This is a genomic window from Candidatus Binatota bacterium (assembly GCA_012960245.1).
GTDB lineage: Bacteria > Desulfobacterota > Binatia > UBA1149 > UBA1149 > UBA1149.
Genome location: DUBO01000049.1, coordinates 1 through 57,671, shown reverse-complemented (window position 1 = coordinate 57,671; position 57,671 = coordinate 1). Strand labels below are relative to the sequence as shown.

General features: G+C 64.0%; 43 protein-coding genes (1 of these 43 running past the window's edge). 26 read left to right on the top strand and 17 right to left on the bottom strand.

Annotated features, from left to right (window positions below; genetic code table 11):
- Positions 1-1,284, top strand: partial view of a hypothetical protein gene (locus EYQ35_08670; protein ID HIF64209.1) — the 3' portion only. Its footprint begins 336 nt before the window's first position; the window shows 1,284 of its 1,620 coding nt (coding positions 337-1,620); the start codon falls outside the window, past its left edge; the stop codon is at positions 1,282-1,284.
- A gap of 14 nt (positions 1,285-1,298) precedes the next feature.
- On the opposite strand, the gene EYQ35_08665 is transcribed toward EYQ35_08670, so the two are convergent.
- Both EYQ35_08665 and EYQ35_08660 read right to left on the bottom strand, forming a co-directional pair.
- Positions 1,299-3,380 carry a hypothetical protein gene (locus tag EYQ35_08665; protein ID HIF64208.1) on the bottom strand — a complete coding sequence of 694 codons (2,082 nt, stop codon included), beginning with the start codon at positions 3,378-3,380 and terminating at the stop codon, positions 1,299-1,301.
- A 207-nt stretch (positions 3,381-3,587) separates the two neighbouring features.
- Complete coding sequence (locus EYQ35_08660; GenBank protein HIF64207.1) at positions 3,588-4,265, bottom strand: hypothetical protein; 678 nt, start codon at positions 4,263-4,265, stop codon at positions 3,588-3,590.
- A gap of 356 nt (positions 4,266-4,621) precedes the next feature.
- On the opposite strand from EYQ35_08660, the gene EYQ35_08655 reads away from it, so the two are divergent.
- The 10 genes from EYQ35_08655 (at position 4,622) to EYQ35_08610 (ending at position 17,562) form a co-directional block, all read left to right on the top strand.
- The gene (locus tag EYQ35_08655; protein HIF64206.1) at positions 4,622-5,620 is read left to right on the top strand and encodes a glycosyltransferase family 2 protein; all 999 of its coding nucleotides are present in this window, start codon (positions 4,622-4,624) and stop codon (positions 5,618-5,620) included.
- Positions 5,617-7,842 (top strand): glycosyltransferase, encoded by a 2,226-nt coding sequence (locus EYQ35_08650; GenBank protein HIF64205.1) that lies wholly within the window; start codon positions 5,617-5,619, stop codon positions 7,840-7,842. The genes EYQ35_08655 and EYQ35_08650 overlap by 4 nt, the downstream gene beginning before the upstream one ends.
- The gene (locus EYQ35_08645; GenBank protein HIF64204.1) at positions 7,839-8,936 is read left to right on the top strand and encodes a glycosyltransferase family 1 protein; all 1,098 of its coding nucleotides are present in this window, start codon (positions 7,839-7,841) and stop codon (positions 8,934-8,936) included. Before EYQ35_08650 ends, EYQ35_08645 begins: the two co-directional genes overlap by 4 nt.
- Entirely contained in the window at positions 8,864-9,832 is a 969-nt protein-coding gene (locus EYQ35_08640; protein HIF64203.1) for a glycosyltransferase family 2 protein, read from the top strand. Before EYQ35_08645 ends, EYQ35_08640 begins: the two co-directional genes overlap by 73 nt.
- A gap of 119 nt (positions 9,833-9,951) precedes the next feature.
- Complete coding sequence (locus tag EYQ35_08635; GenBank protein HIF64202.1) at positions 9,952-10,710, top strand: polyprenol monophosphomannose synthase; 759 nt, start codon at positions 9,952-9,954, stop codon at positions 10,708-10,710.
- A gap of 16 nt (positions 10,711-10,726) precedes the next feature.
- On the top strand, positions 10,727-11,881 hold the full coding sequence (locus EYQ35_08630; protein HIF64201.1) for a glycosyltransferase family 1 protein: 1,155 nt from the start codon (positions 10,727-10,729) through the stop codon (positions 11,879-11,881).
- 19 nt (positions 11,882-11,900) lie between these two features.
- Entirely contained in the window at positions 11,901-14,336 is a 2,436-nt protein-coding gene (locus tag EYQ35_08625; protein ID HIF64200.1) for a hypothetical protein, read from the top strand.
- Positions 14,337-14,380: 44 nt separating this feature from the next.
- Positions 14,381-15,175, top strand: coding sequence for a class I SAM-dependent methyltransferase (locus tag EYQ35_08620; protein ID HIF64199.1), 795 nt, complete (start codon positions 14,381-14,383; stop codon positions 15,173-15,175).
- A 30-nt stretch (positions 15,176-15,205) separates the two neighbouring features.
- On the top strand, positions 15,206-16,657 hold the full coding sequence (locus EYQ35_08615; protein ID HIF64198.1) for a hypothetical protein: 1,452 nt from the start codon (positions 15,206-15,208) through the stop codon (positions 16,655-16,657).
- Positions 16,639-17,562: a class I SAM-dependent methyltransferase gene (locus tag EYQ35_08610; protein ID HIF64197.1), complete on the top strand. Its 924-nt coding sequence runs from the start codon at positions 16,639-16,641 to the stop codon at positions 17,560-17,562. The genes EYQ35_08615 and EYQ35_08610 overlap by 19 nt, the downstream gene beginning before the upstream one ends.
- Before the next feature lie 18 nt (positions 17,563-17,580).
- Here EYQ35_08610 and EYQ35_08605 read toward each other — a convergent pair whose 3' ends face one another.
- Positions 17,581-19,284 (bottom strand): hypothetical protein, encoded by a 1,704-nt coding sequence (locus EYQ35_08605; GenBank protein ID HIF64196.1) that lies wholly within the window; start codon positions 19,282-19,284, stop codon positions 17,581-17,583.
- Positions 19,285-19,326: 42 nt separating this feature from the next.
- Here EYQ35_08605 and EYQ35_08600 point away from each other — a divergent pair, with 42 nt between their 5' ends.
- Positions 19,327-20,448, top strand: a complete 1,122-nt coding sequence (locus EYQ35_08600; GenBank protein ID HIF64195.1) for an acyltransferase — start codon at positions 19,327-19,329, stop codon at positions 20,446-20,448.
- A gap of 21 nt (positions 20,449-20,469) precedes the next feature.
- On the opposite strand, the gene EYQ35_08595 is transcribed toward EYQ35_08600, so the two are convergent.
- Complete coding sequence (locus EYQ35_08595) at positions 20,470-23,526, bottom strand: hypothetical protein (GenBank protein HIF64194.1); 3,057 nt, start codon at positions 23,524-23,526, stop codon at positions 20,470-20,472.
- A gap of 32 nt (positions 23,527-23,558) precedes the next feature.
- A complete protein-coding gene (locus tag EYQ35_08590) occupies positions 23,559-25,349 on the bottom strand; it encodes a hypothetical protein (GenBank protein ID HIF64193.1) in 1,791 nt (596 codons plus the stop codon).
- Positions 25,350-25,848: 499 nt separating this feature from the next.
- Between EYQ35_08590 and EYQ35_08585 the strand changes: the two genes are divergently transcribed.
- The 3 genes from EYQ35_08585 to EYQ35_08575 all read left to right on the top strand — a co-directional run bounded on the left by EYQ35_08585 (position 25,849) and on the right by EYQ35_08575 (position 29,339).
- Entirely contained in the window at positions 25,849-26,607 is a 759-nt protein-coding gene (locus tag EYQ35_08585) for an FkbM family methyltransferase (protein HIF64192.1), read from the top strand.
- A 437-nt stretch (positions 26,608-27,044) separates the two neighbouring features.
- Entirely contained in the window at positions 27,045-28,325 is a 1,281-nt protein-coding gene (locus tag EYQ35_08580; protein HIF64191.1) for an amino acid permease, read from the top strand.
- 183 nt (positions 28,326-28,508) lie between these two features.
- Entirely contained in the window at positions 28,509-29,339 is an 831-nt protein-coding gene (locus EYQ35_08575) for a hypothetical protein (GenBank protein HIF64190.1), read from the top strand.
- A gap of 216 nt (positions 29,340-29,555) precedes the next feature.
- Here EYQ35_08575 and EYQ35_08570 read toward each other — a convergent pair whose 3' ends face one another.
- Positions 29,556-29,825 carry a hypothetical protein gene (locus tag EYQ35_08570; GenBank protein HIF64189.1) on the bottom strand — a complete coding sequence of 90 codons (270 nt, stop codon included), beginning with the start codon at positions 29,823-29,825 and terminating at the stop codon, positions 29,556-29,558.
- Between EYQ35_08570 and EYQ35_08565 the strand changes: the two genes are divergently transcribed.
- Together EYQ35_08565 and EYQ35_08560 are read left to right on the top strand one after the other, a co-directional pair.
- Positions 29,815-30,717: an FkbM family methyltransferase gene (locus EYQ35_08565; GenBank protein ID HIF64188.1), complete on the top strand. Its 903-nt coding sequence runs from the start codon at positions 29,815-29,817 to the stop codon at positions 30,715-30,717. The genes EYQ35_08570 and EYQ35_08565 overlap by 11 nt on opposite strands.
- A 161-nt stretch (positions 30,718-30,878) precedes the next feature.
- Positions 30,879-32,165: an FkbM family methyltransferase gene (locus tag EYQ35_08560; protein HIF64187.1), complete on the top strand. Its 1,287-nt coding sequence runs from the start codon at positions 30,879-30,881 to the stop codon at positions 32,163-32,165.
- Between the two features lie 104 nt (positions 32,166-32,269).
- On the opposite strand, the gene EYQ35_08555 is transcribed toward EYQ35_08560, so the two are convergent.
- Complete coding sequence (locus EYQ35_08555) at positions 32,270-33,325, bottom strand: acyltransferase (GenBank protein HIF64186.1); 1,056 nt, start codon at positions 33,323-33,325, stop codon at positions 32,270-32,272.
- Positions 33,326-33,393: 68 nt separating this feature from the next.
- On the opposite strand from EYQ35_08555, the gene EYQ35_08550 reads away from it, so the two are divergent.
- Positions 33,394-34,293 (top strand): SDR family oxidoreductase, encoded by a 900-nt coding sequence (locus tag EYQ35_08550; protein ID HIF64185.1) that lies wholly within the window; start codon positions 33,394-33,396, stop codon positions 34,291-34,293.
- A 27-nt stretch (positions 34,294-34,320) separates the two neighbouring features.
- Here EYQ35_08550 and EYQ35_08545 read toward each other — a convergent pair whose 3' ends face one another.
- Both EYQ35_08545 and EYQ35_08540 read right to left on the bottom strand, forming a co-directional pair.
- Entirely contained in the window at positions 34,321-36,192 is a 1,872-nt protein-coding gene (locus EYQ35_08545) for a hypothetical protein (GenBank protein HIF64184.1), read from the bottom strand.
- 142 nt (positions 36,193-36,334) lie between these two features.
- Positions 36,335-38,176 (bottom strand): DUF229 domain-containing protein, encoded by a 1,842-nt coding sequence (locus EYQ35_08540; protein HIF64183.1) that lies wholly within the window; start codon positions 38,174-38,176, stop codon positions 36,335-36,337.
- Between the two features lie 110 nt (positions 38,177-38,286).
- Between EYQ35_08540 and EYQ35_08535 the strand changes: the two genes are divergently transcribed.
- Positions 38,287-39,549, top strand: a complete 1,263-nt coding sequence (locus EYQ35_08535; GenBank protein HIF64182.1) for a DUF2088 domain-containing protein — start codon at positions 38,287-38,289, stop codon at positions 39,547-39,549.
- Entirely contained in the window at positions 39,546-41,135 is a 1,590-nt protein-coding gene (locus EYQ35_08530) for an FAD-binding oxidoreductase (protein ID HIF64181.1), read from the top strand. Before EYQ35_08535 ends, EYQ35_08530 begins: the two co-directional genes overlap by 4 nt.
- Here the strand turns inward: EYQ35_08530 and EYQ35_08525 are convergent.
- Positions 41,124-43,397: a hypothetical protein gene (locus EYQ35_08525; GenBank protein ID HIF64180.1), complete on the bottom strand. Its 2,274-nt coding sequence runs from the start codon at positions 43,395-43,397 to the stop codon at positions 41,124-41,126. The two genes, EYQ35_08530 and EYQ35_08525, sit on opposite strands and share 12 nt — an antisense overlap.
- Before the next feature lie 13 nt (positions 43,398-43,410).
- Positions 43,411-44,580, bottom strand: a complete 1,170-nt coding sequence (locus EYQ35_08520; GenBank protein ID HIF64179.1) for an acyltransferase — start codon at positions 44,578-44,580, stop codon at positions 43,411-43,413.
- A gap of 246 nt (positions 44,581-44,826) precedes the next feature.
- Between EYQ35_08520 and EYQ35_08515 the strand changes: the two genes are divergently transcribed.
- Entirely contained in the window at positions 44,827-45,333 is a 507-nt protein-coding gene (locus tag EYQ35_08515; protein ID HIF64178.1) for a hypothetical protein, read from the top strand.
- 7 nt (positions 45,334-45,340) lie between these two features.
- Here the strand turns inward: EYQ35_08515 and EYQ35_08510 are convergent, their stop codons facing one another.
- Positions 45,341-47,227: an ABC transporter ATP-binding protein gene (locus tag EYQ35_08510; protein ID HIF64177.1), complete on the bottom strand. Its 1,887-nt coding sequence runs from the start codon at positions 47,225-47,227 to the stop codon at positions 45,341-45,343.
- A complete protein-coding gene (locus EYQ35_08505; protein HIF64176.1) occupies positions 47,228-49,033 on the bottom strand; it encodes an ABC transporter ATP-binding protein in 1,806 nt (601 codons plus the stop codon).
- A gap of 46 nt (positions 49,034-49,079) precedes the next feature.
- Between EYQ35_08505 and EYQ35_08500 the strand changes: the two genes are divergently transcribed.
- A complete protein-coding gene (locus EYQ35_08500; GenBank protein ID HIF64175.1) occupies positions 49,080-50,111 on the top strand; it encodes a hypothetical protein in 1,032 nt (343 codons plus the stop codon).
- A gap of 102 nt (positions 50,112-50,213) precedes the next feature.
- Complete coding sequence (locus EYQ35_08495; protein ID HIF64174.1) at positions 50,214-51,137, top strand: class I fructose-bisphosphate aldolase; 924 nt, start codon at positions 50,214-50,216, stop codon at positions 51,135-51,137.
- 26 nt (positions 51,138-51,163) lie between these two features.
- On the opposite strand, the gene EYQ35_08490 is transcribed toward EYQ35_08495, so the two are convergent.
- The 4 genes from EYQ35_08490 to EYQ35_08475 all read right to left on the bottom strand — a co-directional run bounded on the left by EYQ35_08490 (position 51,164) and on the right by EYQ35_08475 (position 55,570).
- Positions 51,164-52,552 carry a citrate synthase gene (locus tag EYQ35_08490; protein ID HIF64173.1) on the bottom strand — a complete coding sequence of 463 codons (1,389 nt, stop codon included), beginning with the start codon at positions 52,550-52,552 and terminating at the stop codon, positions 51,164-51,166.
- A gap of 106 nt (positions 52,553-52,658) precedes the next feature.
- On the bottom strand, positions 52,659-53,384 hold the full coding sequence (locus tag EYQ35_08485; GenBank protein HIF64172.1) for a TetR/AcrR family transcriptional regulator: 726 nt from the start codon (positions 53,382-53,384) through the stop codon (positions 52,659-52,661).
- 144 nt (positions 53,385-53,528) lie between these two features.
- Positions 53,529-54,665 carry a hypothetical protein gene (locus EYQ35_08480; protein HIF64171.1) on the bottom strand — a complete coding sequence of 379 codons (1,137 nt, stop codon included), beginning with the start codon at positions 54,663-54,665 and terminating at the stop codon, positions 53,529-53,531.
- Positions 54,662-55,570, bottom strand: a complete 909-nt coding sequence (locus EYQ35_08475) for an alpha/beta hydrolase (GenBank protein HIF64170.1) — start codon at positions 55,568-55,570, stop codon at positions 54,662-54,664. Before EYQ35_08475 ends, EYQ35_08480 begins: the two co-directional genes overlap by 4 nt.
- A gap of 131 nt (positions 55,571-55,701) precedes the next feature.
- On the opposite strand from EYQ35_08475, the gene EYQ35_08470 reads away from it, so the two are divergent.
- The 3 genes from EYQ35_08470 to EYQ35_08460 all read left to right on the top strand — a co-directional run.
- Positions 55,702-56,709 carry a class 1 fructose-bisphosphatase gene (locus EYQ35_08470; protein ID HIF64169.1) on the top strand — a complete coding sequence of 336 codons (1,008 nt, stop codon included), beginning with the start codon at positions 55,702-55,704 and terminating at the stop codon, positions 56,707-56,709.
- Between the two features lie 14 nt (positions 56,710-56,723).
- A complete protein-coding gene (locus tag EYQ35_08465; GenBank protein ID HIF64168.1) occupies positions 56,724-57,197 on the top strand; it encodes a DUF1285 domain-containing protein in 474 nt (157 codons plus the stop codon).
- A gap of 2 nt (positions 57,198-57,199) precedes the next feature.
- On the top strand, positions 57,200-57,671 hold a 472-nt coding region (locus EYQ35_08460), incomplete at its 3' end, for a tRNA (cytidine(34)-2'-O)-methyltransferase (GenBank protein HIF64167.1).

Below are 57,671 nucleotides of genomic sequence, written 5' to 3'. Positions count from 1 at the left end.
TGCCGGAGGCTGGGGGCCAACAGCCTGCTGGCCTTCCTGTGTTGCGTGGCCTGCCTGGCCCACCCGCTGTGGGTGGAGTCGGTGGCTTACGTTTCGGGTGCCCGCGACCTGTTGGCCACGCTTTTTACGCTGTTGGCCCTGCTGGCCTGGAGCTCGGCTGACCCAGGGCAGGACAAGCCAGGGCAGGCCGCAGGAGCCGGCGGGTTGAGGGCGGGCGCGCTCGCCTTGCTGGCGGCACTGGCGGCTACCGCTTCAAAAGAAACCGGCCTACTGGTCGCGCCGCTGCTGTTGTTGATGTGGGCATCAGGCCTGGGCCCGTTGCGTCGAGGCGCCCTGGCCTGGATCGTGATGGTGGCTGTCGCGTCGGTGACCCTGGTGGTGGCTTATGGAGGCGTGGGCGTGTTGCCCGCCACCGCCGGCGTATTGTTGCCGGCGTCGTCCTATTCGTTTTGTGTAGGCGGTACCCTGGCGCTGCACTACGCGGCCGGGCTACTGGTTCCCCTTGATCTGTCCGTCGACTACCCGGCGCTGTGGCAACCCTGCGTCGGGATGGGTGCGGCTGCCTGGTTGCGCGCAGGCCTCGGACTGGTTCTGCTCGCGGCGTTGGCCGTCTCCGTGGTCCTGGCCTGGCGTAGCAGAAAGGGCGACATCGAGCGCAGGCAGGCGGCCTTCGTTGTAAGCTGGATCGCGGCTGCAGGCGTGGCGCTTGTTTTCGTTGCCGGCGTCAACGAGCCGGGCGCCGACCGCCACTCGCTGCTGTTGTTGCCGCCGCTTGCCCTGGGCATGGGCCTGTTGTTGCAACAGTTGGTGCAACAACCGTTGCGACAGTTGCCGCAACGGGGGACGCGGCAACGGGCGTGGCTGCCGGCGGGCCGTATTGCGGCCCTGCTGCTGCTCTGCTGCGTCTTTCTACTGGCGGGAGTCACTTTACGCAGGCAGCAGGATTGGCGCAGCCAGGCGGCCTTGTGGCGCTCTACTGTGGCTGTTCAGCCCAACTCACCCAGGGCGCATTATAACCTTGCCGTAGTGGCGGCTGACCGTGGCCGTCGAGGCCTGGCTCAACTGAGACTTGAGCGTCTACTCAAGCGCTGGCCCGACTACCAGCCGGCCCTGCTTGCCCGCGCGAGGCTGGCCTGTGCCGGGGGAGCGCTGCACCGCGCGGGGCATTTCCTTGAGAGGGCCGCGGGCAAGGCCGCCGGCAACACCGCTGCCGACAGGGCCGCGACCGATCGCGCGGTGCTCGCCGTTGTTAAGGACTGTCCTGGCCTGGCCTGGCCGCAGTGATTGTCGCCGCCTCTTCAGTCGGCGCCGGGGCGGTCAGCGGCCGGCGGTCGTGGTTTGAAATAGACCGGCTCCAGGCGCAGTAACGAGACAGTCGTCGGATACACGTGAAAGTGTTGGGGCGGAGCAGACTCGCTGGCCTGGGGCAGAAGCAGCTCAAAGGTGAAGTCAGCCACGTGCTCCTGTCGCGTAAAAAGGATGTGACGGTCCTGGGCGCGCTTGGCCGGCAGTGCCAGGTACACCGGCCCGCGTTTTTCGAGCAGTCGCGTCAGGCCAGCCACCTGGTTGGCTCCCCTGCGGTTGTGGGCTTGCACGGGCACAACCTCGCGCTGCCAGGTTAGCCAGAGCGGGGCAGACATCCCGAGGTAGTTGAGCCGGGAGTCGACCAGCAGCGTGGCGTCATCGGGAAGCAGAGCCGCGAAGTCGCGCAGTTGCGTCCAGGTACCGGACCAGGGCTGCCGACCCCACATGGGCTGGGCGGGCAGCAGCAGTCCGACGGCAAGCGCGACACCGGCAGCCACGCCGGCCAGTCTGCCGCGTGCTGTCGTGCTTTCGGTCACCATGCGCGACACGGCCAGCGTGGCCAGCACCACCAGCATGGGCGCCAGCACCGGAACCATGCGCCTGGAGGCCCAGGGCATGATGGTGCTCACGTGCGGGTCGTAGAACAGCAGCAGGGCCGTAAGGCCGCCGAAGACCAGGAAGAAGCCGTTGCCCGTGTGGCGCATCCGCTCTCGCCACGCCAGTCGCAAGCCCAGCGGAGCCAGCAACAGCAGCGGCCATCCCAGCCAATCAACCGTCCAACCGGGCATGTGTTCGAAGGCATCGGCCCTGCCCGCCCAGGCAAAGCCGGCGAGTAGCGCCGCCAACGTGCCGGTAGCGCAGAACCTGGCCAGGCCCAGGCGCCTGGCCCCGACCACGCACAGCGCGCACAGCGCCAGGCTGACCAGCCCGGCGGCCACCGGTTGCTTCAGCGCAGCAAAGACCACGCCTACCTTCATCCAGGTGAACGCCAGGTCTAGGGGGCCGGTCCAGGCAGCGGGCAGCAGCAGCAGCTCGGTTGCCAACAGGGCGAAGGCCGCACCCAGGCCGACCGCAAAACGAGGAGCCAGGGGCCGGCAACCCAGTCCGTGGCGGCGCAACAGGCCCCGGGCCAGCAGCGACACCAGCACGAACAGTGCAAACTCAACGCGGGCCACCGCCGCCATGCCGAGCATCACCCCCGCCAGGCCGGCGTCGCTGCTGCTGCCTTCTTCTTCCCAGCCGTCGAGCAGGGCGATTCCTGCCCAGGTAAAGAAACAGGCCAGCGGCGCCGGCAGGGCCACGTGCCCGGCGTAGTACCAGCTGGCCGAGCAGGCCAGGCCGAGCACGCCGAGCGTGGCCGCCACGGCGGGTACCCGTCGGCGCAGGAAGATCCACAGTGCCCAGGCGGCGAGCGAAAGCATGAGCCCGGAGAAAGCGCCGGAGCGCGCGGGGCCGGCCACCTCGCTGGAAATTGCAGCCCATAGCATTGGTAGGGGGTGATGGGCGGGGCGCGCCACGCTGTCGTTGTGACTCATGTGAATCATGGAGTGAGGCAAGCGCGAGAAGGGCGGTTTCCATGCGGCTCCCGGCCATACAGAGCCGAAGACCCTGCGCCGGGTAAACGTGTTGAGCCCAGTGGCCACGGGGTCGTCTTTCTCCAGCGTGCCTGAAAGGGCCAGGTGGTTGCCCGCTGCCATGTAAACGCTCGAATCCCAGGAGGCCAGCTGTGTCTGCCAGGCGGGCCAGTAGAGGCAGAGTACAAGCAGGGCTACCAGCGGACCCGCACTGGCTCTAGTTCTGCCGTCAGCGGGGTCGCGTTGGCGCAGCCCCCTGGACATGTAGCCAACGAGGCAGGTGCCGGCGTTGACCAGCAGCAGGGTGGGCAGTGAGTAAGACCCCGCGGCAACGAGCAGCAGCCCCACGGCGCTGGTCCACGCCACGCTCAGCGCCATGCGGCCGAATGCAGGGGGCAGGGCGGTACCGCGCGTTGAACGCAGGGCCTGGCCCGGTCCGTACAGCAGCAGGTACAGCGACACCGGTGCCAGCAATAGTCTGAACAGATCCGAGGGGTTCACGCGCTTGCCGGGACACTGCGGCCCGTGTCCCGCCGAAATGCTGCCCTCCGTGGTCGGTGAACGCAATAGGTGGCCAACCCTGCTGGCGACAACTGACCTCGGGGAGCCCCATGCCGCGAGCACAAAAAAAGGCGGCACCCCCCGAGAGGGATGCCGCCGGTAGACTTTGCAGTCTTGTTGGTCAGGCCAGCGAGATCGCCGGGATTATCAGCTGCCGGTTCCGCCGCCGCCCAATACAGCAAACTGGTTGCCGTCAGGGTCAGACACCACGATGGTCTGCGGTGCGAGGCTCGAGCATACACCCAAGGGGGGCAGGCCCAGGCCGGCGAGCAGGGTGTTCGTGTCGCCCTTGAACTTCAGCTTGCCTTTGCCGCAACCCTTTATGCAAGGGAATACGCTCTGCACGGGGAAGTCGAAGATGGTGATCGCGACTCCGGCCGTTATGTCGTTAACCGTAGGACGGGTAACAGACTGCAGGCTCCAGCCAGTGGCTGCAGCGCCATCGATCGGCGTAACCTCGTCGATGTCCACGATATCCTTACACTTGACCGATTGGGTCAGGTTGTAGCACTCTGCCTCTACTCCATCACTGCAAGGTATTTCGGTCTTACCCTTGTTGGAATAGCTGCACGCGCCCTTGGGGCCGAACGAGTAGGCTGAGTAAAAGAAAGGCGGGGTGCAACCAGGCGTACCACCAGTGCTCGTGGTGGTGTTGGTGCCCGGGTAGGTAACGCTACCTACGCAGGACGCAACCGCACGAACCATGGACGCTTTGATGCCCTTGGCCTTCGCCGGGCTGTCAAACAGGCAATCTTCCGCGTTGGAAACACCTGCAGTAAATGCGACCAGAGCAACGGCCGCCAGGAACATAGAAAATTTCTTCATTGCTTTTTTTCCTCCTATGGAAACGATCCGCCTGCCTAAGACTGCAAAGTCGCGGAGCAAAAGCAGCTCCGACCAATCACCCGGGGGTGGCGGTCACTCGACTAGATTTCCCTGCAGCGGTCGTAAGGTTCCAGTTGCGTCGTTTATAGTAACTTGGCAGGCCGGTTGTCAAGGCCAAAAGCCGGTTCATTCGATTATCGCGCTGTTTTTTACCCGGTTGGGGGGGTAACGGGCGATTTCTGTGCCCGCTCAGCAGCTAAATACGCGCCTGCGCGCTCAGCTGTACCGTGGTAGAATCGCGTTGCGGCCCGGATATATCGCCCCCTCGATCGGGGGGCCCACCCAACGGAATTCCAGTGAAACTGGTCATACAGATACCCTGCTACAACGAGGAGCAATGGCTCCCAGCCACCGTGGCCGAGCTGCCGCGCGTGTTGCGCGGCGTAGACGAGGTGGAGTTTCTCGTTGTAGACGACGGCAGCACCGATCGCACGGCCGAGGTGGCCGCCGAGCTGGGTGTTGAGCACGTGGTCAGGGTGCCGGTAAACCAGGGCCTGGCGCGGGCTTTTTCGACCGGGCTCGACAAAGCGCTGCGGCTGGGCGCCGATATAATCGTTAACACCGACGCCGACAACCAGTACGACGCCGCCTGCATACAGCAGCTGGTCGATCCTATTCTCAGGGGCGAGGCCGACATGGTGGTGGGCGACCGCGCGCCCTCGACCCTGGCCCATTTCTCGCCGATCAAGAAGCTGTTGCAGGCGATCGGGTCGGCAATAGTACGCGGCGTGTCGGGCACCAACGTACCCGACGTGACCAGCGGTTTTCGCGCGTTTTCGCGCGAAGCGGCGCTGCGCATGAACGTGGTTTCGGACTTCACCTATACCCTGGAGACCATAATACAGGCGGGCAAAAAGCAGCTATCGGTTGCCCACGTGGCCGTGGGGGTCAACCCCGACCTGCGACCTTCACGGCTCTTTACGCGCACTTTTACCTACCTGACCAAGAGCCTGTCGACCATCGTGCGCATCTACGCATTGTACGAACCGCTGAGGTTTTTTTCGGCCATAGGACTGGCCCTGCTCCTTGCGGGTTCGGCCCTGGGCGCACGCTTTCTCTACTACTACCTCACCACGGGTGGCGAGGGACACATTCAATCGCTGATACTGGTAGCGGTCCTGTTGCTCGCTGGTTTCCAGACCGTGCTCATAGGCATGGTGGCCGACCTGATAGGTTCGAGTCGTCGATTGCTAGAAGACACCCTGCTCAGGGTGCGCCGGCTCGAGCTCGGCGAGGCGGAGAATGGCCAACGAGAGAATGGCCAACGCGGGAAAGAGCAGCGGGCGGGTAGATGAGGGCTTGCCTCTTTGGCACCTACAATCGCCGCCACAGCGCCAATCGCATTTACGCGAGGGCCATAGCAGCTGCCGGCTATGAGCTGGTCGAAATCCACGAGCCAGTGTGGGAGCACACCCGTGATAAGGGCGCAGCGTACTTCGGGCCGCTTGGCCTGCTCAGGGGCCTGGTAGGGTGGCTCTCGGCCGCCGTTAAGCTGACCCGTCGTTGGTGGACAAGCGGCGGCACGCCGGTGGCCGTAGTGGGGTTCAACGGCCAGCTCGACGTATTGCTGCTGCGCCTGGTGAGCCTGCGTCAAGGCCCGAGGGTGATTTTTGCGCCGCTGGTCTCGCTCACTGAGACCCTCGTTGACGACCGTGGTGTCTACTCAAGGGGCGGCATGGCGGCGCGCGCGCTGCGGTTGCTCGACAGGCTCAGCTGCCGGGCGGCCGACGTGGTGGTCGTCGACACCCAGGCCCACCGGCGCTATTTTGTCGACGTGCTGGGTGTGGCCGAAGAACGCGTAGTGGTCTGCTACCTTGGTGCCGACGCTGCGGTGTTCGGCGATGACGCCGATTCCATTGTCACTGAGCGGCCTGACGAAGCTGAGCAGCCCAACGAAGCCGAGCAGCCCGACGAAGCCGGGCGCTTGCGGGTGCTGTGGTTCGGTCAGTACCTGCCGCTGCACGGCACCGACGTGATCGCCGCTGCCGTAGAGCAGCTGGCCGACCGCGACGACCTGTCCTTCGTGTTCGTGGGAACGGGCGAAGCACGGGCGGAGTTTGAGCAGCGAGTCAGGCTGAGCGGCGCGGTCGCCGAGTTCGAGGACTGGGTAGACTACGAACAACTGCCCGCGCTCATAGAGAAGGCCGACATCGTGCTGGGCGTGTTCGGCGACTCGGTGAAATCGCGCATGGTTATACCCAACAAGGTCTACCAGGGGGCGGCCGTGGGCCGTGCCGTGATAACGGCCGACTGTGAAGCCGTGCGCGAGGTGTTTACCGACGGTCGCGACCTGGTTCTGTGCGAAGCCGAGGCCGGCGCGCTGGCCGCGGCGATAAGCTCGCTGGCGTCAACCGCGGGTCACCGTCGCAGCCTGGGCGAGGCGGCTGCCGAACTGATAGCGGGGCGCTTCGGCGACCAGGAACTCGGCCGCTGCTGGGCCGGGCCACTTTCGGGCGAAGCAACAACAGCTGAACAGACAGCCGTCGAAGGAACCGCCGTCGGAGAGCCCGCCGTCATCGAGAGCACTGCGGACGACGAAGCACTGGTGGGCGTGGTCATACTCAATTTCAACAGCGCGCGGGCCACCCTGCGCTGCCTGCTGGCCGTGACCGGCAGCGATTACGGAAACCTGCGGGTCATGGTGGTCGACAATGCTTCTCAAGCCGCCGATCGACGCGAGCTTGAGGCCGGCATGGCGGGGCGCTTTGAGGCCCGGTTGTTACTCAACGACGAGAACCTCGGCTACGCCGGTGGAAACAACGCCGCGCTCAAGACGCTGTTCGGCGACGGTTGCCAGTACGTGCTCGTGCTCAACGGGGACACGCTGCCCACGCCCACGGCCATAAGTTCGCTGGTGGCCTGCGCCCGGCGCAATCCCCACTGCGGGCCGGTGGGCCCGAGGATAGCGCGCGATTGGCCGGGCGCCCATAGTGCGTCGATAGGCGAGCGTTACTGGGCCACCGTGGCCTGGTTGCCACGCAGCCTGCTCAGGCCGCGACGACCGAGACAGACCAGCTATGAGGTAGGCGGTGTACTGGGTTGTGCCATGCTCATCAGCCGCGATTTATACAACCGCGTGGGCGGCTTCGAGGAGGCTTACTTCGCGTACTACGAAGAAGTGGACTACTGCCTGCGTGCCCGGCGGGTAGGAATGCCACCGAGGGTGGAGCCCGGGGCCGAGATTGCGCACACCGGCTGGCGCGGCTTTGGCGGCGGCATGACGGGACTGGCGGCCTACCTCAAGGCTCGCAACCTGTGGCAGCTGGGCTCGCGCCGGCTGGACCTGCTCGAGAAGCTAGTGTTCGTGCCCGGCTACTTTGCCATGCTGGGCCTGAGCATGCTGGGCTACCTGTTCAGGGGCAGGATAAGCGTGCTGGTGGCCATGGGCAGGGGCGCCGCCGCAGGAATGGGCGGGGAAACCGGCCGCCCGCCTGATTTTGTGTTCGAGGCCGCGGGGGTTCCCGACGCGGACAGGCCTGCTGGCGGCGGCGGGGAGCAGCAGGAGCCGTTGCTGTGAATGTAGCCCTGTCAGCTGTGGCCGGCACCCTGGGCGGCCCGGCCACTTACGCGGTCGAGCTGGCCGGCGCCCTGGCAAAAGAGTTTCCCGCCGACGAGTACACGGTTTTTACTGACCACCCGGACGCCTTCGGCGGCCGTGTTGAGACCGTCAGGGTGCGCCTGCGCAGTGCCTGGGAGCAGCCGCTGTGGGATCACCTGTGGATGCGCCGCGCCCTGCTCGGGCACCCCGCCGAGCTTTTTCACGGTACCAAGGGCGTGTTGCCGGGCCTGCTGGGGCGCCCGGGCGTGGTGACGGTGCACGACGTAGCCCACCTGGTCTATCCCGAGAGCTTCGCCCTGGCCCAGCGCCTGCACCTGGCCCTGGAGACCCCGCGCAGCATAAGCCTCGCCAAGGCGGTGCTCACCGATTCACAGAGTACGGCCCATGATCTTGCCAGCCACTACCCGGCCGTGAGCGACAAGGTGGAGGTGGTGCCGCTGGGTGTACCTGCGGCCGGAGTGCGACCGGGCGACGACGAGATCGAGGCCTGGCGACGCGAGCAGGGCATAGGACCCCGGGTCATCGGCTACCTGGGCACGGTGCAACCGCGCAAGAATCTCGACCTGCTGGTCGATGCTTTCAGCAGCCTGTCGGCTGGCAGTGACTGGCAGTTGCTGGTCGCCGGACGCTTGCGGCCGGGCTACCGGCCGGCGTTTCTTGACCGCAACCTGCCCGGGGTTCGCTACCTCGGGCCCCTGGACGACGAAGAGATTCCGCTGTTTCTCGGCAGCCTGCGCTGCATGGTTTCGCCATCTTCGTACGAGGGTTTCGGGCTCACCTTTCTCGAGGCCATGGCCGCCGGCTGCCCGGTGGTCGGCTTTGCCAACAGCTCCATACCCGAGGTGGTGGGAAACGCGGGCCTGCTGGTCGAAAACGAAGACTCGGCGTCGCTGGCCGCGGCCATCGGCCGCCTGCTGGAGGACGATGAGCTGGCCGAACAGCTGGCGAAGGCCGGCCTTGAGCGCGCCGCGAATTTTACCTGGTCCAACACCGCCCGTCTCACCCGCGCAGTCTACGCCCGGGCGCTGGCCGCTGGCCGGGGGCAGCAGTGAAAGTCACCGCGGTAGTGCTCGACTGGAACGGACACCAGGACACGCTGGCCTGCCTGCGCAGCCTGCGTGAAGTGAGCGGCCTGGACATCGTAGTGGTCGACAACGGCTCAAGGCCGCGGCTGGCGGAGGCCTGTGGCGACGAACTCGTCGGTGTGACCCTGCTGGAGAACGATCAGAACCTGGGTTACGCGGGTGGCAACAACGTTGGACTGAAGCGCGCGCTGGCCGACGGGGCCGAGGCCGTGTGGGTGCTCAACAACGATACCGTGGTCGATCCCGAAGCGCTGGATCTCCTGCTGGCCTGCCTTGAGCGTCACCCGCGGGCCGCGGCCGTGGCGCCGGCCGTGCTTTCAGCCGACGATCCGAGCCGCCTGTGGGTGGCCTGGGGCGAGGTCAACTGGTTGCAGAGCCTTGTGCGCCTGGTGGGGCAGGGACGCGAGTATGGCCCGCGCTGGCAGGGCGAGCGCGAGGTGCCGTGGCTGCCCGGTTGCTCGGTGCTGTTCAGGCGCGCGGCCTTGGAGGCGGTGGGCCTGTTCGACGAAAACTATTTTGCCTACCACGAAGACGTCGACTGGGCGGCGAGGGCGCGAGAGCTGGGCTGGAGCATGCACTACAGCGGGCTGGCCACGGTCGTTCACCGGGGCAGCGCGAGCAGTGGCGGCTACTCGGGCTTCAAGCGTTACCTGAGCGCTCGCAACAGCGTTCTCTATGCGCGGCGTCACGGCAGTTTTCAGCAGCGGGTGCTGCTCGCGGCCGCCATAGTACTCACGCTGCCTTTTCAATACCTGCGCCGCCTGGCCACGGGCGAGCAGGGCGGGGTGTTGCTCAAACTACGCGGCTGGCTGGACGGCCTCGCTGGCCGCCCCATCCCCTTCGAGCAGCTCCACCTCCGCTAACCAGACCGGGTCTCATCAGCGGAAAAGGTACCCGGTCTCATATAAAAAACCCTGCGGGTATGTTCTGCATGCGCTAGGCTGTATGGGATAGTCAGATTCTGCGCCCGGGCGCTAGCGACATGAAAAAGATAGTCTGCATACCGACTTACAACGAGGCACCCAACGCCGCCAAGATCATTTCGGCGGTTCTCGTGGTCGACCCCGAAAACGAGGTTTTGATCATCGATGACAACTCGCCCGACGGCACCGGTGAGCTTGTTGATCGCATCGTGGCCGAGAACCCGAGGGTTCACGTGCTGCACCGTCCCGGCAAGCAGGGTATAGGCCCGGCCTACAAGGAAGGCTTCGCCCGCGCGCTGGACCTTGGCGCCGACCTCATCGTGCAGATGGACGCCGATTTTTCGCACCCGGTCGACGCCCTGGAAAAGTTCTACAAGCATATCGAGAACTACGACGTTGTGCTGGGCTCGCGCTACATCGACGGCATCACCGTGGTCAACTGGCCCATGGGGCGGCTCATGCTGAGCTACTTCGGCAACGTGTACGCACAGAAAGTACTGGGCGGCCTGCCGGTTATGGATGCTACCGGCGGATTCAAGTGCTGGCGCCGCGAGGTGCTCGAGGCTATCGACCTGCCGGGCGTGCGCTCTAACGGCTACGGTTTCCAGATCGAGATGAACTACCGAGCCTGGCGACTGGGTTACCGCCTGCACGAAACGCCCATCATCTTTGCCGACCGCAGGGAAGGCACGTCCAAGATGAACAAGAAGATCGCGATCGAGGCGCTGGTGGTGGTCTGGTGGCTCAAGCTGGCCGACTTGATGGGCCGACTCGAGAAACCCAAGCTCGTCCGGGTCGACGGCCCGGGCTCATCCTGAACGAGGCCGCGGCGACGTGCCCCGCCGCCTGCTGATACTCAACGAACGCGATCCGCGCAATCCCCTTTCGGGAGGCTGCGAGGTCTACCTGTTCGAAATCTTTTCGCGCCTGGCGGCCAAGGGGCATCACGTCACCTTGCTCGCCGCCACCTTTCCCGGCTGCTCGCGCGAAGAAACAATAGACGGCGTGCACGTACGCCGGCTTACCAACCGCTACGCTTTCTATTTCAAGGGGCCGTTGGAGGCTCGCCGGTTGGCGCGCGCGGGCAGCGTTGACGTGGTCATCGATGCGCTGTCGAAGCTGCCGTTTCTCAGCCCCTGGCTGGTGCCGGCCCCCTGCCTGGCGCTGGTCATGCACCTGTTCGGTAGGACCGCTTTTGCCCAGGCTCCGTTTCCCGTGGCGCTGGTCACCTGGCTTTCGGAAAAACTCATACCGGCCTGCTACCGCAGCACGCCCATGGCTTCTATCTCACCGAGCACAAGGGATGACCTCGTTGACCGCGGGCTGCCCTACGAGATGGTGGCCATAGTCCCTTGCGGCATAGACCACGGACTGTACAAGCCGGTTGCCGGCAGCAGCTCGGTGTCGCCGCTCATCGGTTGGCTCGGCCGTGTAGAGAAGTACAAGCGGCTGGACAACATGCTCGAGGCCATGGTCGGCCTGCGCAAGCAGATCCCCGACGCGCGGCTGGTGGTCATCGGCGACGGTGGCGCCCTCCAGGAATCCCGGCAACTGGCTACCCGCCTGGGCCTCGACGACTGCGTTGAGTTTGTCGGCTTCGTGTCGGCCGAGCGCAAGGTCGAGTTACTTGGCCAGGCCCACGTGCTCGTGAACTCCTCGGAGAAAGAAGGCTGGGGCCTGACCGTGATAGAGGGCAATGCCTGTGGCACGCCCACGGTCGCCAGCAACGTGCCCGGTCTGCGCGACTCGGTGGTCGATGGCGAAACCGGCCTGCTCTACGAATACGCCGACGTGGCGGCCATGGAGTCGGCCCTGCTCAAGGTGCTGACCGACGCCCAGCTTCGCCAGCGGCTCGGGACCGCGGCCTTGGAATGGGCCGCCCGCTTTACCTGGGACGCGGCGGCCTGCGACGTTGAAACGTTGGTGGAGCGATCGCTGCACGGTGGCGGGGCCCCGGCCTCCCTGGAGTTGCAGTCTCCGACGTTCTGAGCTTTTGCGGTAAGGGACAGTGGTGCGCGAGATTGATACAGAACAGCGCGGCAGCGGGCTCGCCTCGGTACTGAAGGCCGGGCTCGTATTCGCGGGCGCGCTGGCCTGGCTGCTGACGCTGCGCGACTTCGGCTTCCAACTGGAAGACGAGGGCCTGCTGCTCATGCAGATCGATCGTTACGCTGCGGGGGATCTCCCCTACAGCGATTTCCAGACCGGCTACACACCGGGCTTTTACGGCTTGTGGGCATGGCTGACGGCCTGCCTGGGCAACTCCACCGTGGCTGTACGCAGCTGCCTCGCGGTGGTCAACGCCGCCAGTGTCACTGCACTTTACCTGCTCGCGCGGCGTGTGGCCGGTGGATGGATTGCCCTGCTGCCGGCCTTGTTGTGGCTACTGTGGATACCGATTTATCCCGGCGAGTTCGCGTCCTTTAACGTTCCTTACCCGGCGTGGTTGTCTACCCTCGCCTGGCTGTTGATGGCGCTGGCACTGGCGCGCCCCGCTGGCCCGGGTTCGGCTGCGAGGTCGGCGTCGTTGATATGGCCAATGCTCGCCGGCGTGGCGGCCGCGGCCTGCTTTGCCGTCAAGCCCAACTCGGGGGCGCTGGCCGTGGCGGGGCTCTCGTGGTCGCTGGCGCTCAGCTGTTCTCGACCACGCGCGCTCGACACCTTGATGGCGGTTGCCGCTTCGGCGCTGGGCCTGGCCGTGGTCGCCTCGGCGCTGTCGCTTTCGTGGAACGGCGTGGAGCTGCTCGTGCACGGCCTGCCCTGCACGCTGGTGGCACTGCTCTGCGCGCGCTCGACTCGAGGCAACAACGATCCGCGCGCGGACAGGGCGGCCCGTGCCCTTCCCGTGGCGGCGCTGGCCTTCGCGCTGCCCACGCTGGGGTGGGTGCTGCCGCTCGTGGGTCGCATAGGTCTTGACGGGCTGCTGCGCGAGGTGTTTTTTCTCGGTTCCGACTTGGGCGAGGTCTGGTACTTCGGGCACACCTTGCCCAGCGGCAGGACGCTGGCCATCATGCTTGCGCTCGCGGGCCTGGCCGCGCTGGGTCGGCAGGCGCGCGCGCGGCGACTGCCGGCAGCTGTTCTGTCGGCCCCGGGTCTCCTCGCTGCTGCGGCTGCCGCGGCCGGCGGCTTGGCAAGCGCGATCGCGTGGTTGTTGTCAGCCAACAGCGGCGTGCTCATGCCCGAGTCGCTGTTGGCTTCGCTGGTGTTCGAGCTGCGGGAGGCCGCGCCCTGGTGCTCGTGGATGGTCGCGATGGCCGGTGTCGTTTACGTGTGGCGATGTCGCGGGCCGGCCCAGGCGAGCACGCTCGCGATCACGCTGCCCCTGGCGCTGGCGATGTACGTGCAGTTTTTTCCGCGTGCTGACTTCATGCACTGGATAAACGCTGCGCCGTTGCTGATGGTGGTCGCCACGGCGCTGCTCGCGCGTGTTGTTGACGACTGGAAGTCTGTTCCGTGGCCAACTCCATCGGCAGGACGTACGGCGGTTGCCGCAACAGCTGCGATAGTGGTGACAGCGGTGCTGCTGCTGGGTGCAAGTTCATGGATGGAGGTAGCCCCCGCGCGTCGCGCGCCGGTGGTCGATACGCCAACGGTTACGGCCTGGGTTGAAGAAGGCGCCGACGACGACCTTGAGGCGCTGGCCGAGACCGCCGCTTACCTGGCAGCCAACAACCAGTCCGGAAAACCCGTGCTGGCCTTTCCGGCCCTGGGCGCTGCCCTCTACGCCGCCGGCATCAAGAGCGCCAGCTCGCACGACTACTGGTACCCGGGTGGCAGCAGTCGCGAGGATGAGCAGCGAGTGGTCGCCCGTCTCAAAGAAAACCCCCCGCGCCTGCTGGTTACGCTCAACGACGGTTGGCGATTTTTTCACGGAGCGGCGGCTCACTACCAACTGCTGAGCAATTTTGCCAGGAGCCAATACAAACTGGTGGCCAGGTACGGCCGCTTCGACGTGCTGGCCTTGGAACAGGGGCGGGATTCGACGAGCGAAGCCGCCCTGCCTCTGCGCGACGTAGCCCGCCCGCCCCGCGGGCAGATGCAGGACTGCGTGGAGCCGCGCCTCGCCTTTCGCAGGCAGGCGGCGGTACGATGGATGCATGGCGTCTCACCCAAAGAGGCCTCTACCGCAGAGATACCCTCCGATGAGCGCGACGCGGTGCTGTTGCTGCGCGCGCTCAGGGACGGGGGCTCGATGAAAGCCGCGGCCTGGCTGGTTTCGGGCTATAATGACTCACGGCCGAGGGTCCGCAACGAGGCACTGGGGGCCATGCAGCAGGTACTGCGTCGCCACCGTGGGAGCCTGGACCGTTGGGCCGGTGACTTTCGCGCGGAGCATCTCGTGCCCTGGACGACGACGTTGGCGCGAGAGGCGACGAGACTGCAGGCGGACGAGGAATCCGTAGTGGCCGAGTTTGCCGCGAGTGTGCTCGCCACGTTGGAGTGATTGATAGGCTACTCGAATCCACGATTAAAGAGGAGAACGCAGCAATGTCTTCAGATAAGTTTACCGGCGAGAGGCCAGGTTGGGGAAAAGACTTCGACTACGACGAGGCCCGCCACCTGGCGGCCTATCGCCACGCGGCCGTGCTGGCCGAGGGCAAGCGCGTGCTGGATACCGGTTGCGGCGAGGGCTTCGGTACCCGTACCCTGGTCGACACCGCTGCTTCTGTGGTCGGCCTTGACTATTCCGAGCAGGCCATCGAGCAGTGCCGCCGCGCCTGGGGGCGTCCCGGCCTCGAGTTTCACCGTGTGGACTTGACCGAGCCCGGCAGCTTTACCGACACATTTGATCTCGTGATCAATTTCCAGGTGGTGGAGCACATAGAAGATCCCCGGCCGTTTATTGAAGGCCTGCGAGCCAGGATCGCACCGGGTGGCTGCCTGTTGCTGACCACTCCCAACCGTCTCACGACTTTCTCCGAAAACCCCTACCACGTGCGCGAGTACACCGCCGACGAACTCACCGAGTTGCTGTCGGGCGTGTTCTCCAGCGTCGAGATGTCGGGCACCTTCGGCAACCAGAAGGTCACCGATTTTGATGCGGGCCGTGAAAAGGCGGTCAAGCGCATCATGGCACTCGACCCGCTGGGACTGCGCAAGCTGCTGCCGTCGTCGCTGATCAACTTTGCCTTCGCCAGGCTGTCGGTGCTCGTCCGGCGACAGGCCCGCGGCAATATCGACGGCGGCGCTGGTGGTGGAGATGGCATAACGATAGACGATTTTTCGATAGGCAGCCATGACATGGACAAGGCACTCGATCTCGTTGCCCTCTGCCGTCCCTGAGGCAGGCAGAGCGGGCGGTGAGGGACCAGCTTGCAACGAAGTGAACAGGTAACACGCGGCGCGTGGATGGGCCTGTTGGTGCAGGCGGCGGACAAGATCCTGCCGGTTGTCATCGTCCTTTACCTGGCCCGCGCCATCGACCCCGAGTCTTTCGGCGTCTACAGCTTTCTCGTTGCTTATCTAGCCCTGTTCCAGGTCGCGGTTGAGTACAGTCTCGACGCGGTGCTGGTCAGGGTCTTGAGCCAGCAGTCCGAGCCATCGCCCGCTACCTTGCACGCGGGGCTGGGGCTGAAGTTGTTAATGTCGTTGGCGGCGGCCGCTGTCGCGACCTTGTGCGTGGGCCCCTTGTCGGGTGGGCGCGTGCCGCTGGATCTTGCCGCCTGCGCTTCGCTGGGCCTGCTCACGGGGTTGGGTGGCGCCTACCGTTCCTGGTTTCGCTCCAATCTCGAGATACCGCCGGTGCTGGCCCTGGCCTCTGCGCGGGCCTTGTTGCTGGCGGTGGGCGTGGTGGTGGTCGTGCAGGCCGGCGCGGGCCTTCGTTCTGTTTTCCTCGTCATGGCAGCGGCCAATCTCGTGGTGTTTGCCGGCGTGGCGCTGGCCGTGTCACGCGAGCTCAAGCCACGTTTTGTTTTCGACCGTGGGCAGTGGGGCCTTCTGCTTCGCGGTGCGGTACCACTGTTTTTTAATGGCTTTGCCATCATGCTCGGTCTCAAGGCGGGACAGGTTTTGCTGCTGTCGATGCGCGGGCCGGTGGAAACCGGAATGCTGGGCGCGGCGTCACGCGTGGCCGAGGCCTTCAGCCTGTTGCCCGAGGCCCTGATGATCACCGTGTATCCGCTGATGGCCTCGCTTCATATAAAGAGCGACGGTGGGGCAGGGCAGCCAGCGGACACGCGGCTGGAAGAGACTGTGGAAAAATCCACGCGCTACCTGCTGCTGGCCATCGCCGTGCCGGTGGCCGTGTGCATGGTGGCCGGTGATCTTATCATGGGCCTGTTGTTCGGCGCGGGTTATGCCGAGGCCGGCCCGGCGCTGTCGTTGCTGGCGGTGATGGCCCTGCTCAGCGCCACGGGTACCGTGGTTACCTACCTGCTTGTGTCGGTGCACGCCGAGAAAACGCTATATCGCAACACGATGGTCTTCGCGTTGCTCAACGTCGTGCTGTCGTACTTTTTCATCACGCGGGCCGGATACATGGGTGCCGCCGTTGCAATGATAGTCAGCAGCGCCATGTCGCAGGTCAGTCTTGCGCTGCTGCCCCCCACGCGCGCTTATACCCGCCTGTGCCTCGCGGCGGCCTTGCGGCCTACGCTGGCGGTGGCCTGCGGTGTCGCGGCCGGCCTGCTGGCGGGATACGGCAGCCTGGCGGCGGTGGCATGGTCGGTCGTGGCGTGCCTGCTGGCGCTGCTTGTCCTCAGGGTGTTGACGGCTGAGGATATCGCCTTCATACGTAGCAGCCTGCGTTGGGGCCAGAAATCGTGACCGAATTTTCGACCAGCTCTTCGTCTGATTACGGGGCCGTCTGCAAACTCTGCGGCTGCCAGGACACCGTGCTTTACCACGAGCAGGGCTATCGACGCCTACTTTCCTGCCGGGGCTGTGGCTTGTTGTTTGCCCATCCGCTGCCCGACGAAAGAGAGAAAGAAGAGACCGAGCGACAGGCTTACGTGGGCGAAGTACTGCCCGAGGCGGCCGAGTTCTTTGAGAGCTGCAACGCTGATTTTGTTGAAGATGAAATCGTGCGCGGGTTTCGCCGCGTGCTCCGTCTGCTGGAGCAGGGGCGCGGTCAGGGTCGACTGCTCGACGTTGGGGCGGGAACTGGCCTGTTCATGCACCTGGCACGGCAAAAGGGCTGGCAGATCAAGGGGCTCGATCTTTGCGAACTCAGCCGCGAGAAGGCGCTCGCCGAATTCGGCGTGGAGGTAGACGTGGGTGACTTTTGCAGTGCGCCCTACCAGCCTGGGAGTTTCGACTGCATGACCATGCTCGATGTCCTCGAGCACTCGCTGGACCCGGGGGCGTTTCTCGCCCGCGCGCTGGAGTTGCTCAAGCCCGGCGGGCTGCTTTACGTGGCCGTGCCCAACCAGCGTTCGCTGTTGGCCACCCTGGTTGATCGCTGGATATGGCTGGGCTTACCCGCGAGGCGCTGGTTTCTCGAGCGGCTGTACGTGTCGCCACATATTTTTTATTTCCACCCGCGCTTGCTCAAGCGTGCCCTCGAGGACGCCGGCTTCGAGGTAGTCAGCGTGCGCGGCGGCAACGTGTACCTGGGTCGCTACCGCCTGCCATGGTGGATGCGCGTGCCGCTGGAGGTGATACTCAACCTTGGCACCCTGGTCGGTCGCAGCGCGCGCATACAGGTGCTGGCCAGGCGGCCGGTGGACTGACGCCGGGTTTCGCTCAGCTCAGCGCTCGCGCTCAAGCAGCAGCACTTCTCCGGCAGAAGGCGGCAGCCAGCGCTGCCACTGGCGTCGGTCAGCTACCCGGTAGCCTTCGAGCGCCGTGAAGCTCACCACCCAGCGGTCGTCTTCTACCCACCACCAGCTTTTCTTTTCCGGCGACCTGCCCGGGGTGGCCTCTTCTATTGTGGGCCAGCTGCGCTCGAGTGGAGCCAGCCGCCAGCCGTTGTACTCAACGCCGCCGTCTATTTCGGTCGCTGCTACGCCCCGGGTCTCCAGCTCCCCGAGGAGCTGATGGCGCGCGCGGTTCCACTGCATGTAGTCGTGGCTGCCGGCCACCGAGTAGAAGGTCATCGCGGCCAGTAGCGCGAGCGACAGGCCGGTGGCCGGCGTCCGCCTTTGGCTGTCGTTGTCGGCCATTGCGAGCAGCGCCAGCACGAAAGGCAGGGCGGGCAGAAGGTAGCGGTCAAAGTAGAAGTCGGCCTGCAGCAGGCTGCCGCCCAGCAGCAAGGCGGCCGCCAGTGACAGGAGGCAGCGGGCTGGAGTATCAAGCGCTTCACGCAGGCTTAAACGGGTGGGCAGCAGGCGGACGAACAGCAGCGTCGCCAGCAGCACCGACGCGGCGCTGATCGCGGTCCTGGCGGCAGTACTGCCATCAAAAGGCGAAGCCATGCCGAGGAACAGCGTGTCCCTGAGGGTAAGCGCACCCGTGCCGCCGGCGTGAAGCAGGTTGGGCAGCGCAAATCCCGCGCCGGTCCTGGACGCGAACAGGCAGGCGGCCACTGTCAGCAGCAAGCCGGCAGGCAGGCCTATGCGCAGCAGTCGGTCTCGGCTCAAGCTGTTCCGGATCACCATCGGCGCAGCCAGCAGGCCGAGCGTGAGCCAGGCCCGCAGCGCGACGTCGGCAACCCGCAGCGGTGAGGCCGAGGCTATGTCGCTGAGTCTTATCGCAGCGCCGGCTGGTGCGCCTTGCCAGTTGAGCAGCCAGGCGTAGTAGGCCACGACGCTTGCCAGCGGCAGCAGCAGGCAGCGCGCGGCAGCGGCCACGCGCGTCAGGCGACCCGGAGGAAAGCGCCAGGCGGTGGCCGTGGCAGCTACCGCAAGCAGCAGCACGTTCTGTCGCATGAGTACGGCCACGACCATGACGGCCGCAGCGGCGAGCAGGGAGCCGGGTTTGTCGTCCTGCAGCCCGCGCAGGTAAAGCAGCGCTGCCCAGAGGCACAGCGCCAGGCAGGGGATTTCGGTCATGAAGGTGAAAGACAGTCCGAAGTACAACGGCGAGAAGGCCAGCGTGGCGGTGGCCAGCAGGGCCGAGTTGCGCGCAGCGGGGGCGCGCGAGCCTGATCTGCTCGAAGAAGAGCAGCGCGCCAGCAGCAGGTGGAACGCCAGCAGTCCCGAAGCGGCGAACAGCAGGGTACCGAGGCGCAACAGTTCAAAAGAGAAACCGCCCGCGAGGCACACGAGCGCACCCCAGGCGGCGTGTGCGAGCAGGCTGGGGGCGGCCCAGGGCAGCAGGTCGAGTCGGCCGTTCTCACAGAGGCTTTTTGCCGCCCAGGCGTAGGCCCAGTCGTCGCCCAGGGCGAAATCGCCGGCTGGGCCCACCAGCACCACGGCCGCGAGCCAGGCGAGTGTCAGCAACAACGGCGCGGTCCGGGGAAGGCTCGGGGTATTGGTTTCTACTTGCACGGCTTCAGTGTGATACGGCTGCAGCGCCTACCTTGCTATACTATACGTGTCCTTGCGCTTGGGTTCATGCTGTGGCTGTTGCGGCTGCTGGATCGACCGGGTGCGAAAGGGGCTATTGACGTGGAAGACGAACTGACAACTGGCCGCGCAGTGGCGGATCGGACGAACTTGCGGACGCCCGAAATCGACTGGCTCAAGGGCCTGGCCATACTCGGTGTCATACTCATTCACGCGGCACCGCTCAGGGGCACCGTCGTGCACGAGTACCTGGTCAACAGGGCGGTGCCGGTCTTCCTGGTGCTGTTCGGCATGAACGCGGCCACCTGGTGGCGGCACCGTAGCGGCGAGCCCTTCGTGGCCAATCTGCGCCAGTGGTACGTTTCGCGCTTCCACCGACTGGCCCTGCCCTGGTGGTCGGCGTTGGCCCTGTGGTGGCTGTTCTCTTTTGCATACGCGACATCGACTACCCCGCCTCCGGCGCCGCGTTTCCTGGTCGTGACTTTTCTGGGCTACGCGCCCTGGGTGGGGACCTCGTGGTTCGTCACGCTGGTCATCCAATTCATCGTTGTGTTCCCACTGCTGTACTGGCTGCTCCTGCGCCTGGGGCCTGTCGTCGGGGCTGCGTTGGCCGGCCTGGTAACCGTGGCCAGCCACCTGCTGGTGCTGCACGTACTGGGCTTCATGCAGGCCTTGCTGCTGCACTCTGCCCCCGAGGGTGGCTTTTACTACATGCACATATTCGGTCTGCAGCACTTGTGGCCGGTGGCCTGCGGGGTGTACCTGGCTTCTGCCAATTGGCAGGACGGGCCACGCTGGCCTGGCGCCGCCGCGGCGGTGTGGCTGGTCGGGGTACTGCTTCACTCCACCATGGCCGACTCGAAGTTAACGGCCGCGGCGCTGATGCACCTGCTGGACGTGCCGCTGACCGTGCTGCTGCTACGCGGGATGGCGATCTTCAAGCGAATGGCCCGCGGGGGCAACCTGTTGGCTTGGTGCGGTGAGCACAGCTGGGGGATTTATCTCGGGCAGATGGTCGTGCACACTTCGTTGTTGGCGGTGGGCTGGTGGGGGCCGCTCGAGGAAGTCGTCTTGCGGCGCTGGGCCTACGCGGCCGCGCTCACGGTTGGAGCGGTGGGCCTGGTAGTCATGGGTAACGCCTTGCGGCAGCTACGGACAGTCCGTGACTGACCTTCCACTTGGGCCGGGAGATCAGTCCAGGCGCCGTCGCAGCATGGCCAGGGCCCGCCCCGCCATTTCGCTCACGTCGGTGTCCGAGTCCAGTTGGGCAAGCGCCAGGTGATCTGCGTGGCCGGCGTTTCCGGTTCGCCCCAGCGCCCAGGCGGCGGCCAGTCGAATGGCGGGATCTGCGTGACTCGACATCGGCACCAGTTCGGCTGCTGAGCGGGGTCCACCGTAAACCGAGGCAAGCCAGATTGAGCTCTCCAGCCTCGGCCCCTCGCCGCGATGTATCATGTCGGCGAGCAATTGGTCGGCTTCGAGAGTTTCTTTCAGCAGGTCTTCGGCCACGCGCATGACCATCCTGTCGTCGAAGATCATCAGGTTATAAGCGGTGTTCAGGAGGTCGGACTTATTTGCGCAGCCGTAGCGCGCCATCGTGCGCAGCGCGAGCATGCGCAGGGTGAGGTTGCCGTCGCGGGAGATCGCCGCGAGCGATGGCCTGCAAACGATCTTCCGGCCTGGCGACGAGTGCTCCAGTGCCTCTGCTCCCAGCGTGATCGCGTAGTAGAGCAGCGGGCGTTTAGTTTCGGGGCGGTTCAACCACTGCAAGGAGCGAGCGAGTTGATGCGTGCTGAGATCCTGCAGCTCGCTGTCGTTTTCGGTTTGCAGGCGGCCGAACCAGAAGGACTCGTTGACGTGGCGCGCAGCCATGGCGGACAGTACTCTTTGCGCCGGCAGCGCGATGGCTGCGTCTGCTGAGTCCACGAGGCTCAGCAGATCCGGCGCAGAGTCGGCGGCCACGCCTCCCCCTATCCTGCGCAGCGCCAGGATGTTCTCCCGGGGCGACAACAACCCCCCGGCCACTGCGGCTACAAGATTACGCGCGACCGTTTTGTCGCGGGCGTACCTGTAGGCCCACACCACCTGGTTTCTCACGGCCCGGTCGGGGTCACCGAGCAGCTTGCTCAGCGGCGGGTAGTCGCTGCCCAGGTGAAAACCCTCAAGCTGTTTCACCGCCTCCAGTCGCACCGCGGCGTCGGGGTCGGTCAGGCGGCCCTTGAGTTCCTGGTCGAGTTGGTCGGGCAGGGCGGCTTCTATGCTGCTGCGCGGCAGGTCGGGGCCATCTCCCGCCGGCCCCAGGGTCTTGTGGGTAAGCACAACGTAGCGGCCGAAGCGGGCGTAAGGACGGTAGTTGCTTTCGATGTAGTGCTGCAATTGGAAGTAGTAGAGGGCCGCCTCCGAGAAGAACAATGGGTGCCAGTGGTAGACGACGACGAATCTCGGTGGCGCCGCGTCGAGGTCGGAGATGACCTCGGCCTCTACCTCGCGGCCGGGCCAGCCGGGAAAGAAATAGCCGTGGCGGGTTGTATTCGGGCGACCGGCCAGGAACGAGACCACGTCGAGTGACGGAAAGGTAAAGATACGTTCGTCTTCGGTGGTGTTGTTCCTGACGAACTTTACCAGGGCCGACAGGTCGCCGTAGGTGGCGGCTGCGCCCACGTTGTTCCATATGGGCGCGCGCTCTGAAACCAGCCGCACGGCTTGCGGTCGCGAGGGCAGGCCGCCGTCCAGGTCAACGATAGCGCCCAGCGAGTGGCCGGCCCTTATAGCCCCGATCGCGAACAGCGGCGCAAAAATCAGCGTGGTTATGGTCGCCGCGGGCAGCCGGCTGCCGCGGCCTTGCTCCCAGCGCCTGGCCAGGCCCTCCAGCAGCACCACCCCGAGCAGCAGCGACACCGGGGCCGAAGTAACCCAGTGCATGAAGTCGGTCCTCGGGTAGATCTGCATGTAGAGAAAGACGGCGCCGGTGACAAGCACGGTGGCGTTGAGCGAGGGCGCCCGACAGTCGTCGTCGGTGCCTATGCTGCGGGCCCACACCCACAAGCCCAGCCAGTGGGCCAGGATGACGGCTACAAAGGCCGACGGCTCCACTACCGACATGACCGCGTTGTAGAAACCCTCGGGCATTGGTCGGCCGGCCAGCAACAGGCCACCGGCAACACTTGCCAGCGCGGCGGCCAGCAGCAGGAACATGTCGGTAGGCATGACCCGGCGTGCAACCCGGCGTGGCAACGCGCGCGCGAGTATCACCAGGCCCAGGCCTGCCAGGGCACCCAGCAGTACCGGGGGGTGCGAGATGAAGTAGAACTTTTCGAAGTCAGCCCCGAAGAACAAGGCCCGTTCGAGAAAACGCTGCGGGCCCAGCATGCGGTAGTAGTAAATCATCCACGGTGCGTTGACGGCCAGGAAAGACAGCGCGAGGGTGGCAGCGCACATCACCAGCGACGGTATTTTTCCCTCGGGCACGGGCACCACTGCGGCCCTCCACGCTACCAGCAGTGAGGCCACGGCAGCCGGTGCGAGTAGTATCCAGAACTCGCGCAACCCGGCCCTGCCGCCGAACACCACCGCCAGCCCCAGCAGTATGGCCAGCCACCAGCCCCACCACAGCAGGCGGTTGAGCCTGACCTTCCATCCAACGGCATCGGGTGCGCCCTGCATGGGCAGTACGGCCAGCGTCACCAGCGACGCGGCCGCCAGTTGAAACAGACCCACGTTGGGCTTGAAGGCAAAGTTGATACCCGCCAGCACGCCCGCCAGCAGCAGCCAGCGCAGGCCCTTGCCCTCGCCGAACTTGAGCAGGGCGAGCATACCCCCCAGCCACAGCGGCACGTTGTACCACACCGGGTAGGGGATGTTGGAGGAGGCAAACTGGCCCGGGTGGATGGGTACGGAGGCGAGGTAGAGCAGGGGCGCGGCCAGCGACAGCCAGCGTCGACGGGTGAGCTGCCAGCCCAGCAGGTAAAGCAGCGCCATGGTGACGGCCAGCGTGGTGGCCAACACCCAGCGCCCGGCCAGCAGGGAGTGTCCCGAGGCTTTCATGATGGCGCCGTGCAGCAGATAAACGCCGGGCGTGTAGCCTATGTGGAAATCCTGGTAGAGACGGTCGCCGGCGGCAAAGCGCGACATCTGCGATACCAACGCGCCCTCGTCGGCAAAGTTGATGCCGTAGTCTACGAAGGATCCGAAGTACAGGAGGCCGAGCGCGAAGCTCAGTATGGCCATGCGGTATGGACGGCTGGTCATGGTCGTTTTGATTCTACCCTATTGGCTCTCGGCTACTGCATATATCCGAGGGCGCGGAGCTTTTCGTGGGTTATCGGGTCTATGCTCGTGGGGGCGGTCTTCGTTTCGTGCTCTTCGTTACGTTTTCGGTAGCCGTTGACCGCTTCGTGGTAAGCCGCCACGAGATCGGCTTGCGATGCGGCTATATCGCGAAGCTCGCCGGGGTCCGCCCTGCGGTCAAAGAGCTGCCTCGCACCGGTGGCCGCCGACTCTATGTAGGTGTAGCGTTTGTCCCTGAGGGCCAGGCCGTCGTAATTGCAGTTCATAAATTCCAGAGCTGCGATACCGCTCTCTCCGGGGGCTAGCCCTTTGCAGGAGTTCATATTTTTGCTCAGTTCGCTGAAGACCGGGTTGGCTGAGGCACTTGTTTCGACCAGCGGATTTTCTATCAAAGGCGTGAGATCGCGGGCCGGCGCGTTATAGAACGGTGGTGGTATGCCGGCCAGCGCGGCTACGGTCGGCCCCGCGTCGGCCAGGCCCACCGGCACCGACACGCGCAGGCCGGCCGGCACGCGTCCGGGCAGCCTGAAGATCAGTGGTACCTGCAGGGCCTGGGTGTACAGGGTCTCACCGTGGCCCATATAGCCGTGCTCGCTGAACTCGTCGCCGTGGTCCGATGTTATGACCAGCAGGGTGGAGTCGGCCAAGCCCAGCTCGGCCAGCTTAGCCAGGAAGTCGCCAAGCTGGCGGTCCACGGTCCAGGTCTCGGCGTCGTAAAGAGCTTCGATTCTTGTCAAGTCACTGGGAGCCAGAGCGATCTTTCCTGCGTTGTACGCAAGTTCGACCAGTGGATGGTAGGCCTGCTCGAACCTACCTTCATAGCTTGGCGACAGGCGGAGCAATAACAGCTGGGTTCGTTCGTCGCGGGCGGGAGCGTAGGGCGCGTGCACTTCGTAGGTGTGCACGAACATAAAGAAGGGCCCGGGCGGACGTTGCTTCAGCCAGTTGGCTGCTTTACCGAAGGTGACCGATCCTGCCCCGGGGAAGAGGTCGTTTTCGGTGACCTCCGGGCCATTGTCATAGCTGTCGAAGCCAACGTCAAAACCATAGGCGCTGCTCACGAACGCATTTTCGGTGAACGCTACTGTGCGGTAGCCCTGTTCCGCGAAAGCCCGAGCCAGGGTGGAGGTGTTTTGCGGTATGCGGGCGTCCTCGCCGGGCAGCAAGCCGTGCTGACTTGGAGTCAGGCCGGTAAACAGGCTCGCGTGGGCGGCGAGCGTATTGGGAAATGGTGACCAGACCTGCTCGAACAGCGCTCCCTCATGGGCCAGGCGGTCGAGGTTGGGAGTCAGGTTGCGGCGGTTGCCGTATACCCCGAGCCGGTCGGCCCTGAGCGTGTCGAGCGAGACCAGTATGACGTTGGTCGCCGGGGTGGTCGTATCGAACAGGGAGTCGGTCGCTGCGGAGCATGTCGCCAGCGGTTGGCCCCACAGCGCCTGCGAAACGGCGTCGCCGCTCAAGCGCAGGCTGAGCGTTTCAGGGGCGGGGCTGGGCAGCGTGAACTCCAGTTCGCGCCAACCCCAGGTTGTCCCGGTCTCCAGCTGGGCGAGCAGGATCTCTTTGTCATCCGGGTACAGACCGAATACGCTATAGATTGCCGTTGCCGTTTTGCCCTGGTTAGCCAAGGGGACACGAAGTCGGCAGCCGGCCTCAACGTCGATAGCGAGCACGGCGAGTTCTTTTTCATCCAGCACGGGCCTCGACTCACGACCGGAGAGTTCGTTGCCGATAGCCGTGCCGACCCGGTAAGTGCGCAGGCTGTCCGGGGAACCACAGGCTGACATAGTAAGGCTCGCTACCAGTAGCAGTGGCACGGTACAAAAGGGTGAAGCCGGGGTTTTGCCGTTTTTTGTAGCGTCGCGTCTTACAGAGCCCAAGAGTTATTTTTCCTCCTAACTGATGCCCAATGCCTTGAGCCAATTTTCCGAAGCCAGGACGGCGATGGAAATATTTTCCTTCGAGTTTCGCCAAGCACGCTCGGCGAGAATAGTATGACGCAAGCTACTATCTAACGCTATTGACTTGGAGTTCTTACGGTTCGGGCGCTGAAGTAAGCGAGCCGCCTGGCGAGGTCCACACCAGGGGCGCTCGAAGAATTGCTCGTCGACGAGGCGCACCAGCTCCTGGTTCGCCGAATCTTGATCCAAAAGACGATAGCTAGCTTAACATCCTGTCGGAAACCCGGTGCAACCTATTGGGCGTATTGGCGGGCTATTGATTACATTCCCCTGACCTGTATTGTACGGGCTGGGTGTCTGAGGCTTGAGGAGGAAATTGACAGCTATGCGCTACGACCAACACGCGGTTCGATTCGGGGAATCGGCGATGGCTAGATGGGTAACGGTTTCACTACTACTCGTGTTTTTTGCCGCTGCCGCGGCTTGCAACAGGGATATCCCCGTCGACGATACTATCTTGGAACAGGAATCTCTGTATTCCCAAAATAACGAAGAGGTTATTGTACGACATTTCTTCCAAGACGCTGCTGACGGTTTTTTCGTCGACATCGGCTCCTACCAATGGAAGGCCGCGAGCACCACTTACTACTTGGAAGAACATCTTGGCTGGTCGGGAATCGCTGTGGATGCACAGGAGCAGTACAGAGCGGGCTATGAAAAGAACCGCCCCAATACCAAGTTTTTCAGCTTCTTCGTGTCAGACCAGTCCAACCTGAAACAGCCTTTCTTTCTTGCGGGGCCGGTCTCTTCCCATTCTAAAGAACACGTGAAGTTGTTCCCACGATTCGCGGAGGCAATTGATGAACTGACTGAGATCGAGGTTGAGACGATAACACTGGATGACCTGCTGGCGGGCAACAATGTATCCGAGATAGATTTTCTCTCTGTTGACGTTGAGGGCGTGGAGAGAAAGGTTCTCGACGGATTCAGCATCGGCAAGTACAAGCCTGGGCTTGTATGTGTTTCTGCCGGGATTGATGTCAGGGAAGAGGTACTGGGTTACTTCGAAATCAATGATTACGAAGTAATTAACCAGTACGAGGCCTACGATCCTGTTAACCTGTTTTTCCGGCCAGCCCGCTGAATGCGTCCGCTGGAACGGGCACGGCTGATCATACCCTGGCATGGAACATTAAGAGGTGGATCCCATGTGGGGCAGCCGAGGCATCCCACGAGGCTCTGTTCCCCGCGAGGGTGATCACTATAGCCTTCGTCCTGACCGGCGCGTTTTGAACGGCTGTGCCCGATGTCAAGCCTTGCCGCGCTCGTCACCTGTAGCCTGAGTGTTGAAGCAGTATTAGTTCTCGGGAGCACGCGACCTGATCATTTTTGACCGCACTGTGCCGCCGGGTATCCGTTGGTGCTGGCGACCTGCATAGACAGGGGCGGCGTATTGTCTGCCACTCCCTTAATAATTTACACTTGGCGACCGGCGAAGTGCTACACTGTGGGTGCCGGTGTGGGTTCTGGTTGATCTGGCCCGCTTGCCGGCTTTCTTGGAACCCTTTCAGCCGAACAGAGATGTCTCATTCCCCAGTTAAAAGACTTGGCATGACCAGTGCCGCGGCCGTGGTCATGGGCAACATGATAGGGGCCGGCGTGTTCACTACTTCGGGTTTCGCGTTGGCCGATCTCGGTGATCCCAACATCGTGCTGGTGGCCTGGGTAGTGGGCGGAGTGCTGGCCATGTTCGGCGCGCTTTCCTACGGTGCGCTCGTGCGCCGCATGCCCGAGTCGGGTGGCGAGTATCTCTTTCTATCGAGAGCCGTGCACCCCGCCGCGGGTTTCATGGCCGGCTGGGTGTCCCTGCTCGCCGGTTTTACCGCCCCCATTGCAGCAGCGGCGCTGGGCCTGCAGGCCTACGTGGCCTACTCCTTCGGTGTCACCGTGCGCCCCGAATGGATAGGCACCATCGCCATACTGGCAGCGGGCCTGATGCACGGCTTACGCGTGCGAGATGGAGTCCTGCTGCAGAACATCGCGGTTGGTCTGAAGATGATAGTGATCGGCGGCTTCCTGGTATACGGAGCGTTCGCGCTTCCCGATCTACCGCCAGCGCTGGCGCCGGTTCCCGCCTTTGAGCTTGGAGCTTTCGCTGTTACCCTTGTGTGGATATCTTTCGCGTACTCGGGATGGAACGCAGCAGTTTACATTGCCGAGGAAGTATCAGACCCGGAGAAGACGATTCAGCGTTCGCTTATCCTCGCCACCGCCACGGTTACGGTGGTTTACCTCGGGCTCAACGCCATTTTTGTTTACTCGGCACCCATCGAGATGTTGGCCGGCAGGGCCGAGATCGGCGCGGTCGCTGCCGAAGCGCTCGGCGGCGCGCCTCTCAAACGCGCGGTGTCGGCCATCGTCGTACTTGCCCTCTTTACTTCGATTTCTTCGATGATCATGGCTGGTCCCAGGGTCTACGCGAAGATGGCAGACGACGGCTTGTTTCCGGCGTTCTTCAAGGCAGGGGCCAAGTCGCCGGGCGCCGCGGTCGCGCTTCAGACCGGCCTCGCGTTGGTCGTTCTATGGTCCACCGGCCTGGCCCAGTTGCTGGGCTACATAGGCTTCACCCTGGGCTTGTCGGCCGCCGCTACGGTGGGGGCATTGTTGAAGATCCGCCTGCGCGAGGGTGCCGAGAGGGTTCCCATACCGGGTTTCCCCTGGGTGCCGGGTATATTCATAGCGTCCACCCTGCTTATTGCTGGTTTCATGGCGGTGAGGGAACCGATGCAGGCGGGGCTGGGGCTGCTTACCGCGCTGGTAGGACTGCCGCTTTACTTTTTTGCGAAACGAAGAGCTGCTTGAGTCGTGGCTGGGCCCGTGGGAAGGTTGCAGGGTCTGTCTTACAGGAGATTGTAAATGCACTACGAGTGCTCCCTGCCGGAACAACGTTTATGAAAGACAACGAGAGCATTGTGATCGATGTGTCGCGCGAACGCCTGGTGATGACTCACAACCCAGCTGGATACCTTAAGAGAGTCCTCTAAGATGAAAAAGATCTCCACACAAAAGATTCACCTGGCCATTCTCCCGATGTTGGCCCTTACGCTGGCCTGCACGGCTCCGACCATCGAGCGAATCAATCTTGACGACTACGAAAGCAAGGTTTTTTCGCAACACGGGGAAGACGGAGTGATCGAACAGATCTTCGAGATCATCAAACCCACTAACAAGTACGCGGTCGAGTTCGGCGCGTACGACGGTGTGACGATCAGCAACACCCGCAAACTGATCTTAGACGGCTGGGCAAGTTTCCAGATCGAGGGGCACCCCTACCGCGCGAAATTACTAGCGAAAGAATATGAGGACAACCCGAAGGTCACGACGTTGGAAGCGTGGATTTTCCCGGGCAATATCGAAATTCTCTTCGAGGAAGCCGGGGTTCCGAAGGACTTAGATTTTCTCGTCATCGACATCGACAGTAATGACTACTACGTCTGGCGGGCGATCCAGTCGTTCCGACCGAAGGTGGTCATGATCGAGTCCAACGCCTCCTTCCCTCCGCCCGAGCTGGCAGTGATAGATTTCCACCCATTCAACTATTGGGATCTGACTAACTACGTCGGAGCTAGCTTACAATCGATGTACAACCTGGCAAAGACAAAGGACTATGAATTGATTCATGTCATGCGTACTGGGCCCAACATCTTCTTCGTAGACAAGCAGTATTACGATCTCTTCGGCATAGAAGACAATTCGCCGGTCAAGATGGCGCGCCCACTCGTACGCGTACTGGGAGACGAGAAAAGCTACCCAGAAGAGAAGAAAACATTGAAGGTCGATGCCTTTGAGATAGAAAAGAAGTGGATCGAACGGTGATAGAGGGTGACTGGTTACGCGCCCGCGCGGCCAAGGCTGCTCCCCCCGCAAGATTACTTTGCCAATGGCCGTGTAAGGCATACCCCCGCCATGCGGCCACGCAAGTCAGGTCGGTGACCCCCAACTGATTGGAGCGGGTCGCCGTGAAGTCGCGCTTCACCAGGTCGGCCGGCCGTGCCTGCGACGCATCGGCCCATTCCAGGCCCATCTCGCGCATCAATCCCTCCACCGTGTACAGCGTGCCACTCCGATCTCTTCGCGGCTGAGCTGTTGCCATACCTTGCGCACGCCGTACACCCGGAAGGTTGCTTTCCAGGCGCGGCGGATCTCCTCGCGCAGCTTTGTATCTCGATGCGCACGCACAGGCAGTCGCGAAGGATCAATCCCTCGCGCCTTGCGCTCGTTGTGTATCGATGGGGCAATCGGCAACTGCCGGCAGATCGGCTCGACCCCATATTGGCCGCGGTAGTCGTCGATGAACGACATCGTCACTTCTGTCGGCGGTCGCGTGGAAGTGTTACAAATATCGGGCTACAGGAGATTGCAGATGGGGAAGGTTTTTTCCGTTACATCATTAGCGGTGTCATTGATGATCGTTGTTGCTGGTTCAGGCTGCAAAGAGGAAGTGCCCGCTCCCTCCGCGGTTGGAGAACCCGTGGCAGTTGAAGAGTCGGCAGCCGAGTCGGTTGCAGCGGAAGCCACCAAGCCCGCAAGGCGGGACATCGTCAATACTGCGAAGAAGCTTTACTCGCAGTTTGACGAGGAACTCTGCATTCGTGACTTCTTTCAGGACCGTCGCGACGGTATCTTCCTGGACGTGGGCTGCGCCTTTCCGCAGCGCAACAGCACGACGTTTTATCTTGACAAGCACCTGGGGTGGACGGGGATTGGCGTCGACGCAGTGGCTGAGTACGCGAAGCACTGGGCCAGCCATCGACCCGGCACTAGGTTTTTAAACCTGCTGATCTCCGATCACTCCGACACGGAGGATACTTTCTATCGAGCGGCCTGGTGGGAAGTGTCGTCGGCAAAAAAAGAGATGGTCGAAAAGCCCGGCGGTCGTGACAAACCCTACAATTACACGGAGATCAAGGTTCGTACCATAACGATCGACAAGCTGCTCGAAGACAACGGGATTGAGAAAATTGACTTCATGTCAATGGACATAGAGGGCTTCCAGATGACAGCGTTGGCGGCGTTCGATATCCAGAAGTACCAGCCCGAACTGGTCTGCATAGAGGCCTATAGGCCCGACCGCCCCAGGATAAACGCCTGGTTCGAAGAGCGTGGCTACAAGCGTATTGATCGCTACCTCAAGCATGACCACATCAACTGGTACTATACGCCTGCTGACAACCCGGCCCTCCTGATTGAATAACGGGTCCCGGGGCCCTGCCTTGCGGGCCCTGCCGTAGGTGACGGCCAAGCAGCGTCGGTTTCGCTGTTACTCGATATAGATGTAAAACTGCGTTGCGTTTCCGGTTCGAACGCAGTTCAGTGGGGCGAGCCTGCTTCAGGGCACCCGAAGAGAAGCGGAACGTGAGCTCGACGACCATACGCCGCCGGATATCCGGTGGGATTCTTGCGCTTCTCTTGCTTCTCGCCGGAGCGGCGTTCATCACACGGAGTGCATGGCTGGCGGGCAACCAGACGCTGCTTGAACTCGAGCATAGCACCCGACTGGAGTTCGCACGCCACGGAAAAGCAGTCGACCTGGAAGTTCCGAACATCCCGGGGCTGAAGATGTTTCTACACCCGAACGATTCGGTGATTACCTACCGAATACTCGCGGGGAAGGTATGGGAACCCAACGAGACCCACTGGGTGTCTCGTTTTGTCAGGCCGGGGGACGTCTTCGTCGATATCGGGGCGAACGTCGGATACTACACCCTGGTCGCGTCCCGACTCGTTGGCGATACGGGCCATGTCTACGCTTTCGAACCGGATCCGATCGCGTTCTCGATTCTTGAACGCAACGTCGCCCTGAACGGCATCACGAACGTCACTCTCGAACAGAAAGCCGTATCGAACGAGAAGGGAAGCATCCAGCTCTTCCTGTCCGAGAAAAACAAAGGCGATCATCAAATCTACGAAGGTAATGAAGAACGCCGAGCGATCGATGTCGAAGCGGTAAAACTGGACGATTACTTCGTGGACTACGACGGTGCCGTGAATTTCGTGAAGATAGACACACAGGGTGCTGAAGGCGTCATCCTCGAGGGCATGCAGGAAGTCATAGCGGCAAACGACGACATCGTGATGGCGGTCGAGTATTGGCCACATGGATTGAGCGGACTCGGCACCGATGCGAGTGGATTTCTCGATCTGCTGCGATCCCATGATTTCTTGTTCTACGATCTGGGGATGGGTGGTGGCGGAATTCGACCGCTACGCGAGGTCTATACCAAGGGACTTTTGCAAAGGTTCGAAGGGAGGAATGAGAAGAACTTTACCAACCTGCTCGTCCTTCGAGGTTATGAGGAAGGACAAAAGCTGGTATGGAAATCGTTGCGCGCTAACCGCCTGGTCAAAAAGGACACGCCGGCTCTTCTCGAAGCGCAAGCGAAATGGGAGCGCGAGCAGCGTGCAACGATCGAACGCGAAGGAGCAGCCGCAACGTCGTTGGGCGGCGGCATGGCCTATCTGATTTCGAAACGGCCGGACCAGCGTAGCGCTGAGAAAGTCCAGGCCGTAAAAAACTACTTTCGTGCGACGACGCCGTTACTCATTGCCGAACGTGAAGAGGCTGCGCGGGCGAAAGCCGCGCTCGAGAACTTCAAAGAAGGGCTGATCAAGAATCGCATGCGTAAGAATGCGATGCCCTGAACCGTCGGTGGACACCCTGCTCAGCGCAGAACTACCGAGGCAATAGATCCAGCCCAGCGCGAGCGACTTCGGCAGCTGGGCTACAGCTGGTAGACGGCTGCGCGCTAACCGCCGCGGGCAACCCGTCGGCGCAACTTTTCCACTGGCAGCTCGACCACCCACCGCAACAGCAACGACACCACGAGTACCACCGGCACCGCCAGCACAAACAGCGCGGGGCGCTCGCCGAAGCCGAGGCCACTCTCGGTCAACGTGGCCAGTGCGGCGGCCACCACGATGCTCACCGGCATGTGCAGCAGGAACAGCGGGTAGGACAAGTCTCCAAGCTGTCTGTCCAGCCTGGCCGGGATGCTGGTAGCTCCGGGATGCGCGACCCCGGCCAGCGCCAGGATCACGGCCGAGCTCGCGGCGGCGTGAAGCAGCAGGGGAGTCGAATAGAGATCGGGCCAGGTCCACGCCGTGCCCGCGTTGACCAGGGCCACCACCACCGCTAGCGGCAGCAGCCAGCTGGGCAGCTGGCTATGTGCGCCCTGCGGTTCTGACGAAGACGGCGAGAACAGCTGCCCCACGAAGTACACCGTCGCGCCCAGCGCGAAGGGCAACGCGCAGGCCGCCGGTGACGTGACGCGTATCTGGGCAGCGACTCCCGTTGCGTTTGCCCAGGCGGCCCAGGTGACGGCCGCCACGAGCCACAGCAACACGGTGACTCGAGAGCGCGACAGCAGCAGCGCCATGAGCACGTAGAAATAGAGTTCTATGCTCAGGGACCACGCGGCTGGCAGTATGGGCGCCGGCAGCATGCGCGAGTTGAGGTCGAGCAGCGCCACGTTGCGTATCCAGTCACCGGCCACGTACGGTAGTCCGGCATGCGTGAGCATGGCAGTCCAGTCGGGTCTTAGTGCCAGCAGGGTTGCCATGGCCGCCAGCGCCACCAGGTAGGGTGGGTAGATGCGCAGCGCGCGATTGGCCGCGTAGCGCAGCAGGCCGTCGCTGCCAAAGCCGTAGCGCTGGTTGAGTACCAGCGTCATCAGGTAGCCGCTCAGACAGAAAAACGACCAGACGGCGTAGTGGCCCAGCCAGTTCAGCTGGCCGGCCATAAAGGGCACGAGGTGGCTGAACATAACGGCCAACGCGAGCGACATGCGCATAAAGCCGAACACGCGCCATCTTAGCACGCGCCGGGTGGGGGGGTGGCGCAGGGGTGGGTGCTGGAAAACCCGGCCACCATGTGGCACTGGCAGGGGGCGGTGGGCGTGCGACGATGAAAATCCTGGTCACCGGGGCTTCCGGCCTGGTGGGCTCGCGCCTGCTGCGCGTGTTTGCCGACCACGAGGTGACAGGGACCCGCAACTCGCGGGCGGCCGAGGGGCTGTTGCCGCTGGATCTGGCCGACACTGCGGCCATTGACGCGCTGGTGGACGACTTACAACCCGATCTTGTTCTGCACCCGGCTGCCATGCCCGCCGTTGATCGCTGTGAGCTCGAGCCCGAGCTGTCGCTGGCCATAAACGTGGAGGGCACGCGCACCGTGGCGCGCGCGGCTGCGCGCGTGGGCGCACGCGTGGTCTATTTTTCGTCGGACTACGTTTTTGACGGCAGCGCGGGGCCCTACGAGATCGACGCCGAGCCGGCGCCCATCAACGAGTACGGGCGGCACAAGCTGGCGGCCGAGCAAGCCGTGAGCGAGCTCGTTGACGATCACGTCATCGTGCGCATCTGTGGCGTTTATGGTCACGACCCGCGCGGGGTAAATTTCATCATGCAGTTGCTCGCACGTGAGTCGTCGGGCGAGACCATGAAAGCGCCGCGCGACCAGTGGGGCACTCCTACCTGCGCCGATAACCTCGCGGCCGCCGTGCGCGAGTTGGCGCTGTCGGATTACCGAGGCGTTGCCCACCCGGTGGGGTCTGACTGCCTGCCGCGCGATGAGTTCGCCCGTCGCGCGGCGGCTGCGCTGGGCCTGGACGCCGGTTTTATCCAGGCGGTAGATACGCCCGAGCTCGCGCAGCCCGCTCCCCGGCCGCTGCGTTGCGGGCTGGACAACAGGCGCACGCAGGAGCTGCTGTCGGTTCGGCTGCTGGGTGTCGACGAGGGCCTGGCGGCGGTTGCTGCCGAGCTGGGGCGCTAGTTTCGCTGTCGCGGGTTTCCCGTCGCGTTACTCTCCAGGCTCCAGGTAGCCCAGCGCCCTGAGCTTGCGTATTTTTTCTGCGGCCAACTCTGGAGTTGACACGAAGTCGACGGGCCGGGCAAGACTTTCCCCCCGTTCGGCCGCTTGTGCAGGCCATGCGTCGAGCATGCGTTTCAACAGCGGTCCGTGGTCGGAGAAACCGTAAACGTCGGTCGCTTCGTGCGGATCGGCTACCAGGTCGAACATGGAGTAGCGACGCGTGTTTTCGGGAAGGTCGACGCCTGCCCGCTCACTGACGAGTCGATCGGGCCACAAGGTGATCGCCCAGGAGGTCGGACTCCAGCTCTTGTCCACACCCTGATAGTTCATGCAGAAGGGAGTGCCAGCCTCGGCAAAGAGCGGTACGACCGGCAGGGGCGAGCCGTTTACCAGGTGCCCAAGCACCGAGCGACCCTGCAAGGGATAGGGCTGCTCGAGCTCCAGCAGCTCGAGCAGTGTGGGCACGAGGTCTACGAGGCCCACCGGGCCGGTTCTTCTCTGACCGGCAGGCAGGCGGCCGGGTGCGCGCAGCATAAGAGGGACCCTGAGCACTTCATTGGCCAGGGTTCCACCGTGACCTCGCCGACCGTGCTCACCGAACTCTTCGCCGTGGTCCGACAGCACGATCAGTATCGTATCGCTTGCGGGCAGCAGTCGGTCGAGGCTTTTAACCAGCCTGCCCACCTCGCTATCGGTGTACGCTATCTCGGCGTCGTAGGCATCCATGTCCAGTCTCGCCTGCGAGGCCCCGTCGGGCGATGGAAACAAGGCTGCCCACTCTGGCGGCGGAGTGTAGGGCGCGTGCACCTGGTAGGTGTGGAGGAACACGAACAGGGGTTGATCGGCGTGGTCTTCTATCCAAGTCAGCCCGCGGTCGAAAGTCTCGCGCGCGAATCCCGTCGAGTTGGCGGCTATTCGGGCGAACCCCTTTGCTTCGATAGCTGGGTTTTCGTTGTAGGCCTCGAAGCCCCGCCGGAAACCTAGTTCTCCCGCGACAAAAGCGTTCTCGGTGAAGGCTGCCGTGCGGTATCCCGCCGCCGCCATGAGTTCGGCCAGCATTACCACGCCATTGTGAATGCCTTCGATTCCGGGCCCCACCGCTGTGGCCGGGTACAGCCCCGACATCATAGAGGCGTGCGAGTCGAGCGTGGTGACCTCAGGCGCGAAGCAGTTTTCAACAACCAGGCCCTCGCTGTCGAACAGGGCCTTCATGTTCGGCGACGTGTTGCGCTGGTAGCCGTAAGCCGACAGGTGGTCGGCCCGCAGCGTATCCAGCGATATCAGAATCACGTTGGGAAGGCGGCCACCCATCTCGGTGCGCTCGGGGTTGAGAGGCTGCAACACGGGGTCACTGAACCAGGCTTCCGCGGGTGCGGTGCGCGACTTATCCGGAATGCTGACGAACTGCAGCGTCGTGGCCTGGTCCAGGTCCAGCTCTACGGAGAACTCGTGCCAGCGCCCGCCGTCTACTGCCGGGTCCAGCGAGGTTTCGAGCAAGGTTTTCACACGGTTGTCGCTGGAGGCTGAAACCCGAAAGGTTACGGCAGGGGCGATGTCGTTCGTGGGCATGCCGTAGGCGAACTCTAATACGGACTTTCCCCAGGCTTTCAGCTCGAAGGTGGCGTGCACGGTGACGACGGGCGGGAGCGGGCCGGCCTTGTAGCCCAGCAGGGGACGGTAGCTGCGGTCAAGTGACCGGTAGAGCGTTTCGTGGTCGCTTCGGTGCCGGGAGCTGCTTTCCTGCCGGTTGACAGCGGCCTGCCTCGCGATCCCGCCCAGCCGTATGGCCGGCTGGCCGTCCCATGGGTCCTGGGTGCAGGCGCTCAGCAGTACCGCCAGGATACATAACCATCTTGCCATCGGTCGAGCCTAGCACGTCGGTGAAACCACGCACCTTGAACGTAAAAGGCAACTATCTTTCTTCTGCCGGGATGTGTCAGTGGCAGAGGGGCAGACAGCGTGGGAAGGGTGGTGCGAAAGTTGGCGCTGGTTTCCCAGCGCGTTACTCTCCAGGTTCCAGGTAGCCCAGGGCCTTGAGCTTACGTATCTTGTCTTCGCCCAATCCGTTTGCGTTTGATTCTGGCGGGCGATGCGCAGTCGCGCGCGACTGCAGCGACAGAGAGAGCTCTTTCTTGCGAGCGGCTGCCACGGCTGGCCACTGCTCGAGCAGGCGCTTGAGCTGTGGCCCCTGGTCGGCGAACTCGTACAGGTCCTTGGTCTGGCCGGGGTCGGTCGACAGGTCGAATAACCAGTAGCGCCGGCCTTCGTCCGTTTTTTCGCTCAGCAGGCGGTCGGGCCACAGGGTCACGGCCCGGGCCGGCGGTTGCCAACTCTTGTCGACGCCCTTGTAGTTCATGGTGAATGGCGAATCTGACACCGAGTAAAGGGGTGTTACCGGAAGCGCCTGGTCGTGGCGAAGGTGGGCGAGAACCGAGCGACCCTGCAGCGGGTAGGGCTCCTCGATGTCGAGCAGCTCGAGCAGTGTGGGCACGAGGTCTACGAGACCCACGGGGCCGGTTCTTCTCTGGCCAGCCGGAAGGCGCCCCGGGGCGCGCAGCATCAGCGGCACGCGCAGTGTCTCGTTGGCCAGGGTGCCACCGTGGTAGCGGCGACCGTGCTCGCCGAACTCCTCACCATGGTCGGACAGGACAATAAGAATAGTGTCGTCGGCGGGCAGTGCTCGGTCGATGGCCTTGAGCAGGCGCGCAACCTCGTTGTCGGTGTAGGCAATCTCGGCGTCGTAGGCGTCCATGTCGCGTCGTGCCTGCGACGCGCCCTCGGGCGACGGGAACAGTGCCGCCCACCGGGGTGCGGGCGTGTATGGGGAGTGCACCTGGTAGGTGTGCAGGAAAACAAACATCGGCCGGTCGGCGTGTTCTTCGACCCAGGCTATGCCGCGGTCGAAGGTCTTGCGCACGAAGCCCACCGCGTTGGCGACGTGGCGCCCAATTCCCTTTGCTTCTATTCCGCTGTTCTCGGAATAGACCTCGAAGCCGCGGCGAAATCCCAGCCTGGCCGTCACGAAGGCGTTTTCGGTAAAGGCTGCCGTGCGGTAGCCCTCGTCGGCCAGCAGCTCGGCCAGCATAGTCACGCCGCGGTGTATGCCCAGCAGGCCGGGCTGCACGGCGCTGTCCGGGTACAGGCCCGACATCATGGTGGCGTGGGAATCGAGGGTAGTGACCTCGGGGGCGAAGCAGTTTTCGACCACCAGGCCCTGCTCGTCGAACATGGCTTTCATGTTGGGCGAGGTATCGCGTGTGTAGCCGTAGACCGACAGGTGGTCGGCTCTCAGCGTGTCGAGCGAAACCAGCACGATGTTGGGAAGGCGCTTGCGTTCTGTTGCTCGCGAGGGGTTGAGCGCTTGCAGTATCGGGTCGCTGAACCACGCCGCGCTCGGCGGCGAATCCGATTGCCCCGGCACGGTGACAAACTGCAGGGTAGTGGGATGGTCGAGATCCAGCTCGACGCTGAACTCGTGCCAGCGCTCGCTGTCGGTGGCGGGAGAGAGGGTGGTTTCAAACAGCGTTCTGGTTTTACCGCTGCTGGCCGCGGATACCCTGAAGGTGACTGGCGGCGCCGAGCTGTTGGTCGGGACGCCACAGGCAAACTCGAGCTGGGAGCGACCGCGGGCTTCGAGCTCGAGGGTAGCGTGCACGGTGACCGTGGGTGGCAGCGGTCCGGTTTCACGACCCAGCAGGGGCCGGGTGTTGCTGTCGAGCGCGCGGTAGAGCGGGGGGCTGTCTGCCTGGCCCAGCTGGCTCAAGCGCAGGGCCGGCGGCCCCGGCCAGGGCTCCGGAGCGCAGGCGGCCACCAGCAGCACCGCTATACACAACAATCTCGCCATCCGCAGATCCTACCACAAGAAGGGGGACAGGCACCTTTGGGCCTTGAAGTGCCAGGACCCTGGCTCGTATGGACGGAAGCAACCCCGCTTTCTTCTGCTAGGATGTAGCGATGGCTGGGGCTGAGACGGCGTGGGCGGATCTACTCGGGGGTGTGGCCTTCGAGCGACTCGTACCCGGCAGCGGAGCCGAGGCGCTAGCCGGGCGCGAGCAGGCCCAGGCCTTGGAGCGTGCGGGCGTGGTAGAGTTTGCTCGCGCGTCGTCGTCGGCAGCCACGCCGATGACGGTGCTGGTCAACGACAGCCACCGGCCCACCGACAGCGCGGGTTTTCTGCGCGCGTTGTTTCTCCTGCTCGATGCCGCCGGGGTGACTCCCGGGTTGAGGTTACTGGTGGCTGCCGGAAGCCACCGCGCCGACGATGAAGAAAAACGAGCGCACGAGCAGGCGGTGCTCGGGGCCTACGCAGATCGCTTTGCAGAAATCGCCTGGCATGACGCCGCCGACACGGCCAGGCTGAGCCCGGTGGGCGACTACCAGCTGCACAGCTGGATGGCCGAGGGCGGCTGGTATCTCGCCTGTGGCAGCGTTGAGCCCCACTACTTTGCCGGCCTCACCGGAGCCCATAAGACCCTCAGCGTGGGCGTCATGTCGCTCAAGTCGCTCGCCGCCAACCACGAGGGCGCGATGTCTCCGGATGCCGCTGGCCTGCGCCTTGACGGCAACCCCGTTTACGAAGGGGTGGCCGCTGCCATATCTGCGCTCGAGAATTCCGGTGCCCGACTGCTGGCGCTCAACCAGGTGTTGCTCGACGGTGAGTTGGTAGGGGTGTCGGCCGGTCATCCGCTGGCCAGTCTGCACGAGTTGTTGCCGCTCATGAGGTCGTCTTTCGTGCAACAGCTGGCCGCGCCCGTGGACCTGCTGGTGGCGCGCGTGGCGCCGCCGCTCGATCGCGACCTCTACCAGGCCGACAAGGGCATCAAGAACACCGAGGCGGCGGTCAGCGACGGCGGCCTGCTGCTGCTGGAGGCTACCTGCGCGGGCGGTACCGGTATCGACCACTTCGTTGAGTTGATGAAGGCATGCCCCGACCACGCTTCGGCCTTGGCAACGGTGCGAGACCGAGGCTACCGCCTGGGCGATCACAAGGCCGTGCGCCTGCGCGCGCTCACCGACCTGCGCGGCGTCCGCCTGGCGCTGGTGAGCAAGGGCGTTGACCCGGCGCTTGAAGCTACGCTGGGCATGAGGATCTTCGCCGGCCGCGAGGAGGCGGCCGCCTGGGCGCGCGGCTTGTTGCCGGCATCGTCGCAGGGCCTGCTGGTCGAAGACGCTGGCAACGTAACGCTGGAGATAAAAGAACCGGGTGATGGCGCGTGAGCGTTAACAGGGCAATCACCCGGGGCGCGGGCGCCGCCACGCGGCAAGCCCGTGTACTCACCGACGCGGACGACATCGAGCCCTGGCTGCACGACGCCGCCCACTACCCCGGAGGTCACACCACCGAGGTGTGCCTGCCCCGAAGCGAGAGCCAGCTGGCCGCTCTGCTTGCGCGTGGCTTGCCCGTGCTGGCCGTGGGCGCGCAGTCGTCGCTCACGGGCGGCGCGACCCCGCGCGGCGAAATAGTGCTCTCGATGGCGCGCATGGACGGCGTGATCGAATGGAAGAGCGACTCGGTGGTGGTCGAACCCGGCCTGCTGCTGGCCACGCTCGAAGAGCAGCTTCGCGAGCGCGACCTTTACTATCCACCCGCGCCCACCTTCGACGGAGCCAGCGTGGGCGGCACGGTTGCCACCAACGCCGCGGGCGCAGCCACCTTCAAGCACGGCACCACCAGGCCCTGGGTGCGCGCCATAAGCGTGCTGCTTGCCTGCGGCGAGGTGTTGGACCTCGAACGCGGCCAGGTCACCGCCGACGAACACGGGCGCTTTGAACTGCAACTGCTCGACGGCTCGCTCGTCAGTTTTGAGCGACCTGCGCTCGCGCTGCCCGCCGTGCCCAAGTGCTCGGCTGGCTACTGGTCCGAGGCGGGCATGGACCTCGTCGACCTGTTCATAGGCAGCGAGGGCACGCTGGGCATCGTGACCCGGGTTGAGCTCGCCCTGCAGACCAGTCGTCCGACGTTTTTCGCCGGCCTCATTCCGATGGCCGACGACGAGGCAGCTATAGGGCTGGTTGCGGCACTGCGCGATGCTCCCCTCGTAGACATAGCCGCGGTGGAGTACATGGACCGCCGTTGTCTTGAACTGCTGCGAGAGGACGGCGCCTGCGAACGCTCGGGTGTAGCCCTGCCCGATAATGCGGCCGCCGCGCTGCTGTTCCAGGCCGAGTTGCCCCCGGGCATGACCACGGCCGAGGCTGCCGAGCAGATTGCTACGGCAGGCGACCCGGCCGCTGGTGACGCCGAACAGAATTCGCCGCTGCTGGCGTTGTGCCGATTGCTGGCCGACCACGGCGTGCTCGATTCTACACTGCCCGCGTTGCCGGGCGAGCAGGCAAGGCGAGACGCTTTGTTTGCCTTGCGCGAAGCGGTGCCCGCGGCCGTCAACGAGCGGGTGGGGCGCGCAGCACGCGAAATAGACTCGACGATTGCCAAGTCGGCTGGTGACGTCATCGTCCCTTTTGAAAACTTTGCTCGCTCGCTTGAGCGCTATCGCGAGATTCTCAACGAGCACGAACTCGATCACGCGGTGTGGGGTCACATATCCGACGGCAACGTGCACACGAACGTCATGGCGCGCAGCGCCGGGGAGATGCGCCGCGCGGGCGAGGCCCAGCTTGAAATCGGTCGCGCCGCCATCGCGTTGGGAGGCTCGCCCATGTCAGAACACGGAGTGGGTCGCAACGAGATCAAGAAGCGCCTGCTCGTGGAACTCTACGGAGAGCAGGCCGTCGCCTCCATGCGCAGGATTAAAGACGCGCTCGACCCCGCGGGGCTGCTCGCTCCCGGTGTACTATTCGACTGAAGACCTTTTCCGTAGCCTGATGACGACGCTGGCCTCGACCGCTTCGACGGCAGCAAGCGGCTGCCGCTGTGCCTGGCCGTTTTTGATCTGCACCAACTCCATCCGCAGCGTGGCGGTGCCAGCGCGCACGCGGCCGGTGACGTCCACCTGGGTGGCGAGCCTGCCTCCGGCCGGTACGTCGCCGTCGAGCATGGCGATTCCCTCGGCCAGTACGGTGTCTCCCTGGTCAGCAGAGCCGCCACCCGTTCCAGGCGCGAGCAGGCTCCAGTGAACCGCAACCAGCCCTTCATCCAGCGGGTCGAGGCCTGGCCAGTCGAGCTGCCCGTGGTTGTGTATGCGCAGCGGCAGGCTCACGCCCAGCCAGCCGCTCGGGTCACTGTCCAGCACCACTCCCCGGGCGACGCCGATTTCCACGCGTCCCCTGCTGAGAGTCGGATCAAGCGTGTCGCGTGACAAGCCACTGAGCGTAGGGGCATCGGCAGAGGGCGCGAGCAGGCGCTCCAGCGAGTAGCCCTCGGCCGCCGGCACGCGCGGCTGGTAGATGCTGGCGTGCTGGTCGCGCCAGGCCAGCGCTACGTCACCGCGGTTGAGCGCGTTGAGCCAGCGCTGGCTTGTTGCCTGGTCGAGCTTGCTCTCGTGAACGACCAGCCAACCGAGACCGGTCATTGCGCGCAGGCGCGAGATGACCTCGGGGTCTGGTAGCCGGCGCGCGGCGTGACGCAAAAAATCATAGTGCGCGGGGTACCAGGCCGTGTAACCGTTGAGCAGCGGCTTGAAGTGCCGGGTGCTCGCCAGCAGGTAGCCGCTGGACAACTCAACGTCGTAGCGGGGATTTATCGGCCAGGGCAGTTCGAGCACCGGCGCGGGGTCCAGGCGCGCCAGCGCCGCGTAAAGATCCTCGTCCTGCGGCGTGATGCTTACGTCGACAGCAGGCAGTCGCGGCCACCAGCCCGACAGCGCCATCGCTGCCGCCAGCACCGCGACGCAGACGGCCGCGCGGCTCGCTCGCACGAGCCTGCCGAGCCCACGTTCAAAGGTCGTCAGCCCGAGTGCCACCAGCAGGGGGAAGGCAAGGTTGATGACAATGCCCCAGCGCAGTGGCGACCTGAGCCTGTCAAAGCCGGGTAGCAGCCATGCCGCCCACTGCCCGGGCAGCGGCAGCGATAGCTCGCCAACAACAAGGTGACGTCCGAGCATGAGCACGAAGGCCACGGCGGCCACGGCCCACAGGGCGCGGGCGGTGACAGTGGAGGTCGCGGTCGCCGACTCGGCGCTGTCGGTTTTCCGCGTGCCGCCACGGCTAAAGACTGCCACCAGTGATAACAGGGCCGCCAACGACGCGAGCAGCGGAAGCCTGTAGCGTGCGTCGAAGGGCAGGCCCGGGTCGAACAGCAGCGAGCCACCGGGCGCGAGCCAGGTCCACGCCAGGGCGGCACTGCTCTCAACCAGTGCCTGTCCCCTGAGGGCAACGCCGCCGTGGTCGAGGTAGGGCAGGGTGAACACGGCGAGCAACGCCAACGAAATCGATAAGGCCAGGGCCAGGGCGGGAAGTCCGTTGCGCCACTGCCTGCCGTGCAGCAAGGCCACCAGCACGAGTACAGAGCTGCTCACCAGGGCGAACCACGCCAGGTAAAACGACGACAGCAGCTGCAAGCTGAGCACCAGGGTAAGGGCAACAGTACGCCGTGTGGTCGACCCGTCGACCAGGGTGCGCAGGGTGAGCAACCACAACAGCGGCATCCACTGCACCCCGAGCAGCTGTACGTGCGAGAGCTCGGTCACACGCCAGGGCAACAGCACGGCCAGGGCGGCGGCCAACAGAGCAGCGGCTCGCGTTGTGCCGGCCCAGCGCGCAAGCGCCCAGGTGGTCAGCCCCAGCAGCAGCGATGACAGCAGTACGGCCGCCTGGTGAAGTCCGGGCGCGCTCACACCGAGCAGCCCGAGTGGCCACAGTTGCAGGGCCACTGCCACCATGTGCTCGCTGCCCGCCAACGCGGCGCGCGCCGGGTAAAACGCGTTGGCCGCGAAGAGCTGCCCGGGGTTGGTGGCCAGCGCGTGCTGCACCCAGGCCAGTATCCACGAGTTGAGCCTGAAGTCGGCCGTCTCGAGCAACGCGGAATCGGCGCTGCCGGTGAGCGCCGCGTAGTCGATGGCGCAGTCCAGCGCACAAACGGCGGCGCAGTCGAGCAGGCCGTGAAATCTCGCTGCCATCGCTGCCAGCACGACCAGCAGTGGGGCGATCAGTATCGTAAGTTTTTTCACCTCGGGTTTACGCTCACTGGTATCCCACGAACCTGGCCAGCGGGCGGACGCGACGCAGGGCTTCGACCAGGCCCGCACTCAAGGCCAGCGTCAGCAGCAGGCCGGCCGCCCAGCTCGCGATCCACAGGGGTGACTCGAAGTCCGAGGGCACTGGATTGCCGAGTATACGCTTGAAAACAAGGGAGCCCATCACGAGCAGGTGGCAGAGGTAGATTCCGTAGGAGCGCCGCCCCAACCAGGCCAGTGCCGAGCCGGCCCGGGGCGCGGAAGTGACCAGGAGGATGGCGGCGGTCAGCGCGAGCAGAAAATATAAAGCGTTAAGTGGGCTGAAGACCATTACCACTATGCCCAGGTAGTTTATCGTCATGCCCGGGTGCCACTGCCACGTTACCAGCGCAGCCGCCAACAGGACGGCGACCAGGCTGATGGCGAATCCCGCAGCCGCCACGGCGCGCCGTCCTGAAGCAGCCTCGCCGGCGAGCAGCCGGCGCTCGAGAAGTGGCAATACGGTGCAGCCAAGCAGCGGCCAGGCCAGCCAGGAACTGAGCAACAACTGCAGCAGCGGTGGGCTGTGATTCCACGCCGGGGTGACTCGCCAGCAGGCGATCATCAGCAGCGTGGCGCCGACAGTAATAAGCACGGTCGCTGTCGTTGACTTCGATGAGAGCCTGCCGGCCTGGGCGAATATCGGCCACAGCAGGTAGAGCTGGAAGACGAGCGGCACAAAGTAGAAATGAATTTCGGCCCCTCCCAGCAGCAGGGTGCTTGCAAGATCGACGGGCGACGTGAGAACGGAGGTGTCGTGGGCCGCGAGCGAGAGCAGGCTCCAGGCAAAGTAGGCCGGCAGGAGTCGTTGCGCGCGGCGTGCAACGAAGGCGACCCATCCGCGCAAGCCACCCAGCGCTGCGTGGTAGCCTTGCAGCAGAGCCCTGGCCGATACCAGCAGGAACAGCGGCACGCCGAAACTGGCGAGCAGGTGCACGAAGGCAAGCCACGCCGTGGCAGTGCTGTCGGGAGGTGCCACCAGCGTCCAGGCCCAGGTGACGTGCATGGCCACCACCGCGACGATGGCAATGCCGCGCAGCGCGTCGAGCCACTCCCAGCGCTGCGTTGATGACCCGGGTGCGGGCCCGGTACCTGGAGATGCCGCGCCTGGAGATGACAGTGGGGTGTGGATTGCCATCGAGCTTTACGCTGTTCACCTTCCCGCAGGTACGGTTTCGCTGGCACGGCCTCGCTGGCATGGGCCCACGCCCGGCCCGCGGCAGCTGGCCTATTCTAGCACGCGGCTGCCCGCGGGATGACGCATCGCGAAGCGTGAATGCGGGGCTCGCCCCGGGCGTCGACAGTCAGGTGGCAGGGTTTGGTGGCAGCTTGGGGCTCGTATGTGCAATTATGGGTGGATATTGAAACGGGAGAACGGCGGATTATGACTGTAAACAAAACTTTTCAGGGGCGTGGACTCGTGCTGGGGCTGGTGCTTGGATTGGCCCTGGGTCTTACACTGGGCGCTGCCGGTGGGTCGTTGGCGGGTTTTTCAAAGAAGGGTTGGGGTCGTGTAGGGCTTGAGTTCAAGCAGGGTTACATGGCCGGCTTTGTCGACGCGCTGAGAGTGGCCAAGAACCAGGATCCCACTGGGTGGATGACGAAGAATTACCGCGTACCGAAGAACGCCAAGGCTATTCACTGGGTCGCCGAGGTAGACCGGCTTTACAATAACCCGCTCAACGCCAACAGGGAGATGGCGCAGATAATGGTCGTGGCCGGTCGCAACATGGTCAACTCCAAGAAATTCGGCCCCGACATAGGCAGCGACGCCAACCAGGCCTTCAAGGCGTTACAGGCTTTTGCCGCGAAGAAGCAGATGGCCGAGGCCGCGAAGAAAAAAGCCGAGGCTGAGAAAGCTGGGGCCGAATCCGGCGACGACCAGGACTGACAGAAACTCAGCCGGCCTGCTGGTACTGGAGCTGGTAGAGGCGGGCGTAGAGTCCGCCGCGCGCCATGAGCTCGGCGTGCGTCCCCTGCTCGCGTAGTTCACCGTGGTGCAGCACGAGGATACGGTCGGCCTGCTCCACGGTCGACAGTCGGTGGGCGATCACTATAGACGTGCGCCCTTTCTGCAGGGCGGCCAGCGCTTGCTGAATGAGCTGTTCGGTTGCCGGGTCGACGCTCGAGGTCGCCTCGTCGAGCACGAGTATCGACGGATCCCAGGCCAGCGCCCTGGCAAACGACAGCAACTGCCGTTGACCCGTCGAAAAATTACTGCCGCGTTCGCTCACCATCGTGTCATAACCGTCGGCCAGGCGTTCGATAAACTGGTGGGCGTTGACCATGCGCGCGGCTTCCTGCGCACGCTCGCGGCTGACCAGGGGGTTGCCCATGGCGATGTTGTTGTAGATCGTGTCGGAGAACAGGTACACGTCCTGCTGCACGCTGCCCACCCGCTTCCTGAGCGCGCGCGTGTCCCAGCGCTGCACGTCCACGCCGTCAACGAGTACGCGCCCAACCTGGGTTTCATAAAAACGACCGAGCAGCCTGGTGATGGTTGTTTTGCCCGAGCCGGTGGCGCCGACTATGGCCACGTGCTCGCCACGGCGGACGCTGAACGAGAGATTTCTCAGTACTGGTTCGCCCTCCACGTAGGCGAAATTCACCTGGTCAAACTCTACGGCGTTGCCGATGTCTCCTGCCGCGTCGATTGTCCCGTTGGTCACCGCCCCCGGTCGCGAGAAAATGGCTGGCTCGAGCTCGAGCATTTCCTGCACCCGCTCGGTGGCCGTGAGCGCCGACTGCATCACTGCGTACTTGGTCGAGAAGTCGCGCACCGGGATGAAAAACTTGTTCATGTACTCGATGAAGGCCACCAGCGTTCCAAAGCTGATCGCCGAGCTGGCGGCGGAAGCGCCGGTCATCGAGCCGCCCAGCCCTGAGAACGGTAACGCGGGCGTGCCGAGTAAGAGGTGGGCGCCGTACCACAGTATGAGCGCGAGCGAGATGCTGCTCAGGGCTTCAACGATGGAGAACAGCGAGGCCTCGTAGATGTTGGCCCGGTGGGCGGCGTCGCGGTGCAGCGAGTTGAGCCGGTCGAACTCGGCCGAGGCCGCTTTTTCGCGCGCGAACACCTGCACCACGGCGATGCCGCTGATGGCCTCCTGCAGGTAGGCGTTGATGCGCGCTATGCGCTCTCGTATCCAGCGGTAGTTTCGCCGTGCCTTGCGGCGAAAGAAATCGATCAGTATCACCAGCACCGGTAGCGTCGACAGCGTGACCAGGGCCAGCGGCGCGTTGAGACTGAACATGATGGCGATGATGCCAAGCAGCGTGAGCACGTCCATCAGGATGGTGATGGCACCGGCGGCAAACATGTCGTTGATCACGTCCACGTCGGTCGTCAGCCGGGTGACGGTGCGGCCAACCGGGTTGCGGTCGTACCAGCCCGAATCGAGAGCAAGCACACGGCGGAACAATTCCACGCGAAGGTCGGCCAGCGCTCTCTGCGCCACGAGCATGCTCGTGTAGTGCTGCCAGTACATGAAGGTAAACTCACCCAGCACTGCCACGCCGAACAGCAATACCCAGGAGCCCATACCGTCGGTGTTGCCGGCCGATATGTAGTTGTCGATGACGTTGCGCACGATCCACGGCTGCACCAGCAGGCAGGCCGACACCGCCGGCAGCAACAGCAAGGAGAGCAGGAACAGCCAGCGATAAGGTCTCACGAAACGCCACAGGGACGCGAGCAGCCGCAGGTCGCGGGTGGCCCCGAGCCGCTGCTCACCGTGCGGTCCTCGCCCCGCTGTCTGCCCGGTGGGCTTGCCTGGGGTAGCCATTTACATGGCCTCCAGTTCGTCGGCGAGTTGCTGCCGCTCGAGCAGGCGCGAGTACAGGCCATCGGCCGCCGCCAGTTCGTCGGGCGTGCCGTCTTCAACCACGCGGCCCTCTTCGAGCACAACCACGCGGTCGGCCCTGCGCACCGCTGCCACGCGGTGAGACACGATGATGCTGCTGCGGCCTTCCATCACGCTCTCGAGTTCATCGAGTATGCGCGACTCGGTGGCGGCGTCGATACTCGAGAGCGCGTCGTCGAGCACCAGTATGGCCGGGTCGCGGGCCACGGCTCGGGCCAGGGTGAGGCGTTGCTTCTGCCCGCCCGACATGGCCAGCCCGCGTTCTCCCACCTGCGTGTCCATGCCGTGCGGAAACTCGGCGAGGTCGGTATCGAGGGCGGCTATTTCAACCAGCCTGCCGAGTTCTTCGTCGCCCAGGTCGTCGCGGGCAAAGGCAATATTGTCTTCTATCGACGAGCTGAAGAGGAAGGGGTCCTGGGGTACGAAGCCGATGCCGCGTCGCAGGTCGCCCAGGTTCCATTCGCGCAGGTCCACGCCGTCAACCATCACCCGGCCCTGGTCGGGGTCGAACACCCGCGCCACCAGCGAGGCCAGCGTAGACTTGCCCGAACCCGTGGCGCCCAGCACGCCCAGGGTCGTGCCGGCCTCTAGCTCGAGGGTCACGTTTCTCAGCGCGGGGTCGCGCGCCTGGTCCGAAGGGTAGGTGAAGCTCACGTTCTCCAGGCTGACCCCGCCGCGCAGCACGGCGCGATGCCCACCGCCCTCGGGGCTGGCGATCTCCGGTCGTGCGTCGAGTACCTCGCCCAGCCGCAGCATGGCGGCGCGGCCGCGCTGGTAGATGGATACCAGCCAGCCAAGCGCCATCATCGGCCAGGCGATGATGTTGAGGTAGACCATGAAGGCCACCAGCTGGCCCAGCGTGAGCTCGCCGCGCACGACCAGCGTTCCGCCGTAATAGAGCACCACCAGCACGCCCAGCGACGAGACAACCCTTACCAGCGGAAACACCTTGCCGCGCAGCTTGACCAGCTCCATGCTGTCGTTCTTGAAGCGCTCGTTGAGCTGCGCAAAATCGCCTTCTCGTTGCTGCTCGCGTCCCCAGGCCTTGATGACCGACACCCCGGCGAGCGTTTCCTGCACCGACGACGATATGTCGGCGAGCCGTTCCTGCACGCTTACCGACGCTTCCATCATGCGATGGCTGTAGACCCTGATCACCCACAGTATGAGAGGGAAGGGGAGCAGAGCCGCGAGCGTGAGGCGCAGGTCCATCATGGCCATGAGGGTGAGCGCGTAGATGCAGTACAGCGGAGTGTTGATGATCGTGAGCACGCCCAGGCCGAGCAGCAGGCGCACGGCGTTGAGGTCGTTGACCAGTCGCGACATGAGGTCGCCGGTGCGCTGGCGGTGGTACCACGACTGGGGCAGGGTGGTGAGGTGGACGAACAAGTCGTTGCGCAGATCGTACTCGACGTCGCGGCCGGCGTTGAAAATGAGCGACCTCGACACGGTGCGCACCAGCGCCTGGCCCACGGCCAGCGCTATAATAGCCAGTGCCCAGGGGGCTGCGTTGAATACCGCGTCGTTGAATACCGCGTCGCCCGGCATGCTGGCAGCGCTCTTATTGCCGGCCACGGTGTCCGCCAGCTGGTCGATGGCCCGCTGCAGGACGGCTGGTATGGCCATCACCATGGTCGCGGTCACGAACAGGCAGGCCCCGCCCACGAGATAGCGCTTGTTGTACTTGAGAAGATATTCCCTGAGGCGATTCACGTTGGTAGCTCGCAAGCCTACAGGTGTGCATCCAGTGAGTAAACGACGGTGGGGCCGAGCGTTGGCGTTTCTGGCACTGTTGTTGCTGTTCACGACGGCCGGCTGCCGGCCCTGGTATTACCTGCGACTGGGCTACGAGCAGGCGCGCTTCATGGCCACGGCGCAGCCGTTGGAGTCGGCCATCGCGGCGTCGGACGACCCCGAGCGACGTGCACGCCTTCAGCTCGTCGAAGAGCTCAGGGGCTGGGCCTCTCGACAGGGGCTGGCGGTTGAGGGCAACTACTCGTCGGTGTCCAACGGCCGCTCGCTCGAGGGCGTGCACGTGGTTACGGCCGCGTGGCCCGACCGGCTGGAATCGTGGACCTGGCGCTACCCGGTTGTGGGCCGCCTGCCTTACCGCGGCTACTTCGACCGCGCTCCTGCCGAGGCCTGCGCGGGCAGGTTGCGCAAACGCGGGCTCGACAGCAGGGTTGCGCGAGCCGCGGCCTACTCGACCCTGGGCTGGTTCAACGACCCCTTACCCGAGAGCCTGGTGGCGGTGGACGAGACGACGCTGGTAGTGGTGCTGCTGCACGAGCTGGTCCACTCAACGGTGTTCATACGCGGACAGGCCGACTTCAACGAAAGCATGGCACAGGCAGTGAGCCTGCGGCTGGGGCAGGATTTTTTCTCCCAGCGCGGCAGTGTCGAGCTCGCCCGGCGCGTGCAAGCCAGGCGTGTGCGCTGGATCGAAAGGGGTCGCCTGTTGGCCGAACTGGAGACCGGGTTGCTCGAACTTTTCGAGCGTTGCTCGCGCGAGGGCTGTAAACAGGCCGAACTTATGAGCCTGCGAAGCCGGGTTTACGCTGAGGCGTCCGACGGCCTCGCCGAGCTGTTTTCTCCCACGGGTAACAGCCGCCCCGGGAGCCGTCCGGGAGGCGGATGGCCGGGCCTGGCCGACAACGCCGCATTTCTTGCCGTTTATCGCTACCACCGCGAGGCCGAAGGGCTGGCGGCCTGGGCGGCTTCGTGGCAGCACGCGGGCGAGGCCCTCGCCCGGTTGGAGAAAGACTGCGGCGGGGCGGACAGCCCCTGGGATATAATCGGGGGGTGAGGGCGCCCGCGACCTTGCTCTGCGCGCTGCCTGCGTCTAAATATCGGGGACGGCGCCAAGGGCGTCTGCCACTTCCACTACCGAAAGGAGACAAAGAAGCTGATGAGTGAACGAGTCAAGGAAATCCTGAGCTGGTACGCCAGCGAGAACCCGGGAACGCTGAACAACCTGGCGCGCATCCTCTACCACGGCCGCCTCGGTGGCACCGGTCGCATGATCATACTGCCGGTCGACCAGGGCTTCGAGCACGGCCCGGCTCGCAGTTTCGCCCACAATCCGGCGGGCTACGATCCGCGCTATCACTTTCAGCTTGCCGTTGATGCCGGTTGCAGCGCTTACGCCGCGCCGCTGGGCTTTCTCGAGGCCGGCGCGGCCGAGTACGCCGGGCAGGTGCCGATGATACTCAAGCTCAACAACCACGACTCGCTTTCGCCCGACGTAGAGAACTCGGTTCCGTCGCTCACCGGCTCGGTGGCCGACGCGCTCAGGTTGGGCTGCGTGGCGATAGGCTACACGATTTATCCCGGTTCGGGTGAGTTCAAGTCAATGTACGAGGACCTGAGGGAGCTCACGCGAGAAGCCAAGGACTACGGCCTGGCCGTGGTGGTGTGGTCGTATCCGCGCGGTGGCAACCTGGGCAAGGAAGCCGAAACCGCCATCGACGTGGTCGCCTACGCGGCCCAGATAGCCGCGCAGATGGGCGCGACCCTCATCAAGGTCAAGCCCCCCACCGATTACATCGAGCAGGATGCGGCGCGCAAGGTATACGAAGAAGAAGGCATACCCACGGGCACGCTGGCGGAGCGCGTGAGCCACGTCGTACAGTCGGCCTTCGGCGGCAGGCGGGTAGTGATCTTTTCGGGTGGTGCCAAGGGCGCCGACGAGAAGGTCTTCGAAGAGGTCCGAGGCGTTCGTGACGGCGGTGGCTTCGGCTCGATCATAGGCCGCAACTCCTTTCAGCGGGAGAAGGAGGAGGCCTTGGCCTTTCTGTCCACGGCCATGGGCATCTACGACGGCAAGGACTGACCGCCGGGTCGACCGAGGCGTGAGCGTTACAGGCGCTCGCGCGCCAGGATAAGCCGCTCCCGGGTGGCGGGCGTCGGCCGTTCCTTTATGTCTACGTAGTCGCGTCCACGTTCGCCTTGGTAGATCTGCCGCGGGCGCACGATGCGTCGTTCTTCGTCCTGCACCATTTCGCTCCACTGGGCCAGCCAGCCGGCCGTACGACCAATCGCGAAAAGCACCGGGAACATTTCGAGCGGAAAGCCCATGGCCTGGTAGATTATGCCCGAGTAGAAATCCACGTTGGGATAGAGCTTGCGCTCAATGAAAAACTCGTCTTCCAGCGCGATTTTTTCCAGCGCGACCGCGATGTCGATGAGCGGGTTTTTGCCGGTTTCCTCGAACACCTGGTAGGCCACGTCCTTTATTATTCTCGCGCGCGGGTCGTAGCTCTTGTACACGCGGTGGCCGAATCCCATCAGCCGCATCTCGCCGGCCTTTACACGCTTGATGTAGGCCGGGATGTTTTTCACCGAGCCTATCTTTTTGAGCATGTGGATCACTGCCTCGTTGGCGCCGCCGTGCAGCGGGCCGTACAGGGCCCCGCAGGCTGCCGCCACCGCGGTGTAGGGGTCGACGTCCGAACTGCCCACAGCGCGCATGGCGTGGGCCGAGCAGTTCTGCTCGTGGTCGGCGTGCAGGACGAACAGCACCTCGAGCGCCCGCTCGAACACCGGGTTCGGCTTGTATCTGGTCTCGGTCATGCGGAACATCATCGACAGGAAGTTGGCCGTGTAGCCAAGGTCGTTGTCGGGGTAAACGTAGGGTAACCCCATGCTGTGCCGGTAGGACATGGCTGCCAGCGTTGGCATCTTACCAAGCAGGCGGCGCGCCTGCACGCGGCGCGACTCTATGTCGAAGATATCCTTGGCGTCGGGGTAGAAGGTGGAGAGCGCACCGACCGTGCTCACCAGCATGCCCATGGGGTGGGCGTCGTAACGAAAGCCGTCCATGAACTTGTAGAGGTTCTCATGCAGCATGGTGTGCATGGTTATGTTGTGTTCCCAGGCCGCGAGGTGCTTGGCGTTGGGTAGCTCGCCCTTGACGATGAGGTAGGCAGTCTCGAGAAAGTTGCTCTGCTCGGCGAGCTGGGCGATGGGGTAGCCTCGGTACTCGAGGATGCCACGGTCGCCGTCGATGAAAGATACCGTACTCTTGCAGGTAACCGAGTTCAGCAGCCCGGGGTCATAGACCAGGAGGCCGAAGTCTTCCTTGTCGACCTTGATGTCGCGAAAGGTCATGCCTCGCACCGTGTTGTCGTTGATGGGCAGCTCGTAGACCCGGCCGGTGCGGTTGTCGGTGATCGTCAGCGATTTTTTGCCGGATCCCTTGGTGGTTTTCTTACGGGTTTTTTTAGGGGCCTTTTTTTTTGCAACCATTGTTATTCCACCCGGAAGATAGCAGCGGGTGGCTACGCGGCCAAGCAGGGGGCGGCTGAGGATGAGTGGCGGTCCTTCTTTAACGCCCCTGCCGTACTAGCCGTTTTTAGCCCACGAACAGGGCTTCGAGAAGCGCGACCTGCTTGTCTATGTTCTCCTCGGAGTCGATCTGGAGGCCGTATAGCTCTCGGCACACCGGACCCATGGTGAGCACGGTGGTCGTTGAGCCGAGGAAGGCCAGCAGGAGAAATTCAGAGGACTGCTCCTTGAGCGAGGCTCGCTTGCCGTGCGCGGCGAGCGCCTCGCCGACTAACTTGAATACGGGCTGCAGGTAGGTTTCAGACAGTCGCGACATGCGCGTGCTGTTGCGGTCGTAGCCCTCGTTACTCACGATTCGCGCGATTTCGGGCTTCCGGGCCAGGGCAGTGACGAGCACCTTGAGCAACTCCCGGGCACTGCTGCGCGAGCCGTCGTTCTTAGCTTCGACCAGGGCCAGCTCTATGTCATTCCACAGCGAGAGGAAGAGCAGGTAAACCGACTCAAACCACAGCTCCTCCTTGGAATGAAAATGGTAGTGGATCAGCGGTTGGGTGATTCCGAGTCGGGCGGCAATGGCGGCGATGGTTGACCCGCCGTAGCCGTGGGCCGCGAACTCCTGCGTGGCGGCCTCCAACATCTGCCGCCGCGTGACCTTTGGCCGTCGTCCACGTCGTGAGGATGGCCTGTCGGCATCGCTATCGTAGCTTATGTGTGAGGGCACGCTCCGTGGGCGGGGGAATGGTGCAGCCATTATTAGCGCCTCCTTATTGCTGAGGCTCAGTACCGAGAGCATGGCGTGTGGCTCTCTGCCCCAGGCTGATCCTCTCGGATCCCGGTCTTCTTCAATTATTTTTATTGGATATTATATATTGAAGCAAGCGAATTCCCGAAAAACCCTCTTTTCCTGCGTTTGCTGGTCTTTTGTCTGTCCTCAGGGTCAGTCGGAAAGAACCCCTATCCTGTCGTCGAACACGGAGCCCAACAGTATCTTGTCGCCGGCGGGGGTGGCCGTGGCAACGGCACCCAGCCTGTCGCCGTCGTGTTCTGACAACGTTCTCAAGGCCATCGTAGTGGGGTCGAGTTCCTGGACTATCCAGGGGCTGCGGCAGGGCAGGCGGCCGATGGCACAAGCCATGAAACGCGGGCCCGACGTGTGCGAAGCCACCAGCAGGGTTCCGCGCTCGGTCCACGACAGGTTGTCGGGCATACCCGGAATGTCGACCCACACCGAGGGGCTGCCGTCCAGGGGCTTGCGGTGCAGACTACGCGAAATCGTTTCTGTGTAATACAAAACTTTACCGTCTTTTGACAAGGCTACGCCGTTGGCCAGCTTGGAGGTCGTGCCTTCGATTTCGCTCCAGCCCGTGCCCGGCTTCCAGGCGATGATGCCGCCGGTGTCCGTGCCCAGCAGCGAGGCCTTGATCATGTGCATGGGGGAGTTGTCTGGTTGGTAGTTGCTCGCGTACACACTGCCGTTGGCAGACACGGCGAGGTCGTTGGCCTGTATGGCATCCGGTGTCGGGATGCAGCCCAACCAGGTGAGTTTTGTTTCCAGGCCTGAGCCCACCACTGCAAAGATTTCTATGGCCTCGCGGCCGCTTCCTTCGACAACGTGGGCCACGACGTACAACAGCGCGAGCGCGCCGCTGCTCGTGGAGCTTATGCCGTGGGGATTGAAGGCGGCCGGGTCGGGTGGCCCGGGACAGTCGGGTGAGCCCAACAAGGCGGAGCTGTTGTCGGCAGCGGGTGCGCTACCGTCTTCGAGTGGCCACGCCTTCCACGGGCGCGCCTGCTGGTCGTCGCCGGTGGCGCCCGCCGTTGTCATGGCCGAAAGAAATCCGCCTCCCGGTAGGGGGTCGCCCAGGCGCAGGTTGGATACCAGCACGACGCCGGAGCTGTCAATGAGTTCGATGTCCTCGGGGTTTTCAAAACCACAGACGGTACCGGGCGTACCGGCCATGTCGCAGGCGTCGCGTGGCGGCCCCGCACAGCCGGCGGTCACGATGGCCATCGCCACCGTTGCCAGGATCAATCCTCGCTGCGTTGCTCGCTTGGCCATAACAGGCTTTTTCATAGCTTATTTTCCCCGTCCATTTTTTCGCACAGAAATTCGCCTATGCGGTCGATGGCTTTTTGCCCTTCGTCAAGCATGGAGGCCAAGGCCTGCCACACGTGGAACATCTCGTCCCACTGCTCTACGCAGACTTCCACACCCGCCGTCCGTGCGTTGTCGGCCAGGCGTAGGGTGTCGTCGAGCAGAACCTCTTCGCTGCCCACCTGCAGCAGCAGCGGTGGCAGCCCGTCGAGCGACGCGAACACGGGCGAAGCCAGTGGGTCGCGGGGGTCCCCGTCTTCGCCGAGGTACCAGGTGGCAAACTGCCGCAGCTGGTCGCCGGTGAGCATGGGGTCGGCCTCTTGCCTGCTGGTTATGGAGTCTCCGCTCACCGACAGGTCGGTCCAGGCCGACAGGCCGACGGCGGCCGCCGGCATGGGCAGCCCGGCTTCTCGCGCGGCCAGCAGCGTGGCGAGTGTGAGCCCGCCACCGGCCGAGTCGCCGGCAATTGCTATGCGGCCAGGGGCGATGGACCGGTCGAGCAGTTGCGAGTAACAGGCCAGCGCGTCGTCGACGGCAGCCGGAAACCTATGCTCGGGGCCCAGCCGGTAGTCGATAAGCAATGCGCGGCAGCCGCAGGCTCGCGCCAGGCGCGACACCAGTTCGCGGTGGGTGTTGATCGAACCCACCGCGTAACCACCGCCGTGCAGGTAGAGCAGTACCCTGCTGTCGTCGCAGCCGGGGGTGCTGATCCACTCCACGGGTACCGGCCAGCCGCTTTCAACCTGGGCGCTGACGTCGTCGGGCAGGGGAAAAGCACCGAGGCCAGCTTCCATGCCGCTGCGCATTTCTTCAACCGAAGTGGTGTTAAGGTCCACCATGCCCGCCAGCAACTTGAGAACCGCTTTGAGTTGTTCACCTGCCATGGGGCTGCGTATAGCCCCGCTTAGCTCCCGAATCCAGAAGGGGGAGGCGTCCCGCTTGCGATGCCCGCCTTGCGATGTTGGGTGGCTGACGTTTCAATAGGATCCCGGGCGAGGGGCAGGAGACACGGCGGATGGCAGAGCAGGCGATTTCACTTTCAGATTGGCTCGAGGGCAGGGTAGCCGTCGGGCTCGACCCGGCGCTGGCTGGCCTGCTGGCCGACATCGCTCGGCCCTGCACGAAGATTTCCGAGGAGGTGAACCGGGCGGGGCTGACCGACATCCTGGGCGTGAGCGGCACCACCAACGTGCACGGAGAGGAGGTCAAGAAGCTCGACCTGTACTCCGACCAGCTCATCATTGACGCGCTCAGGCAGGCCGGAAGCGTGTGCGGCATGGCGTCGGAAGAAGACGAAGAAATCATCGCACCGTCGGCCGCCGGCGAACAGAGCGCCTATGTTGCGCTGTTCGACCCCCTTGACGGATCATCGAACATCGACGTCAACATAAGCATAGGCACGATCTTCTCGGTGTTCAGGCGACTGGGCCCGCGCGGTTCGGCCGCCGTGCTGGAGGATTTTCTGCAACCCGGCAGCGCCCAGGTCGCCGCTGGTTATTTTGCCTACGGTTCGAGCACCATGCTGGTGTTGAGCACGGGTGATGGCGTGGACGGTTTTACGCTCGACCCGGGAAGCGGCGAGTACCTGCTCTCGCACCCGAGCATAATCACTCCCGCGCGGGGGAGCATTTACAGTTGCAACGAGGGTAACGCGTGGACCTGGGACCAGGCTACGCGAGACTACGTCGACTCACTCAAGGATCCCTCGGGGGGCGAGGGGCGTCCCGGCTCGGGGCGCTACGTGGGGTCGCTGGTAGCCGACTTTCATCGCAACCTGCTCAAGGGAGGTATTTTTCTTTACCCTGCGGGTAGCAAGAAGCCCGGTGAAACGCCGGCGGGTAAACTGCGCCTGATGTACGAGGCCAACCCCATGGCCATGCTGGCCGAGCAGTCCGGCGGCTCTGCCAGTGACGGCAGTACGCGTATCCTCGACCTCGTGCCGACCTCGGTACACCAACGCACCGCCCTGGCGGTGGGTAGCAGCGACAACATGGCCGAGTACCTGGCCGCGGTCGGCAACTGACGGTCGGCGGAAATATGACAAGGGCAGGTTTCTGGGCCATCGGGGGAGCGGAGATTGTTTTTCGTCGTGATGGCCACTGGTACGCCGACGGCGAAAAGATCAGTAACAAGCGCATCTCCCTCCTGTTCTCTCGTCACGTGGTCGCCGACGGTGAGGGCGGCTGGGTCGTTGATGTCGGTGTGGACCGCGCGTCGATCGTGGTGGAAGACACGCCGCTGGTAGTGGTGTCGGTGGACGGCGATCCCGACCAGGGTTTTTCGGTGCGCACCAACGATGGTGAGAACAACGAACTCGATTGTGGCTCGCTGTGCGTTGGCGATGACAACGTTCTCTACTGTCGGGTCGAACGCGGCAGCCGCGGCGTGATGCCCGCGCGTTTTCTACGACCGGCCTACTATCACCTCGCGGGGGCCATCAGCGACGCCGGTGGCGACCCGGTGTTAAACTGCCGGGGGCAACAGTGGCCACTGGCCGCGTGCAAGGGCTGACCGTGCGCATAGTATTGGTAGAGCCAGAGATTCCGCAGAACACCGGGAGCATAGCGCGGCTGGCAGCGGCTACGCGCACTCCGCTTGATCTTGTCGGACCGCTGGGATTCTCGCTCGACGATCGTTACATGCGTCGCGCCGGTCTCGACTACTGGCCGCTGGTCGACCTGTCGGTACATGACGACTGGGCTGCCTGGGTCGACGATCATCCGCCGGGTCGCGTGATCGTCAACTCGGCCAGGCGCGGGCGTTGTTATGCCGAGCACGAGTTTGCCCGGGACGATTTGTTGTTGTTCGGGTCCGAGAGCAAGGGGCTGGGTGCCGAGCGTATCGACGCCCTGTCGGCGGCGGGTGCCGAGGTATTGACTATCCCGATCGTCGAGCCGGGGGTGCGCAGTCTTAATTTGGCCAACGCCGTTTCGGTGATATTGTACGAAGGGCTGCGGCAGTTGGGCAGCCTGGAAGTGAAGTCGT

Excerpts from the sequence above, each read along its gene's own strand:
- EYQ35_08600 (HIF64195.1), top strand. The coding sequence starts at position 19,327 with ATGCTGTGGCTGTTGCGGCTGCTGGATCGACCGGGTGCGAAAGGGGCT.
- EYQ35_08540 (HIF64183.1), bottom strand. The coding sequence starts at position 38,176 with ATGGCGAGATTGTTGTGTATAGCGGTGCTGCTGGTGGCCGCCTGCGCT.
- EYQ35_08570 (HIF64189.1), bottom strand. The coding sequence starts at position 29,825 with ATGTCGTTCATCGACGACTACCGCGGCCAATATGGGGTCGAGCCGATC.
- EYQ35_08650 (HIF64205.1), top strand. The coding sequence starts at position 5,617 with ATGAGGGCTTGCCTCTTTGGCACCTACAATCGCCGCCACAGCGCCAAT.
- EYQ35_08565 (HIF64188.1), top strand. The coding sequence starts at position 29,815 with ATGAACGACATCGTCACTTCTGTCGGCGGTCGCGTGGAAGTGTTACAA.
- EYQ35_08660 (HIF64207.1), bottom strand. The coding sequence starts at position 4,265 with ATGAAGAAATTTTCTATGTTCCTGGCGGCCGTTGCTCTGGTCGCATTT.
- EYQ35_08495 (HIF64174.1), top strand. The coding sequence starts at position 50,214 with ATGAGTGAACGAGTCAAGGAAATCCTGAGCTGGTACGCCAGCGAGAAC.
- EYQ35_08465 (HIF64168.1), top strand. The coding sequence starts at position 56,724 with ATGACAAGGGCAGGTTTCTGGGCCATCGGGGGAGCGGAGATTGTTTTT.
- EYQ35_08545 (HIF64184.1), bottom strand. The coding sequence starts at position 36,192 with ATGGCAAGATGGTTATGTATCCTGGCGGTACTGCTGAGCGCCTGCACC.
- EYQ35_08515 (HIF64178.1), top strand. The coding sequence starts at position 44,827 with ATGACTGTAAACAAAACTTTTCAGGGGCGTGGACTCGTGCTGGGGCTG.
- EYQ35_08575 (HIF64190.1), top strand. The coding sequence starts at position 28,509 with ATGAAAAAGATCTCCACACAAAAGATTCACCTGGCCATTCTCCCGATG.
- EYQ35_08585 (HIF64192.1), top strand. The coding sequence starts at position 25,849 with ATGCGCTACGACCAACACGCGGTTCGATTCGGGGAATCGGCGATGGCT.
- EYQ35_08470 (HIF64169.1), top strand. The coding sequence starts at position 55,702 with ATGGCAGAGCAGGCGATTTCACTTTCAGATTGGCTCGAGGGCAGGGTA.
- EYQ35_08485 (HIF64172.1), bottom strand. The coding sequence starts at position 53,384 with ATGCTCTCGGTACTGAGCCTCAGCAATAAGGAGGCGCTAATAATGGCT.
- EYQ35_08535 (HIF64182.1), top strand. The coding sequence starts at position 38,287 with ATGGCTGGGGCTGAGACGGCGTGGGCGGATCTACTCGGGGGTGTGGCC.
- EYQ35_08490 (HIF64173.1), bottom strand. The coding sequence starts at position 52,552 with ATGGTTGCAAAAAAAAAGGCCCCTAAAAAAACCCGTAAGAAAACCACC.
- EYQ35_08635 (HIF64202.1), top strand. The coding sequence starts at position 9,952 with ATGAAAAAGATAGTCTGCATACCGACTTACAACGAGGCACCCAACGCC.
- EYQ35_08590 (HIF64193.1), bottom strand. The coding sequence starts at position 25,349 with ATGTCAGCCTGTGGTTCCCCGGACAGCCTGCGCACTTACCGGGTCGGC.
- EYQ35_08480 (HIF64171.1), bottom strand. The coding sequence starts at position 54,665 with ATGAAAAAGCCTGTTATGGCCAAGCGAGCAACGCAGCGAGGATTGATC.
- EYQ35_08510 (HIF64177.1), bottom strand. The coding sequence starts at position 47,227 with ATGGCTACCCCAGGCAAGCCCACCGGGCAGACAGCGGGGCGAGGACCG.
- EYQ35_08595 (HIF64194.1), bottom strand. The coding sequence starts at position 23,526 with ATGACCAGCCGTCCATACCGCATGGCCATACTGAGCTTCGCGCTCGGC.
- EYQ35_08475 (HIF64170.1), bottom strand. The coding sequence starts at position 55,570 with ATGGCAGGTGAACAACTCAAAGCGGTTCTCAAGTTGCTGGCGGGCATG.
- EYQ35_08580 (HIF64191.1), top strand. The coding sequence starts at position 27,045 with ATGTCTCATTCCCCAGTTAAAAGACTTGGCATGACCAGTGCCGCGGCC.
- EYQ35_08620 (HIF64199.1), top strand. The coding sequence starts at position 14,381 with ATGTCTTCAGATAAGTTTACCGGCGAGAGGCCAGGTTGGGGAAAAGAC.
- EYQ35_08520 (HIF64179.1), bottom strand. The coding sequence starts at position 44,580 with ATGGCAATCCACACCCCACTGTCATCTCCAGGCGCGGCATCTCCAGGT.